The organism is Paraburkholderia steynii (genome assembly GCF_900100565.1).
Lineage (GTDB): Bacteria > Pseudomonadota > Gammaproteobacteria > Burkholderiales > Burkholderiaceae > Paraburkholderia > Paraburkholderia terrae.
In genome coordinates this window covers 1-57,671 of record NZ_FNDI01000020.1, presented here as the reverse complement: position 1 = coordinate 57,671, position 57,671 = coordinate 1, and the positions used below count along the sequence as shown (strand labels likewise).

Genomic DNA, 57,671 nt, shown 5'->3' with positions numbered 1-57,671 from the left:
AATAGACGCCACGGCCCTCGAAACGCTCGAGATCCTCGACGACGGGTCGCCGGTACTCCGCGCCCGTTGCGATGACCACAGTGCGCGCGGTGATTCGATGGCCATTGGTCAGCTCCACGACGGGCGGTTGCTTGTCGCAATACAGCGCCTTGACCTCGCACGGAATGCCGATATGCGCGCCGAACTTCTGCGCCTGAACGAAAGCGCGGTCCGCGAGCGCGTGACCCGTGATCCCCGTAGGGAAACCGAAAAAATTCTCGATGCGTGCGCTCGCGCCGGCCTGGCCACCGGGTGCGCGACAGTCGAGCACCGCGACCGACAATCCCTCTGATGCTGCGTAGACGGCTGCCGCAAGTCCAGCGGGACCCGCGCCGACGATTGCCACGTCATAGACATGGGCGGGGTCGAAGTCGGGAATCAGTCCAAGACACGACGCAAGCTGCCCCTCGTCAGGATTGCGCAGCACCGTGCCGTTTGGACAGACAACGAGCGGAAAATCATCCTGCTGAGGTGTCAGTCCTTCGAGTAGCGCGACGGAATCGGCGTCCTGTTCCGCATCGAGTGTGACGTTGGGATACGTGTTCCGCCGCAGGAAGTTCTGCAACGCGAGCAGCCGGGGATTCCCGGGCGCGCCGACCAGAACGGCGCCGTTCACACGTTCCATTGCAACGAAGCGCCTGAGAATCAGCGCGCGCATGATCTTTTCGCCAAGCTCCGCTTCACCGATCAGAAGTGGACTGAGGTCGTCGGGCCGGACCAGCACAGCTTCGACATCTTCGATGACGCACGAATCCACGAAGGAAGGCTTGTTCGAAAACTGGTTCACGTCAGAAGTGAATTCGCCGCGCTGGGTGAAAGTGTGAATGATCTGCTCGCGGCCGAGACCATCGCGGGCGACAGCCCGGATCTTGCCCGACAGCAGCACGAACATGCCCGGAGTGCGCTCTCCAACGCGATAGATCATCGTGCCTTTGGGGTAGCGCGACACTCTGCCAAAGCGCCGAACCCTGCTGATTTCAGCTTCGCTGAGGATGGGAAACAGTTGCTGGAGGCGTGGATGACTGCGCACGAACGGGGCGTCGGTCATCGAGTCGTCGTCGCTGCGGGGCTCGCCTTCTGCGGGCTGAGGGAAGGGCGTAGCGCTGCCCGGTACGGACTCGTTGCTCATCACGCATCCTCCAGCGGCTAGCGAGCGGAACTTCGACCGACACGGTCAAGCGCGTCGCTATCTGAACGAACCAGTGGCTGACGACCTTCGACTGTCGATAACAGCCTGAACGAAGCATCTCAAGCTAGAGGGCGTCGCCGAGTGAAATTTTCGGCCTGAAGCTCGCTTCGGAAGGTGGCGCGCAACTCAGCTTTGACGCGGTCCCGCAGGTCTGCGTTGCCTCGGGGCCAATTTTGCAATCGCGTCGAAGCGGGCGCCATGACGTCGCTTGACGCTTGCAGGAACAATCGACGAAAAAATGCGTCGCGCGCACGTCGTTCAGCAGGATTGGGATCGTCCCCACGCGCAATGTTATCGACATGACGAGTGCCGCGCATCCAAGGTGTCATCGAATCTGCTCGCGATGCGAAGTCTCCCGAATAGTGAAGCAAGGGAATCGAGATATCTGCTCGATTGCATTGCGGAATTTTTCGGGTCTGTTTTGCAGGGATACGATCGGACGGGCTCCGCGAGGATTTTCCCTTGAATTATTGAACGCATAGTCATAAACTGCGGTGCATGATCGATAACACTGCACCCCCTCGCACGCGCGCCGGCAAACCGGAGGCGGCGTGCCCGCGCGGCCGTCCGCGCGAATTCGATACGGCCGCCGTGCTCGCTGAAGCCGGCAAGGTGTTCTGGCGCAATGGTTTTCACGCGACATCCGTCGACGATCTCTGCAACGCGACGGGCGTGCTGCGCGGCAGCCTGTACGGCGTGTTCGGCGACAAGCACGGCATCATGATGGCCGCGCTCGACCATTACGCGGAAGGGGCGATTGCCGGCCTCGTCGAGCGCCTGAACGCGAATGTCCCGCCCGATGTCGCATTGCGCAACGCGCTGCTCCATCACACGCGCACTGCGTCGACGTTGACGGGCTGCTTCATCACCAATAGCACGCTCGAACTGCAACCTGACGACGAAGCGCTGCACGCGAAAATCCGCGCGATCCAGCGGCGCGTCGTCACGCTGCTCGCGGCGGCTGTGATCCGCGGGCAGGCCGCGGGCGTGTTCAACGGCGACCTCGATGAAAAGGCGGTCGCGGATTTTCTGCTGTGCGTGACGCAAGGTCTGCGCGTGCTCAACAAATGCAAGCGCAAGGAAGACGAACTGAAAGCAGTCGTCGATGTGGCGATGCGCGCGCTCACCTGAAATTTTTTTCTCGAATTTTTGAACGTTCGGTCATGAATGATAGATGCATGAAAGCGTCGGGCGTGAGTTTGCCGTCCGCATCCCGTCCAGGCGTCGACAAGCCGGAGCCGCGCGCCGAAGCGCAAGGCCAGCAGCGCTTCGAGCGGCAAGGGCTCGCGCTGACCGTGCTGTTCGTGGGCGCATTTCTCGCGCCGCTCGACTATTTCATCGTCAATCTGGCGCTGCCTGCGATCCACACGGGCCTGAACGCCAGCGACGCGCAATTGCAGCTGATCGTCTCCGCCTACGCGTCAGCGTATGCGGTGTTGCTGATCACGGGCGGGCGGCTCGGCGACCTGTTTGGCCGGCGGCGCATGTTCATGACGGGGATGGCGGGCTTCGTCGTCGCGTCGGCGCTGTGCGGCTTTGCGCCGAATGGCCACGTGCTCGTGATCGCGCGTATCGTGCAGGGCATGGCGGCCTCGGTGATGGCGCCGCAGGTACTCGCGACCGTGCGCGCCGTCGTGCCGCTGCATCAGCAGACTCGCGTGATGGGCTTTTACGGCTTCGTGTTTGGACTCGCGTCGATCGTCGGGCAACTGGGCGGCGGCGCGCTGATCACATACCAGCCGTTTGGCCTCGACTGGCGTGCCATCTTTCTGATCAACATTCCCGTCGGCGTGCTGGCGTTTATCGGCGCGTGGAAATATGTGCCGGAGAATCAGTCGGCGACGCGCGAGGGCGTCGATCTTAAAGGCGTCGCGCTGCTGTCGCTGGTATTGATCCTGCTGATCTATCCGATGACACACGGCCGCGAAGCCGGCTGGCCGTGGTGGACCTTCGCGATGTTCGCGCTCGCCGTGCCTGCGCTTGCTGCGTTCATCGCTGTCGAGCGTGGCGTCGAGCGTAGTGGCGGCAGCCCGCTCGTCGATCTGCAATTGTTCCGCAATCCGGCCTTTTCGACGGGGCTCGTGCTGGCCTTTCTGTTCTATTGCAACAGTGCGTTCTTTCTCACGTACGGCATCTATCTGCAGACAGGCTTGCACTGGACGCCGCTGCAATCCGGCATCGCGATCATGCCGTTCGCGCTCGGCTTCGTCGCCGGGCCGTTGACGTCGCCCGCTGTCGTGCGTCGCATTGGCGGTCATGTGCTGACGCTCGGCTTCTCGATGATGGCGGTCGGTTTTTCGGTGACAGGCTGGGCTGCGACGCACGCGGCGCTCGGTCCATTGTTCTATGCGGGGCTCGTCCTTGCCGGCGTCGGGCAAGGGCTCGTGTTGCCGTCCATCATGCGCATCGTGCTCGGCGAAGTAGAACCGGCGAAGGCAGGGCTTGCGTCGGGCGTGGTGACGTCGACGCTACAGATCGGCTCGGCGTTCGGCACGGCTGCCATCAGCGGCGCGTTTTTTGGCGCGTTGTCGGCGAATGCATCGGCGGCGGGCTATGCGTATGCGTTCCAGCGTAGCCTCGCGATCAATGCGGTATTGATGGTCATCTGCATTGCGCTCAGCGTGACGCTGGTCCGGCATCAGCAGCGCGCTTCTCTGCGCGCGATCAAAATGGCTTAGGGAAAATCCCGAGCGGCTGCATATTTGTATTTCGACAGAACAAAAATACACGTGAAAATGGTCGGATAACGTTTTCGCTGTTTAGAGTCATACGATTGCAGTCGCGGTGTATTGCGCATTGCAACTAATCTTGCCTGTTCAGCAGTGATGCGCTTATTCACAGATGACAGCGATTAATCGCGCAGCATAGTTTTTAAACCCGTGATTACGCGCAGAATGTCAGCATCATGACAGCGGGTGGTCCGGCGTATTTACGTATACCCTGAAGATGCCGCCTAAACTTTGGTGGGAGTCGTGCTGCGCGACAACATGCCGCCTTTCCCGGCAGGCGATTGCCGAACTAAACAATAACGAACGAACGTTCGCGATATCTGGCCGTCTATTTCGTTTTTGCTGCAAACGCTTCCAATAAAAATTACTTGCTGCCGAAATATTCAATTGTTAATCTTCCCCCACTCTTAATAATTCGTTGGACCGCGGTGCGTTTATGGCAGTGAATTTTCAGCCAGCCTAATGCTTATAACGGGGACATCCATGCTGACTGCTACTTTCGACGCATTTGACACGACGCAAACGGTGCAAGTCATAGTCGGGGACGTGGTGACGCTCAAAACGGGCGGGCCGCGGATGACGGTGACTTATGTCGGGGCGATTGCCCGGAAAACGGGTGAATGGCTCGTTTGCCAATGGTTCGATGACCATGGCGAATTGCGGCAGGAAACCTTCGCGCAGGATGAGGTGTGGCGGCAGCCGCGGTCGATTCCGGCCGGGTTGGTGCATAAGTTTGTTCGTGGTGCGGCGGTTTGAATTTGGCGCCTTTGCGGCGCGTGCAGTATCTGATTCGTCTGCGACGGCTGGATGGTTTGCCTGGGTTTGTGCTGGCATCCGCGTTTTGTCTTTTCGCTGGCATCCGCAGTCTTTGCGCTGGCATCCGCGCTTTGCCTTCGCGCTTCAAGCGTTGCCCCTGTGCGGGGCGGCACCTACTTTTCTTTGCCGCCGCAAAGAAAAGTAGGCAAAAGAAAGCGGCTAACACCGCCAGCATTTCTTCCTGCCTGAGGGCCCCCACAGGGTCTTACGCTTCACGCGGCAATCACGTGACCCATGTTCGTTGCCAACGCTCTTGCGGAGCGCCTCACCCGCTTCACTCACCCGCGCTGCACCATGCCGTGCCAGATATTCCACGGCCGCCCAGGTGGCAAACTGTGTGTAGGCCGTAGCGCCTCACACGCCTCACTTCGGACCCGATAGCACACGCGTTCCAGCCTGTAAGAGCACCAAGCTATACGACGCGACAACCTACACACAGTTTGCCACCTGGGCGGCATTTACCGTTCGCTGCCGTTAGCCCGTGTACGGGTGTTTGAAGCGGGTGAGGCGTTCATTCGAAGCGTTGGCAACGCACGCAAACAGAAAGGCTGCCGTGTGAAGCGTAAGACCCTGTGGGGGCCCTCAGGCAAACACAAGTGTTGGCGGTGTTAGCCGCTTTCTTTTGCCTACTTTTCTTTGCGGCGGCAAAGAAAAGTAGGTGCCGCCCCGCACAGGGGCGACGCTTGAAGCGCGAAGGCAAAGCGCGGATGCCAGCGAAAACCCAGGCAAACCAACCAGCCGTCGCAGACAAATCAACAGCACTACCGCCGCGCTTCCGTGACCATCCTGACAGCGAGCCCAGCCAGCACAGTCCCCATCATCCACCGCTGCACGACGAGCCACGTCGGCTTCCTCGCGAGAAACACGGCAATCGACCCCGCCGTCATAGCGACCGTCGAATTGACGGAAATACTCAGCACGATCTGAACCACGCCAAACATCAACGATTGCCCAAGCACACTGCCATGCTGCGGATCAATAAACTGCGGCAGCAGCGAAAGATAAAGCACAGCAATCTTCGGATTCAGCAGATTGGTGATGAAGCCCATCGTGAACAGCTTGCGCGGACTATCGACGGGCAAATCGCGCACCTGGAACGGCGAGCGTCCGCCCGGCTTCACGGCCTGCCACGCGAGATACAGCAGATAAAGCGCGCCACCAAACCGCAGCGTGTCATACGCGAACGGTACCGCAAGCAGCAACGCCGTAATGCCAAATGCCGCGCAGAACATATAGACCACAAAACCAAGCGCCACGCCCCCGAGCGAAATCAGCCCGGCCACGCGGCCCTGGCAAATCGACCGCGAGATCAGATAGATCATATTGGGCCCGGGCGTGAGCGCCATCCCAAGCGCGACAAAAGCAAATGCAACGAGATGCGACGTTTGAGGCATTGCGTGAGCTCCGTTGAAGGAAGACCGATCGAAGGATCAAGGCAAGGCCCAGGCGCGCGGCGTGACGGAATCTGCATTCCGGTTCGCGTTTCCCGGTGGTGATCCACCTCGATTGAGCGCCAGTCGCGCGAACTGGTCGATTGTTCCGCGCGCTGCCGGCGCACGCCAGATACAAAAACGGCACTACCCGTCGATACACTTGAGCGCCGCCGCCGCGCCAACGATCATCACCATGCACGCGATGCGCGGCGCCGAGACGGGATCGCCGAACAGCACGATGCCGAGCAGCGTGATGCCCATCGACCCGATGCCCGTCCACACGACATACGCGGTGCCTGCGGGCAGGTGCTTCATCGCGAGCGTCAGCAGGAAGACGCTCGCAAGCGCGGCCGCCACGCCGCCGACGCTCGGCCAGAAACGCGTCCAGCCATTCGCATACTTGAGGGAAAGGCCCATCAGGATTTCAACGACGCTTGCCGCGAGCAGGATTAACCACGCCATCACTACCTCCATTTGAAGAATGGACGCAGCGTAGAGGTATAGTGATCCGCTGACCATTACGCACCTTCTGGTAACCATGGCAATGCCCGCGCCGGACCATTCCGTCGACGCCGCGAACGAGGCGCAGCACCCAGGCAACGTATTCGACGAGGCCTGTTCGTCGCGGCTCGCGCTCGAACTGATCGCGAGTAAATGGACGCTGCTGATCCTGCCCGCGCTGCAGGACGGACCGATGCGCAACAACGCGCTGCTGCGCAAGATTGGCGGCATTTCGCAGAAGGTGCTGTCGCAGACGCTGCGCGAGCTGGAGCGCAACGGGCTCGTGATCCGCGACGTGTGCGGCACGAAACCCTTGCACGTCGAATATCGGTTGAGCGCGCTCGGGCTGTCGTTGAGCGATGCGCTCGTCACGCTCGACCGCTGGGCCGAGACGCATGGCGGCGCGCTCGACGCCGCGCGCGAGCGCTTCGATACGCTTGCGCAGTCGCGTCGATAACGCCGGGTTAAACGCTCAGCCGCGCAGCGGCCGGAAGAAGCGCCGTATCTCTTCGGCAAGCAGCGCGGGCTGTTCCATCGCGGCAAAGTGCCCGCCGCGGGGCATATCCGCGAACTGCGTGACATTGAAGACGCGTTCGATCCACGAGCGCGGCGGCTGGCTGATTTCCTTCGGAAAACGCGCAAAGCCGAGCGGTGGCGTGACGCGCTGGCCCGGCTCGAAGCGCAATGGCCGCGCGCGTGTTTCCGCGTAGAGCCGCATCGACGAGCCGATCGTCTGCGTATGCCAGTACAACGACAGATCGGTCAGCAACTGGTCCTTCGAAAACACCCGCTCGATGTCGCCGTCGCAATCACTCCACGCGCGGAATTTCTCGACGATCCACGCAGCCAGCCCCGCAGGCGAATCGTTCAACGCGAACGCTGCCGTGTTCGGCTTCGTTGCGTGCATGTGGGCGTAGGCGCCTTCGGCATCGGCAAACACCGCCTTCGACGCGAGAAAATCCCGCTCTTCCTGCGTGATGGACGGATCGTCGGGCGCGACGCCCGGCGCGTACGAACTCGGCAGGAAGTTGAGATGAATGCCGTCGACATGCTGTGCATGGTTGGCCGCCAACGCGATCGACACCGCCGCGCCCAGGTCGCCGCCTTGCGCGCCAAAGCGCGTGTAGCCGAGCCCGCGCATCAGCTCGACCCACAGGCCGGCGATCGCGAACACCGACATGCCCGGCTTCGAAGGCCGCTCCGAAAAGCCATAGCCGGGCATCGACGGGACGACGACATCGAATGCATCGGCGGGGTCCGCGCCGAACGACGCCGGGTCGCACAGTTGCGGCACCAGTTCGGCGAACTCGATGAACGAGCCGGGCCAGCCGTGCGTGATGACGAGCGGGTAGGGCTTCGGACCCGTGCCACGCCGATGCACGAAATGCACGGCAAGATCGCCGACCTGCGCGACGAATTGCGGCTCCTGATTGAGCCGCGCTTCCGTCGCGCGCCAGTCGTACGCGCCCGCCCAGTGATCGATGAGATCGCGCAAATAGTTCATGTCGGTGCCGAGCGACCACGGCGCGCTATCGAACGTGTCGGGCCAGCGTGTTTGCGCGAGGCGCGTCTTGAGCGCGGCAAGCTCGAAGTCGGGAATCGAAATCTGGAACGGGGTGATCTGCATCATGTGGTCCTGGTCGTTGTGCGGCAGGCGGCGCGCTATTTGGTCGAACGGTCGCGCGATTCGCGCCACCGCACGCGCTCGCCGAGTCCCTTCGTGAAGGTTCGCATGCTGAGGGTGCGGCGCGAGCGCACCACTTCGCCTTCCAGATTGACGGGCGGATTCGGCTGCCACGCCCAGTACAGCGCGACCAGCCAGCCGAACACCGTCCAGCCCATGCATGCATTGAACAGGGCGAGGGTCAGAATGTCGTAGCGCTTGCGGCGATCGGCGATGATCGACGGCAGAAAGTACAGTCCCAGCGCGGCGACGGTCGCGACGCCTTGTATCATCATCTCGTTCATCGAACCTCCCCAGGCGCGGAATCTATCCGTTCATTGTCGCGCGATCGGGCATCGTCCGCTTGCCGTTTGAAGGCTGATTGCAAGGCAGGCGCCTGATGGTTCACGGGAGGTTCACACGAATTCGGCAAGCCGCGCCGTAAGGTCTATCATGTGCGTTTTGACTGCACCGGATATGGCCATCATGATCTCCGACGACACTCAACAAGCTCAAAAGCTGAATCACGACACACTGCGCGAATTCGTCGATCGCAAATGGAACGATGAGATCGTGCCGGCGCTCACCGACTACATCGCCGTGCCCGCGAAGAGCCCGGCTTTCGATGCCGATTGGGAAAAGCACGGCTATATCGAGCGCGTGATCACAGAAGCCGCGAAGTGGGCGGAGCAGCAGCCCGTGCGCGGACTGAAGCTCGAAATCGTGCGCCTGCCGGGCCGCACGCCCGTGATCTTCTTCGAATCGCCCGCCACGCGCTCGGGCAGCACGGACACCATCGTGCTGTACGGCCACCTCGACAAGCAGCCGGAATTCGACGGCTGGCGCAACGACCTCGGCCCGTGGACGCCGAAGCTCGAAGACGGCAAGCTCTACGGCCGCGGCGGCGCAGACGACGGCTACGCGATCTACGCCAGCCTCACCGCGCTGGCCGCGCTCGACGCGCAAGGCATCGAGCGGCCGCGCTGCGTCGGCCTGATCGAAACCTGCGAAGAGTCGGGCAGCTACGATCTGCTGCCGTACGTCGACGCGTTGCGCGAGCGGCTCGGCAAGGTCGGGCTCGTCGTGTGCCTGGACTCGGGTGCGGGCAACTACGATCAGCTGTGGCTCACCACGTCGCTGCGCGGCCTCGTTTCCGGCGACCTCGAAGTGCAGGTGCTCGACGAAGGCATTCACTCGGGCGGCTACGGCGGCATCGCGCCGTCGAGCTTCCGCATCATGCGGCAAATGTTCGAGCGTCTCGAAGACGCTGCCGACGGCACGCTGCTGCCGAAGGGCTTCCATTGCCCGGTTCCGCTCGACCGTCTCGACGAAGCCGAAGCGACCGCGAAGATTCTCGGCGACGACGTGTGGAAAAAGCTGCCGTGGGCCTGCGGACAGGACGGCGGTCCCGTGCTGCCGACCACCACCGACCCGAAAGAAGCGCTGCTCAATTCCACCTGGCGTCCGTCGCTGTCGGTGACGGGCGCGTCGGGTCTGCCGTCCCTCGCGGATGCGGGCAACGTGCTGCGTCCGCGCACGGCGTTCAAGCTGTCGCTGCGCCTGCCGCCGCTCGTCGATGCGGAAAATGCCGTGCAACAGATGAAGTCGCTGCTGGAGTTCGATCCGCCGTACAACGCGAAGGTCACGTTCAAGCCGGACGCGGGCGCGGCGACGGGCTGGAACGCGCCGGAACTGGCGCCGTGGCTCGGCACCGCGCTGAACGACGCGTCGCGCCAGCACTTCGGCGCGGATGTCGCGTTCATCGGGCAGGGCGGCACGATCCCGCTGATGAACGTGTTGAAGGCGGGCTTCCCGACCTCGCAGTTCATGGTGTGTGGCGTGCTCGGGCCGAAGTCGAACGCGCACGGTCCGAACGAGTTCCTGCATGTGCCGTACGGCAAGAAGTTGACGGCGGCTGTCGCTGAGGTGATTGCTGCCGCGCCTTGATGTCTGTCCAGAACGTTCGACGCTGAAGCATTTTCCCCCGTGAGAGAAGCCGGCCGGCTTCTCTCACTGCCCATCCGTTTTCCTTGACGAACCGATCATCGAATGAACGACACGCGCGCTCCCCGTATTCCCGTCGATCAACTGCACGCCTACGTGCGCGCGATATGGGAGCAGGCGGGCAGTTCGCCGCGTGAAGCCCAGCTCGTCGCCGATCATCTCGTTGCAGCCAATCTCACGGGACACGATTCGCATGGCGTCGGCATGATTCCGCGCTATGTCGATTCGCTGCGCGATCTCGAGCTGAAGCTGAACGCGCACGCGAGCGTCGTGAAAGATGTCGGCGCAGTGCTGACCGTCGACGGCGGCAAGGGCTTCGGCCAGGTCGTCGCGCATGAAGCGATGGAGCAGGGCATCGAGCGTGCGAAAAAGCTCGGCGTGTGCGCCGTCGCGCTGCGCAACGCGCACCACATCGGGCGGATCGGGCATTGGGCCGAGCAGTGCGCGAAGGCGGGGCTCGCGTCGTTCCACTTCGTCAACGTGGCGGGTGATCCGCTCGTCGCGCCGTTTGGCGGCGCGGACCGCCGCATCGGCACCAATCCGTTTTGCGCGGCTTTTCCGCGCGAGGGCAAGGCGCCGCTCGTGCTCGACTTCGCGACCAGCGCCGTCGCTTACGGCAAGACGCGCGTCGCGTACAACCAGGGCAAGCAGGTGCCGCCCGGCGCGCTGATCGACCACGAAGGCAAGCCGACCGTCGAGCCGAAAGTGATGATGGAAGAACCGTTCGGCGCGCTGATGCCCGTCGGCGGACAGGCGAGCGGCCACAAGGGCTTCGGCCTCGCGGCAATGTGCGAGATTTTCGGCGGCGCGTTGTCGGGCGGCTACACGACGCACGAGGACACGCTGCAAAAGACCAACGCGATCATCAACTGCATGCTGTCGGTGATCGCCGATCCCGCCGCCTTCGATGCGCCCAACGCCGAGGCCGAGGCGGATGCGTTCGTCGAATGGGTGAAGGCGTCGCCGCTCTCCGGCGGCGCGGAGCGCATCTATGCGCCGGGCGAGCCGGAGCGCGCGACGCGCGCCGAGCGCGAGGCCAACGGCATTCCCGTCGATCCGCAGACATGGCGGCAGATCCGCGAGGCGGCGCTCGCGGCGGGACTGTCGCAGGAAGATGCCGATAGCTGGTCCGCGCGCTTGCAGTAACGCGCGGCGTCACAGCGGATGTCGTTGCACGCGCATCGATCGACCGACGCGGGTCAAACACCGACCGAAAGCGCGGCCTCGCCGCTTTGCCGCTTTTTGCCTCTCCTCGCCACGAATTCGCAAAACAATGCAATCAGAATAACTTCGGATTGCATTAAAACGTTTGCCTCCACAATTCACCCAAAATTAAAACAGATATTCTAATTACCGCTTTGCGCCCTTATTAAAGCGGTGGCGAGAACGTTTGTTTGAAGTTTTATTCTGGACGGCAATCGTTTGCGACAGCCGCGCCTGGCAAGAAGCCCGTCCAGCGGGCGTCGCCATACTTATGAAGAACTGCATTCTTCTGTTGGTTAGGCCGCCCCACCAGATTCTGGTCTGTTTTAGGCTCGCAATGCTTCACCCGAGTTTTTAACTTCAAAAAGGACCATTCAAAATGAATCTGCAAAACCATCACGCCTGCCGTCCGTTCCTCGAAGCTGGCAAGCTGTCGCAAATCTCCGCGTATTACGAAGAAGAGCGCAACGTCATGTGGATGATGTTGCGCGCGCAACCGCGGCCATGCTTCAACCTCGAACTGGTGCATGACATTCTTGAACTCGCGCGGGCCGCGCGCGATTCCAATGTGCGCATCGATTTTTGGGTGACAGGCTCCGTAATTCCGACCATGTTCAACGTCGGCGGCGATCTCAGCTTTTTTGCCGACGCGATTCGCGCAGGCCGCCGCCAGGAGTTGATGGCGTATGCGCGCGCCTGTGTCGATTGCGTGCATGCGGCGGCGCGCGGCTTCGACACCGGTGCGATTTCGATTGCGATGATCGAGGGCAGCGCGCTCGGCGGTGGCTTTGAAGCGGCGCTCGCGCACCATTTCGTGCTCGCGCAGAACGACGCGCGGATGGGCTTCCCGGAGATCGCCTTCAACCTGTTCCCGGGCATGGGTGGCTATTCGCTCGTCGCGCGCAAGGCGGGCATGCGTCTCGCGGAAGAACTGATCGGCGGCGGCGAATCGCACACGGCTGAGTGGCACGAAAGCCGCGGCCTCGTCGACCATCTGTTCGAGCCGGGCGAGGCGTATATCGCGACGCGCACCTTCATCGATACGTTGCGCCCCAAGCTCAACGGCATCCGCGCGATGGTGCGGGCACGTCAGCGCGTGCTACAGCTGTCGCGTGCCGAACTGATGGAAATTACCGAAGATTGGGTGGAGTCCGCGTTCACGATCGAGGAGAAGGACCTCGCGTTCATGGAGCGGCTCGTGATGCTGCAAAACCGCCGCGCAAGCAATCTGCGCCCGGCTGCGATGAACGTTGCGTAAGCAGGAAGGACAGTAGTCTGATTGGCAGAACGCCCCCGCGCCTAGCGTTACGCGCTCCGTCTGCACCCGTCAGGTATTGACGCAACTATCAACGTAGCAAAGGCATCAAGCAGCATGCAACACGCAGTAGCCAGCCGCGTGAGCGGCCGACAGGCGGGAGATTCCAAAGGTCGAGCGAACTTTTCGGGGGTTCAGGCGATCAAGCGGATCTTCTGCCTGTCATGCAGCCAGCGCTCGAATTCGGCTGCGGGCATCGGCCTGCCGTACAGAAAGCCCTGCACGTATTCGACGCCTAGTCCCTTCATGAACAGCTCTTCCGATTCCGTCTCGATTCCCTCCGCCACCACCTTCAGTTGCAGCGCCTGCGCGACGGCTACCATCGAGCGCACCAGCGCCTGAGATTTCCTGTCCGCGTTGATCGAGCTTACGAAGCTGCGGTCCAGTTTGATCACGTCGAGCGGAATGCGCCCAAGCTGCGACAGCGACGAATAGCCCGTGCCGAAATCATCCAGATGGACCTGCGCGCCAAGATCGCGGAATTGCGTAATCAGGTCGATCGCGGCCGCTTCGTCTTCGATCAGGCAACTCTCCGTCAGCTCGATGTCGAGCAGGCAAGGATCGAGTTGCGCGCGCTGCAAGGCCTCCGTGAAATGCGACACCACGGCCGTATCCACCAGTTGCCGCGCCGACACGTTAATCGCCACGCGCAGCGACAGCCCGCGCGCCTTCCACTGCGAGGCCTGTTCGGCCGCCGTTTGCATGACCCAGCGGCCAAGCGGCCCGATCAACCCCGACTCTTCCGCGTAGCGAATGAACGCGGCGGGCATGATCTGCCCGCGCTCCGGCGAATTCCAGCGCACCAGCGCCTCGACGCCGTACACGGTGCCCGTGGCCAGCGACAGCTTCGGCTGATAGTGCAGCGTCAACTGGCCTTCTTCGAGGCCGCGCCGCAAGTTCGTATCGAGCCACATGTACTCGGCGACCTTGCGGTTCATCTCCGGCGAGAACACGCGATAGGTGCGCTTGCCGTCGTCTTTGGCGACGTACATGGCGGTATCGGCGGCGCGGATCAGCGCTTCGAGGCTGTCGCCATGTTCGGGGAACATCGCGATGCCGATCGAGCAGCCCGTGTAGACCTCGACGAGCCCAAGGCTGAACGGCACGCGCAGCCGCTCCAGAATGCGCTGCGCCATCGCTTCCATGGACCCGACCGACGCGACAGGCGACAACACGATGAACTCGTCGCCGCCCAGCCGCGCGAGCGTGTCGTCGTCGGCGAGGCACTCGCGCACGGCCGAAGAAACATCCTGGATCAGCCGGTCGCCGAACACGTGGCCGTAGTGGTCGTTGACCTTCTTGAAGTTGTCGAGATCGAGAAACAGGATGCCGACGGATTCGCCCGCCGCCGCGCTGGCAATGGCCGCGCGCGTCTTGTCGTGAATCGCGTTGCGGTTGGGCAGGCCCGTCAGCGAATCGGTGTTCGCCAGTTCCGACAGACGCTCCTGCGCGCGGCGTTCCTCCGTGATGTCGGTGCCCGAGCAGATCAGAAACTGTTCGTCGACGCCGCTGCCGCTCATCACGAACTTGTTGCGAAACAGGAAAAGCCGCTCGCCATGCACGGTGCGCACGCGCCGCTCGACTTCATACGCGACGCCCTGATTGAAAAACCCCGAAATGTTCTGGCTTGACGCCGCGCCCGCTTCCGAAGACATGAACAGCGCCCACACGCTGCGCCCGACCACGTCTTCTTCCTTCATGCCCGTGAGTTCTTCGGCGAGCCGGTTAAAGCGCTGGATGCGGCCGTTCTTGTCGACGATCACGACGACGGAATTGACTTCCGACACGACCTGCTCGGCGAACGACAGCCCATGCACCAGATCGCGCGCGACGGATTCGGTGTCTTCGTAGGCCGAAGCTGTGCCTGCCCAGGTGCTGCTGTTGAGCTTCTTGCCGACCAGATGCAGACGCAGCGCTTCGCCGAACAGGCGTACGTCCATGGTCAGGTGCGCGGTGACGCCCGTGAGCCTGCGGATCTGCGCGGCCTGCGCACCCGAGAGGGCAATGGCGACCGTGGCCGTGTCGTCATCCGTTTCGGGCGTCAGTTCGAGCGCATTGCTGTCGCTAGACAGCCGCCAGCAGGGGCTGCTCGTTCCGAATCGGGCGAAAAGCACCTGATCGTGTTGATCGTCGTTCATGAAGGGTCCCCGGGCAAAAAAGTTGCCTCCAGTCGAGCTCCGAATACGAGTCCAGCACGCGGTGGCGAAGAGTCTTATCGATGACTGACTTGCTTCATTGTAACGAAGCGGCCGGACGTCCGGCTCCGAATTGATTAACGACCTTTGAATCACCTTTCTTTAATCAGAAAGCATAGAAAAAAAGATGCTTTTCAGGGATCGGTTCCGCAAACGTTCACGCGCGATTGCGCACGCGCGTACACCTATGCGATGCTCGCGTGGCAATCAAAAAGCGCGACGGCAGACCAGACCGGTTGTCCACCTTTCCGAGGAGGGAGACATGAGTACGCTGTCGTCTGTTTGTGGCAGGACCGTCAGTACACATCCATCAACCGCAGTTCTTTTTGACCCGATGCAATGCGCGGCGCCTGCATACGCGCCGCCTCTGCGCAGGCGAACCGCCGCGCGCGCTGTTGCGTTCTCAAGCTTTGTGCTGCTGGCAGGGTTCGCGCGCATCGCGAGCGCCGATACGCAGGTGGGCGGCACGTTACCGCCGCCGCCCGACAAGTTGTATGGCGACCTGTTCGTCGCCGTGCAGACCCAGCAGATCTATTCCGACCAGAAGACCTTCGTCGACGCGCTGCCGAAAGCGGACCCCGCAACGATCCTGCAGGCCTACGAAACGCAGAAGAGCCAGCCGAACTTCTCGCTGAAAAACTTCGTCGACCAGTACTTCACGCTGCCTTCCGAGCCGGTGATCACGCCGCCGCCGAACCAGTCGCTGCGCGATCACATCAACTGGCTGTGGCCCGAACTCACGCGCACGACGACGACGGCGCCTCCGTACAGCTCGCTGATTCCGATGCCCAAGCCCTACGTCGTGCCCGGCGGGCGCTTCCGCGAAGGCTACTACTGGGACACCTATTTCACGATGCTCGGCCTGCAGGAGTCGGGACATGAAGATCTCGTCGACAACATGCTCGACAACTTCGCGTACATGATCGACACGTATGGCCACATTCCGAACGGCAACCGGACTTACTATCTGAGCCGCTCGCAGCCGCCGTTCTTCTCGTACATGGTCGAGCTTGCGGCAAAGGTCGAAGGCGGGCGCGTCTATCAGAAGTATTTGCCGGCGATGCGCAAGGAATACGCGTACTGGATGCAGGGCGCGTCGACGACGAAGCCGGGCGACGCGACGCGCAATGTCGTCGTGTTGCCGGACAAGACGGTGCTGAACCGCTATTGGGACGAACTCGACACGCCGCGCGACGAGTCGTATCTCGAAGACGTGCAGACGGCGCAGAAGGCAACCGGCCGCGCGCCGAACGAGGTCTACCGCGATCTGCGCGCGACGGCGGAAAGCGGCTGGGACTTCAGCTCGCGCTGGTTCGGCGACAACATGAATCTAACGACCGTTCGCACTACTTCGATCATTCCCGTCGATCTGAACAGCCTGATGTTCCATCTGGAGACGAGCATCGCGCGTGGTTGCTCGGAGACGCGGGATTTCAGTTGTGTCGTGCAGTTTATCGGCAAGGCGGCGAAGCGTGCCGAGGGCATCAACCGGTATCTGTGGAATAGCAAGGGTTACTACGGCGATTACGACTGGAAGCTCGCGAAGGCACGCGACAACCAGACGCCCGCGATGCTGTATCCGCTGTTCGCGGGGGTTGCGTGGCCCGATCGGGCGCAGAAGACGGCAAACGTCGTCGCGGGCGTGTTGCTTAAGCCGGGCGGTCTGACGACCTCGACCTACGACACGACCCAGCAATGGGATGCGCCGAATGGCTGGGCGCCACTGCACTGGATTGCGATCGAAGGGTTGCGGCGGTATGGGCGCAGTGATCTCGCGCAGCAGATTGGTACGCGCTTTCTTGCGGATGTGAAGAACGTTTATGCGAAGGAGCAGAAGCTGGTTGAGAAGTATGTCGTTGAAGGGTCGGGGACGGGCGGGGGCGGAGGCGGTGAGTATCCGTTGCAGGATGGGTTTGGGTGGACCAATGGCGTGACGCTGAAGTTGCTCGATCTGTACGCGCCAGGCGAGTGATGCGCTAGTTCGCGAGCGCGGCGCGGTCGAGGCGGGCAAGCCGCTGGTTTGGTTTTGCTTGGGGTTGCGCTGGCATCCGGTTTGGTTTTTTGGGCCTTTGCGCTGGCATCCGCGCTATGCCTTCGTGCTTCAAGCGTCGCCCCTGTGCGGGGCGGCGCCTACTTTTCTTTGCCGCCGCAAAGAAAAGTAGGCAAAAGAAAGCGGCTAACACCGCTAACATTTCTTCCTGCCTGAGGGCCCCTACAGGGTCTTACGCTTCACACGGCAACGCACGTGCTCACGTGCGTTGCCAACGCTCTTGCGGTGCGCATCACCCGCTTCACGCACCCGCGCCGCATCATGCCGTGCCAGATAGTCCACCGCCGCCCAGGTGGCAAACTGTGTGTAGGCCGTAGTACTGCACAGGCCTCACTCCGGACCGATAGCGCACGCATACCACCATGTAAGAGCGCCAAGCTGTACGACGCGACAACCTACACACAGTTTGCCACCTGGGCGGCGGAACCCATTCGCTGCCGCTAGCCCGAGTACGGGTATTCGAAGTGGGTGAGGCGTTCGTTCGAAGCGTTGGCAACGCACGCAAACAGAAAGGCTGCCGTGTGAAGCATAAGACCCTGTGGGGGCCCTCAGGCAAACGCAAGAACTGGCGGTGTGAGCCGCTTTCTTTTGCCTACTTTTCTTTGCGGCGGCAAAGAAAAGTAGGTGCCGCCCCGCACAGGGGCGACGCTTGAAGCGCGAATGCAAAACGCGGATGCCAGCGCAATCCCGAGCAAACCACCCAGCCGTCGCAGACAAAGCAGCTACCGCCCGCTCAATATCGCCGTGCGAGCCTCATGCGCATTAACTGCTTCGTCTCGCCATCAGCATCATCGGGCAGGTTGAACTCGCCGGCCACGAGCGACGCAACAGCCACACCATCACGATACAACACGCGATTACCCGCAACAGCAGGCACCTTGTCCCCCGGCAGCAACGTCCCGACCAGATTCAGCGGATCAGTACCCGCAACACACACAAAACCACCATCATTCGCATGCCGGCGCACCTCACGCAACAGCGGAATCGCTTCCGGCAGCGCGAACTGCTCACCCGCGAGACCATTGACGAAGCGCCCGCCGCGCACCTGCCCGCGCGCTTCGAGCCGCTGATACACGCGCAGCAGATCGCGCCACGGCGGCAGCCATTCAGCTTCGCGCTCCAGCAGCCGCCAAAACACGACACCATAGCGCCGCAACAACGCCATCGCGACATGCTCGATCACTTCCGGCGCGAAGGAAGGCGAAGAACGTCGGGAAGGAGAGGGCGCGGGTTCTTCGGACACAGCGGCGGCAGGCCGACGACGCAACAGCGCCCAACGCCCCGCATCGTCCATCCCGCCAATCAACGCGCCCGCGCCGCGCGGACGCCGGCTCGGAAAGTACGACGCGTTGCGCTTCGCGACGGGTTTCAACAGCGCACGCAAACCCGCGAAACTATCCGAATTGACGACGCCCGCCGCGACCAGTTCCCCGAGCGCGTTTTCGAGTTCGACGCGCAGCAGCCGAACGTCGCCCGATAGCTCGTCGAAAAACATCGCGCCATGCTGCGTCAGCGTATCGAACACCAGTTGCGCTTTCGGCGACAGCTCCGGCTGTTTCGACGTATCGAGCAGCGCAGTCCACACGGGCAGCGCGCGGCGCGGCAACAGCACGATGGGCGTGCTGCGCACCGGACCGCTCGCGCCGCGCGCGCGATCCGTGAGCCGCGTCCAGACGATCTTGCCCGAACGGCACAGCTCGTCGAGCGACGTGATCGAATAGTCCTTCAGCCGCGCGGGCAAGATGTCTTCTTCCCATGCGCTCGCGGCAGCTTGAAAACCTTCGAGCTGATCGAGCACGGCGGCGAGCGCGTCGCGCCCTTCGCCGCGCGTGTCGGGTGTGAGACGCTGCCACGCGAACAGAAAGCGCATGAAGTCGTGCCGCTCGACGGGCTCGATCTCGCGCCGCAAGCGCCGCACCGTGTAGCGATGGATGCGTGCGAGCAGATGCCGCTCGCACCATTCTTCATCGGTGGTGCCCGGCGTGAAGCGGCCGCGCATCACATAACCTTCCGCTTCGAGCCGCGTGAGCGCCTGCGCGACGGTCGAAGCGGGCAGCGCAAGCGCGCGTGCGATCGACGCAAGCGGCAGCGGCCCGAATCCCGTCAGCCGCGCGCGCACCACATCGACGAGCGCGTCGTCTTCCGTCCAGGCTTCGTCGAAACCCTTCGGCGCACGCAGCGCCGGTTCGACTTCAGCCTGCGGATAAATCGCGCGCAGGCACGTCAGGCGCTCCGCGGGCAGCCACAGCGCGTCATGCTGCGCGATCTGCATGCGCGCGGCGTGGCCTGTTTTAGCGAGTTCCGCGAGCCACGCGGGCCAGCCTTCGTTGCGCTGCGCCTCGGCCTCCGTGATGCACGCAAGGCCTGTCAGCGCTTCGTGCATCTCGTCGGTGTTGCGAGCTTGCGGCCACGCTTCTTCGCCGACACTCGCAATCGCGTCGGCATCGAGCGCGCCGAGATCGTCGGCGGATGCGGGGCCGCTCGTGTAGCGGCGATTCAGCACCGCCTGCGTACGGCGCTCTTCGATCGGTGCATCGTCGAGAAACGCGTACGGTTTCGCGGTGAGGATTTCCGCGGCGAGCGGCGAAGGCGTGGGCAAATCGCGCGAGACGAGCGCGATCTTGCCGCTTTCGATCCGGCGCAGCAACGCGAGCCACGCATCCGTATCCATCGCTTCGTGCAGACAATCGTCGACTGTCTGATCGACGAGCGGATGACTCGGCAACTCGCGCTCGCCGGCGATGTTTTCGAGGCACGCGGCCTGATCGGGGAACACGGTCGCGAGCAGATCGTCGCTGCGCATGCGCTGCAACGGCGGCGGCGTCTTGCGTCCGCCCGTGTAGCGCGGCAACGCGAGCGCCGTCGTCGCGTTCCAGCGCCAGCGCACGCCGAACAGCGGCGCGTCGAGCAGCGCCTGGATCAGCACATGTTCGGCTGTCGCGGAGCGCAGATAGCGCCACACTTCATCGAGCGCGAAGCTGTGCGCGCCCGTTAGCGACAGCACGATCGCGTCTTCCGTCGCGGCTGCCTGCAACTCGAAATTGAACGTGCGGCAAAAGCGCTTGCGCAACGCGAGGCCCCACGCGCGATTGACGCGGCTGCCGAACGGCGTATGAATCACAAGCTGCGTGCCACCCGATTCGTCGAAAAAGCGCTCCATGACGAGCGTGTCTTGTGTGGGCAGCGCGCCGAGCGCCTGGCGGGCGCGCGCCAGATATTCGACGATCTGCCGTGCCGCCGCTTCGGGCAGATGAGTCTGTTCAACGAGCCACGCGATGGCGGGTTCTAGATCGAGCGCAACCGTGGCCGGTTGCTCGGCGAGGGTTGCGATGCCGCCGCCGTGCGAATCGGAAAATGTATCGGTATCCGAAGTAATTGACGAAATGGTCTTCGCGACGGCGAGCCGCCGCTCGATCTCCGAGCGCAGCCGCGCGACGCCCGCCGACAATTCATCGCTGCGTCCGGGCGCCTCGCCGAGCCAGAACGGGATGTTCGGCGGCTGGCCTTGCGCGTCCTCGACGCGCACGCGGCCGCTTTCGACGCGCATGATCCGGTATGACGCATTGCCGAGCTGGAACACGTCGCCTGCGAGGCTTTCGACGGCGAAGTCTTCGTTGACCGTGCCGATATTGAGCCCATGCGGTTCGAGTACCACTGTGTAATCCGCGTTCTCCGGAATCGTGCCGCCCGACGTCACCGCGTAGAGCTGCGCGCCGCGCCGTCCGCGCAATGTGCCGTTGACGGCGTCGCGATGCACGTACGCAGCGCGCGGACCGTGACGGCTCGTGTAGCCCTCGGCGAGCATGCGCAACACGGCGTCGTATTGCTCACGTTCGAGCGCAGCATACGGCGCGGCGTGGCGGAAGCGTTCGAACAGCGCGTCCTCGCTCCATTCGGCGTTGCAGACTTCGGCGACGATCTGCTGCGCGAGCACGTCGAGCGGCGCGCGCGGAATGTGCAGCAGATCGAGTTCACCGCGCCGCACGCAATCGAGCAGCGCCGCGCATTCGATCAGATCGTCGCGCGACGACGGGAACAGCCTTCCCTTCGGCATGCCGCCCACATGGTGGCCCGAACGTCCGACGCGTTGCAGAAACGGCGCGATCGCGCGCGGCGAGCCCATCTGGCAGACCAGATCGACGTCGCCGATATCGATGCCCAGTTCCAGCGAAGCCGTTGCGATCAGCACGCGCAGTTCGCCGCGCTTCAAACGCTGCTCCGCGTCGAGGCGATGTTCCTTCGCGAGGCTACCGTGATGCGCGGCGACGGCGTCCTTGCCGAGACGCTCGGTTAGATGCCGCGCGACGCGCTCGGCCATGCGCCGCGTGTTGACGAAAACGAGCGTGGTGCGGTGAAGCGCGACCAGTTCGGCGAGCCGGTTGTAGACGAGTTCCCACGCCTCGTTCGACATCACCGCTTCGAGCGGCACGGGCGGAATCTCCAGCGCGAGATCGCGCTCGCGCACATGGCCGACATCGACGATCGCGCAGTCGGCGGGCTCGCTGCTGTCGACACTCGCGCCGCCGACCAGAAAGCGCGCGACGGCTTCGATCGGCTTTTGCGTCGCCGACAAACCGATGCGCGGCAGTCGCCGGCCGCACAGCGCATCGAGCCGTTCGAGCGACAGCGCGAGATGGCTGCCGCGCTTGCCGCCCGCCATCGCGTGGATTTCATCGACGATCACCGTGCGGACCGTCGCGAGCATCTTGCGGCCCGACGCCGAGCCGAGCAGCACGTACAGCGATTCGGGCGTCGTGACGAGAATGTGCGGCGCGCGCTTCTTCAACGCGGCGCGTTCCTGTTGCGTCGTGTCGCCCGTGCGCACGGCGGTGCGAATCTCGGGCACGGGCAACCCGCGTGCGGCGAGTTCGTGCGCGATGCCTTCGAGCGGCATCTGCAGATTGACGCGGATATCGTTCGACAGCGCCTTGAGGGGCGACACGTAGACCACCAGCGTCTCGTCCGGCAATGCGCCGCCTTGCGCGAGCCCGTCGCGCACGAGTTCGTCGAGCGCGGCGAGAAACGCGGTCAGCGTCTTGCCCGAGCCTGTCGGCGCCGCGACAAGCGTGTGCCGGCCGCCCCGGATCAACGGCCACGCGGCGACCTGCGCGTCAGTGGGCGCGGCAAAGGTTTTCTGGAACCAGCCCGCGACGGCCGGATGGAACTCGTCCAGCGGGTCGGCCGGCCCGAGGGCGGCGGAAGAGGCGGAAGTCATGACGTCGAAGATGGGGGCGGGGCGCTGCATATCCAGTGCGCGGCGTGCCTCGCCCGTAAAAACCGTTAGACCCGTTCAGTCTCGCAGGTTTCGCAGGGGCGTGCCGAGGCTGGCGATTGTGCGTGCCATAACGCAACTACCGGTCAACAACTTCCGGCACACGCCAGCGTCGCCGATGACGGTATGTCAGCCCCCGCGAATCTCATCAGCCTATAGAACACGACGCCGATGCTACATGAGCCAAAGAGCGGCAAGACGGAAATTGCGCGCGTGTGCTGAATGAAATATTGATGAAAGCGTGCTCGAAAAGCGGTTCTTGCTGCATCGCACGAGGCAACATCGAAAGCCATGTCAACCCACCAGCAGCATTGCCATGCATTGAGTATTCTGATCGACCCAGCACCGCATCATCACCCACCTGGAGTCTCGAACCATGCGATACAACCAGCTTGGCCGCACTGGCGTTTTCGTGTCGGAACTGTGCCTCGGCACGATGACCTTCGGCGGCACGGGCGGCATCTGGCAGCACATCGGCGATCTGCAGCAGAGTGACGCTGAACGTCTGATCGGCCGCGCGATTGACGCGGGCATCAATTTCATCGACACAGCCGACGTCTACTCGTCCGGCGTCTCCGAGCAGATCACGGGTCAGGCGCTGAAGAACCTGAAAGTGCCGCGCGACAGCGTCGTCGTCGCGACGAAAGTATTCGGCCAGACGGGCGACTTCGCGAACGCGCGCGGGGCGTCGCGCTATCACATCATGGACGGCATCAAGGCGAGCTTGCAGCGCATGCAACTCGATCACGTCGATCTGTATCAGATCCACGGCTTCGATCCCGCCACGCCGATCGAGGAAACACTGCGCGCGCTCGATACGCTCGTGCAGCACGGCCATGTGCGCTATATCGGCGTATCGAATTGGGCCGCGTGGCAGATCGCGAAAGCGCTAGGTATTTCGGAACGCCTGGGCCTCGCGCGCTTCGACACGTTGCAGGCGTATTACACGATCGCGGGCCGCGATCTCGAACGCGAACTGGTGCCGATGCTGCAAAGCGAGGGCCTCGGCCTGATGGTATGGAGTCCGCTCGCGGGCGGTTTGCTCAGCGGCAAATATAAACGCGACGAGCAAGGCGAAGCAGGCAGCCGCCGCACGACATTCGATTTTCCGCCCGTGAATCGCGAGCGCGCATTCGATTGCGTGGACGTGATGCGCACGATCGCCGAAGCGAAAGGCGTGTCGGTCGCGCAGATCGCGCTGGCGTGGCTATTGCATCAACGGTCGGTGATGAGCGTGATCGTCGGCGCGAAGCGAGTCGAGCAACTGGACGACAACATCGCCGCGACGAAGGTTGAACTGAGCGCGGAAGAACTCAAGATGCTCGATGAAGTGAGCCGCCTGCCGTCCGAATATCCGGGCTGGATGCTGGAGCGGCAGGGCGACCAGCGCCGTCAGCAGATCGCGGAAACGCGCTTTGGCGACGTGGTTTGAGCGCAGGGTGAAGCGCGCGGCGTGGCAGTCCGCGCCGCGCTTTCACTGCAACATGAAGGTCTCATACTCCAGCGAATCCAGCTTGCGATCGAGCAGATAAAGACTCGCGAGCACGACAAGCAGCAGCGAACCTGCAAATCCATAGCCGTAGTAGGCAGGGTTCAGCGACAGCGTGATCGCCGTGAACACCACATTCGAAGCGACGAACGTACCCACCAGCAACAGCACGATCTTGCGTTTGTCGAGATAGAAGAACACATTGATCGTGCCCATGAACACGACCTGCATGCTGGCCGCGATCACGTCGATATACAGCAGCGGCAGATACAGCGTCGATATCTGCAGCCATTGAAGCAGAATCGTGCCCGCCGCGAACAGCATCATCGCGGCGATCGCCTGCACTTTCATGATCTCCCAGATGCCGTTGCGCAACGCCTCGACCATCGCATTGCGCATGCGCTCGATATGCTGCAACGACGCGCCTTCGCGCACGGCATCGTAGAACGCGTCGTAGTATTCGACGAAGTCCGTTTCGATGCGCATCAGAAATACGGCCATGCCCGGAATGATCGCGAGATACGCGAGAAACACGGGAATGTCGTAAATGATCGATGCCCGCAGCGGACCGATCACCGGCTGTCCCGTGCCGGGTGAATACCAGAACATGAACTTGTCTGCCCAGATGCCGAGGTTATACAGAAAGCCCGTCAGCATCAGCGAAGGGTAACGGTACTGCTTGCGGAACATCTCGAACGAGATGAAATGGTCGCTGCGATAGTCGCGATAGATCAGCGCGAGCAGGCCTACCAGAAGCACCGTCTGTCCGATCACGAAGCCCGACAGCAGGCCCGTCAGGCCGAACCGGTTCAGCGAGAGCGCCGCGCCCGTCGTCACCGCATAGCCGATGAAGAACACGACGATGATCGACATGTACTGCTTCATGCCCGACAGGAAGATCGTCGCGATCCAGATGTTGCCCATCACGACGAAACCCGCGAGCATCAACAGTCGATAGGCGGCCGTCTGCTGCGGAAAGAGAAAGACGACGGCGAGCCCGCCGAGCACAGTCGAAGCGACCGTGACGATGAACATCACCGCATGAAAATTCGGCAGCACGAGATCGCGGCGCTTTTCGAACAAGCGGTCGGATGTGAAACGCGTGTACGCAAGCTGCAACGGCCCCGTCAACACGAGCGACAGCGAAATCAGATACGTGACCGACACCTGGAACTGCGTGATCAATCCCGTGGGCAACACGAACGGAATGCTGAGCACGCCGATCAGCAGAATGCCGACGATCGACAGCACCCACGGCCCCGCGCCGATCAGGCCCGCGTACGTGTAAGCCTGCATCAGCCCCAGCAGCGTGTTGCGCCGGAGCATCTTGCGCAGTTCGAAACCAATGCCTGCCATGGTCGCGTGTTCCCGTTCAGTGAGGCATCTGCATCAGAAGGCCAGCTTCCGATGCGGGTGGATCGGCGAGATCGGCCTGCGCGGTGAGCCGCGCATACAGATCGCGATACGAGCCGACCATCTGGTCCTGCGTGTAATAGCGCTCGACGCGCGCAATGCCCGCCTGCTGCGCGGCATGCCAGTTGTCTTCGTCAAGCAGATCGAGTGCGGCTTCGGCGAGCGCGCGCGGATCGGCGATCTGTACGACGCGGCCCGCCGCCCCGAGCGCCGCGTCGTCGCCCTCCAGCCCGTAGATCAGTTGACGGCACGAACCCACGTCCGTCGTGACGGACGGCACGCCCGCCGCGAAGCCTTCGAGCACGACGAGCGGCAGCGCCTCCGAAATCGAGCTGAGCACGAGCACGCCGCATTTAGGCAGCAATTCGTCGATCTTCTGGAAGCCGAGAAACTTCACCTTGTCGCTCAAGCCGAGGCTCTCGACGAGCGCATGGCACTCCGCCGCATACGACGGGTCCTCGTTTTCCGGGCCGGCAATCCACGCTTCGGCATCGGGCATGCGGCGCACCACGGTCAGCATCGCGCGGATGAAGGTCTTGATGTCCTTGATCGGCACCACGCGGCCGATCAGGCACAACGTCTTCGGCACACCTGCGGCGCGCTGTGCGCGTAAAGGCGCGAGCTTCGGCAGATTCACGCCGTTCGGAATGTTGGCCGTTTTCGCTTCGGGCGCGCCGTCCATGATCTGCCGACGTCGATTGCCTTCATACAGCGCGATGATGTCTTCAGCCGCGTCGTAGCACACATGGCCGAGCGTTTCGAAGAAGCGCACCCACAGGTCGCGGAAATAGCCGATCTGCGACACGTCGCGCTCGAAGATGCTGCGGTTGTCGCGTATCCATTCGCTCTGGAACAGATCGATCTTGCGTTCCTTCGTATAGATGCCGTGCTCCGACACGAGCAAGGGCCGCGCATGGCGATAACGCGCGAGCGCGCCGAGAAAACCCGCATAACCCGTCGATACCGTATGGAACATCTTCACGCGCGGCAGGCCATCGGCAATCTTCGCGAGTTGCCACAGCGGCTTGTGCATGATCCGTACGGTCCAGAAGTAATCGACGAACGACGGGTCAGTGCAGAACTGCCGGTACTGGTCGGTCAGATAGTGCCAGGCTTCCTTCGAATAGAGAAACGCGTCTTCGCCCAATGCGCCGCCGGGGCGCAGGTCGTTGAGCATGTCCTTGAGCATGCGGCCTGCCGCGTGGCGCATCGCCGGGTTGCGCAATGCGTCGTGCAGATGCGCGGAGCGCATGAACGCGGACGCGTCGCCGCGCTGTTTGTGTACCAGCGGCGGCGGCGCGAAGTCGTACAGATAGTGGTTCTCCAGATGCACGACGTTGTCGGGCAGCGCGTACTGCATCTTCGGATAGTCCTGCGGACGGCTGCCGAGAAAGCACAGCGCGAACGAATACTCAGGAAACGCGCGGATCACCTGATTGACCCAGCTCGACACGCCGCCGCTCACATAAGGGAACGTGCCTTCGAGCAGCAAAGCGATATCGGCGGAATCCGCGTGCGGCAGTGACGGTGTTTTCGGTGAGAACATGAGGGCGGCCTCAGATGGAGCGGGGCTGCGCGGCGCCCGGGCCGCGTGGCTTCCAGAAATCGAGAACGGCGGCCAGCGTCGGCGTCGCGGCGCGGTTGTCCATCTCGGCCAGCAGCTTGCGCACGCGCGCGAAATCGCGGCGCAGGTAAGCCGTTTCGGCGAGCCAGGGCAACATGCGCTCGCGCGGAAAGCCGCAATCGATCGCACGTTGCAGCATCGTGTCCGCGCCGTCGAGATCGAGTCGGGCGATGGCAAGACGGCCGCGCAGACGCCACAGCGCCGCGTCGTTCGGATCGTGTTCGAGCGCGGCGGCCGCAAAGCCGTCGGCCTGATCGGCGGCATTGCGATACACGTCGCCCGTCACGAGGTTCTCGTAGATAAGCTCGCTATACAGCTGTGCGAGCGTCCGGTTCGGGTGGGCGCGCTCCGCATCGCTCAATTCGGGATGCAGCTTCACATCGAGCTTTGGACGTTCGACGAGTATTTGCTGCGTGAGCGTCTTCTCGCGGTTGTCGAGAATGCCGTACGCGAGCAGGCGGATATCGTCGAGCGGATCGGCGAGCATGCCTTGCAGCAGCGGCGAGACGGTGCGCGCGGGCATCGTCTGCATCGCGAGCAGGGCGGTCATGCGAAACGACGTGCCCGCGTCCGCGTTCTGCAATTCCGCCTTCAGGCGCGCGCCGCGCCCATACGACACCGTGCCGATCAGATTCGCGGCGAACTCGGGTTCCTCGACGTGTACGACGGGCAACTGCGCGCGTGGCCGCGGCAACGCGGCGGCAATCGCGAGCGCGCCGATCGAGCAAAGCATCCCGCCGACAGGTACCGCGAAGTTCAGAAACCACAGCGACGCGAGCAGTCCCACGCGCGGCAGCCGATAGCGCGCGGGCATCATCTCCGCGAGACCGAGCGAAGTCGCGAGCGCGGCGCAGGCCTGCACGAGCAGGCATAGCAACAGCGTCTGCGTGTTCAGATACGCGGCGGCCTGCAGCGTCGACACGTCTGTGTTGACGAGACCGCCGAGCCATTCGGCGGACGTGTCGGACGTGCTGCGTGTCGCGATCATGAAGACCGCGATCTGCAACGCAAGCCCGAGCGCGACGAGCAGCACGCCGACCAACGTGATGCGCGCGCCCACGGGACGGCTTCGATCGGTCGTGACGCCGTCAGAAGCGGACATCGCAGCGCTCCAGAAGGCGCCGCAGGGCGGCGATGGGTTCGTCGGCGGACACGGCCATCGAATGCACGGCGACGCGCGCCGCTTCGAAGTCGACGCCATATTGCGCGCGCAGATTCTCTTCGATCCGCAGCAGATAGCCGTCGACGGCACTGTCGCCCGACAGTGGCATCAGCGTGAGCACCACGCGATGCCGTTCGTCACGCAACGGCCACTGCACATCGAGCGCGCGGCGCGTGCGCAGCACATGTTCGTATAGCGTCGTGCTGCGTTCGTCGTTATGAAACACGAGCGCGACGATCGACGACTGCACTTGCGTATCGCGCTTCAGATGCACGAGCCGCGCATAGTCGAGCGCGAAGGTGTGCGGGCACGTGGGGAAGGCCGCGAGCGTGTCGCGCGTGATGACGGCGTGCTGCACGCCGTCCGCGTAGAAGTTGCAGAGCACGAGCAGGAACTGCAGGTTGTCGCGCGTGAGCGCGAGAAACGGCATACGCTCGACGGCGAGCACGCCGACAGGATGCTTCTGCGCATCGATCAGCGGCACGACGGCGACGTAGCGGCTCAGCGACATGTCCTGATTCGCTTTCGATTCGACATGTACCAGCGTGCGCGTTTCGAGCGCTTCGCGCACGAGGGGATCGTCGGGATCGAACGCCGATGGCGCGCCAATCGATGCCCCCGCAGCCGTCGCCGGCTTGCCGCCGCGCCACGCATGCACGCTCGCGCTTTCGATCTGGCACGCTTGCGCAGCCGCTTCGAGAAACGGTTGCGCGCCGCGCAGATCGACGACGCCTTGCTGCGCTTCAGTCGGCTCCTGATTGAGGATCACGGTGCGCAGCCGCGCAAGCGAATCGCGCAGCGTCGCTGGACGTCCGAGCAGATCCTGTTCGAGCCGTTCATGCGAGATGCGCAGCATGAACTGGTTGCGCGTCAGAATGGACAGGCGTTCGGCGAGATAGTCGTTGGCGATGCGGCCTTGCCGCAAGCGCGTGATCCAGATGTCGCCGAATTGCCCGCACAGCATCGTGACGACGAAGCCGCCGAGAAAGAAGCTCACGGGAAAGAGCCGCGTGTGCGGCGTCTCGATCAACGCACGCGCGAGCGAAACGGGCGCGGACGCGCCGCTGTACCCGGGGTACAACACGTACCACGAAGCCAGCAGGATCAGCCCGGAAAACACCCCAGCAATCGATCCATAACGCAGCGCGATCACGAGCGGCACGATCCAGATCCAGCCGAAGCCGCTCTGGACCAGCAGCGGATCGGCGTGATCGAAGGCCCAGCAAATGGCAATCGCGATCAGCGTTGCGACGATCGTTTCGAGCGTGGCGATCGCGCGGCGACGCGCTGAGCCGCGCGGCGGCGCGATCACGCGCGCCCACCAGGAACCCGCGCCGACGCTTTGCGCCTCGCGGCGTCGGCGCCGCCCGGGCGGCGCGGAGTGTTCGTTAGCCTGCGTGTTCATGGCGTTCGCCTTAAATCGAAGCCCGCTTCGATGATAGTCGTGGGGAGCCGGGCATGCGTCACCGCGCGAGCGGCGACAGCAGATCGCGCTCCAGCTTTTGCGCAACGCCCGATACGGCATCGCGGCTCCAGCCGGTGCGGCTGCCCGTGCCCGTCCACACGACCTTGCCCGTCTGCACGTCGATCACATCGAAGGTGAGGCCCACGGCGGGCTCGCCGTCCACGCCGACCTTGTAGCGCCATTCGTTGACGGCACCCGTCAGTGCATAGCGCGCGTTTTGCTGGCGCGCCCAGTTCAGCGCGTTCTGCTGCGCGTCCGGCTTCGCGGCGTCGAACAGCGTTTCGTCGTCGGCGCTCGCCGGGTAGCGCGACAGATTCGTGAAGCCGTACGACGCCAGCAGGCTCTGGGCAATCGACGCCGCACGCTGCCCCGCCTGCGGCGTCTCGGTGTTGTTCGCGATAGGCAGAATCGCGAGGCTGTCGGTCTTCGCGATCGCGGGCGGCGCGCTGCGATCAACGACGGCGCAGCCCGCGAGCGTGAGCGCCATCAACGCCAACGCTGATGCAAACAACGTCGACGCGCGTGCGCGAAGGTTCTTGCTGTGGTCCATGTCATTCTCCTCAAAGGCTCTTCAATACAGATACCGATAGCGCACGCCGACTTCCTTCACGGAAGTCGAATGATTCGACGAGACGCCCTGATACGCGCCGTACAGCAGCATCTGATCGTTGCCGAACACGCTGCCAGCCAGGCCGAGTTCCGCCTGACCCGACCAGCCCGCGCGCGAATCGCGGATTGGGCCGCCCGCGAATATTGGCCGCCATGCTTTCGAATACTGCTCGGGCAGATCGTCGCCGAACGAAAACAGCAGGCCGCCTTGCGTGAAGGTCTGCGGCATGAAGGACGCGGCCGTGAACGGCGTGTTCTGCGGCAGGAGCACGCGCAGCGGCTCGCCCGGCGTGCCCGTCGCGTTGTACTGACCGTGTGCGAAGACGGCGCGGATCGTGTAGTCGGGGTAATCGGCCTTGATCTTGTAGCCGAAGTTCGCTTCGACGAGACTGCCGTTGCCCAGATACGAGCGGTCCTGGCCGTGAAAGCGCGCGTACTCGTAGCGCGCGCCGCCGAACCAGTGCGGATCGAGCCGGTAGTTGAAGCCGAGCGTGGCAAGGTCTTTAGTGCCGCCCACGGTCAGTTGCGTCGATTCCGTCGCGGCCTGGTTGTAGCCGAGCGCATAGGTCAGCGTGAGGCGCTGCGAGACGTTGTACGTGCCTTCGACGCGCGCCGTCGTGAAGTCTTCGAGCGCATTGCGGCGGCCGAGCGTGACGTGCTCTTCGTCGTATTGCCCCTTGTGGCCATAGATCGCCTCGGCGAGCCGGTCGTGTTTCGGCGCGTAGGCGAGTTGCGAGCCGTCCACGGTCTGGTCGCGCTGCTGATAGCGAAACTGCAGGTTCTGCGAGGGCGTGAGGCGCACGCTGCCCGTCGCCGATTCCTCGGTGAAGCGCAGCGAGCCCTGATCGACATAACGGAATGCGCCCGCCAGCGCCTGCGCATTGCTGAGCAGTTGCTCGCGCGCCATCGCCTGCATCACTTCGTCGTTGGGCTCGCGCGTGAGCGAGTCGACTGCGCTGGATTGCGCGGCGGACGTGCGGCCCGTGAGCGCTTGCGCATCGGCGCGGGCCTGCCTCGGAATCAGATCGGGCAGCGTGTCGAGCAGGCGCGACAGTTCGTTGACGTCGCCGTCGTTGATCGCGAGTTGCGCTTCGGCGTAGATGGGACGCTGGCTGTTGTCGATATATTGCTTTTCCAGCCAGGCGCGCTCCATATCGGACGCCTCTTCGTTTTGCGCCCAGGAAATGGCCGCCTCGCGCGCGATGGCCGAATAGAGGCGCTGGCTCTTGCGGATGTCGTCCTGCTTCGCTGGCGGCAACTGGCCGATGTCGCCAAGCTCGGACGCAGCCGCCTGGTTGTCGCCCGCGCCGTTGCGATCGGCGCGCAGCAGGTCGATCAACACCGCGCGCGAGCGGTCGCCGCCCGCGTACAACTGCGTGAGCGCGACATAGCGGCCGCGCAGATCGTCCTGCTCGGCGGCGGGCAACGGCGCTGCTTTCGACGGATCGCGCCGGCCGCGCGCCAGTTCAAGCCAGACCTGCTTGCGCACGCGCCACGCTTTATCGACGCGGCCGGTCAGTTCCAGTGCGTCCGCGAACGTGAGACGCCACAACGGGCTTTGCTGCGCTTGCGCGGCCTGTTTGTGCAGGTAGTGCAGTGCCTTGCGCCCGTCGCCGAGCCGCAACCATGCCGCGCCGTACGCGGGCCATAGCTGCGGATCGCTCTCCGCGTCGCCTGCATGACGGCGCAGTGCAGCGAGCAGGGCGGCATCCGTGCCGCGCTCGTTCAGCACCCAGATGTAGGCCGCGCGCGCTTCCGAGTTATTCGGATCGAGCGCGGCGGCGCGCTCGATGTCGTGCAGCGCGGCATCGTTGGCGCCCGTCTGCCGTTCGTATTCGGCGCGTGCGAGCAGGAACGTGGCCGACTGCTCGGCGGCCTTGAGTTGTTCGGGCGTGAGGGAGGCGAGCAAGATCCTGATGCGGCCCCACGCGTACGCGCGCTGATAGCCGTACAACGCTTCCGACAGCATCCGCGGCGGCCCGCCATGACGATACGCGTATTCCGCTAGGCGGCCCGCGTCGAGCGGCGAGTCGTTGAAGAAGTTCGTCATCACCTCGTAGTCTTGCGCATCGGCCTTGCCGCCCACGATCAACTGGCGATAGCCAAGTCTCGCATCGCGCGTGTTCTGGTTCGAGTCGGCGAGCAGCGAGTAGAAGCGCCAGAATTCATCGTTCGACGCGGGCGCGCCGCGCTTCGCTTCATTCATCGCCGCGAGCGCCGCGTCGAACTGCGTGTGCGTATACAGCATCGTGCCGATCTTCAATCCGTAGGCTGCGTTCGGCCCGTATTCGCGTTCGAGATCGCGCCATGTGCGTAGCGCGAGATCGTCGTCGCCCTTGCGTTCGGCGACTTGCGCATAACGTTCCATGGCCTGGCGGCGCAACGGGCCATTGAAGCGCGTGCGCAGAAAGCTCAACGCGGAATCGGGATCGGCGATGCGTTCGTACGAGAAGACGACGGCGTCGAGCAGCTTCAGATTGCCCGGCTGCTGGTCGGCCTGGTGGAGCGTGACGGCGAGCATCGCGGTGTTGTCGTTGAGTCCGGGCGCGAGACGCGCGACCTTCTTCCAGTCGTCGTCGGTGCCGCGCATCTTCGCGATGACGACGTAGTTGGCGAGCGCGATGTCCTGACGCCGGTTCCATTCCGCGACTTGCCCGAGACGCTCGCGCCATGGGATCGACTGCGGATCGCGGTCGACGGCCGTTTGCGCGATGCGCTGCGCGTTCGCGACGTCGCCGTTCGCGAGGAACACGCGATACGCGAGTTCGTAATCGGACTCGGTTGCGTCGCTCGTGGGCGTCGGTGTCGGTGGGACAGCAGCGGGTGCTGTCGTCGCAATGCGTACGACGCGGGCTGTGGTTCGAGTGTTGGAAGCATTGTTTAGCGCGTGACGCAGCGCCGCGCTGCGCGAAACGTGCGGCCGATACGACGCCGCGCGCAGCCACACGCCGCGCGTCGTGCGATGCTCGACGGTGCCTGGGTCCGGCGCGCGCTTCGGCACGAACGACGCACGCCGCGCAAGCGCCTGTTCATGATCCAGCGCGGACATCTTCATCAATCGCTTCACGTACTTCGACGCCAGATCGGGACGCCCCGCAGCCAGCGCAAGATTGGCGAGAAAGCGCAGTGTTTCAGGATCGTCGGCAAGATCGCCGATATGCTGGTCGGCTGCCTGCATCGTCGCCGGCATGTCGTTGCCCGATTGCAGCGCGCGCAAACCGGCGATGAACGCGGCACGCTTCTCGTCAAGCGTGGTGGCTTGCGCTTGCACCGCGAACCACGCATCGGCGGCGGCGCGATGCTGCTGGTTGCCCAGCTGCGTTTGCGCGAGCTCGGCCAGCCACTTGCGCGCGTGCTCTCGGTCGGACTGCGCGAGCATCGTGTAGTAGCGCGCGGCGAGATCGTTGTCGCTCAGCCCGCGTGCCTGCTGCGCGAGCATCTTCAATTGCTCGATGTCCCACTTGTAGCCGAGCGCTTCGTGCAGCAGCGCATCGAGTTCGCGCATGCGCGTGGGTCGCGCTGGATCGTTCGGTTTCAGCGAATACAGACGTTGCTGCGCGAGCGACACGCGAATGGCCAGCGCGCTTTGTCGCGCGTTCGGATCGTTGGAGCGCGATAGACGGTCGAGGATGCGCGTCGCATCCGAGATGCGCTGCCCCTTCAGATATTCACGCGTAAGTTCGGAGAGCACTTCCGCGTTGTTCGGATCGACGCGCAGCCATGCTTCGAGATAGGCGATCGTGAGACTGTCGACCTTCGCGCCTTCGAGCAGCCGCGATTCGATCCTTTCGCGCGGAAAGGCGAGCGCCAGCATCACGCCGACCAGCAGGCCGAGCACGAGAATCACAGCGGGCGAAAAGAGCCGCTGCCGCTCAGGTGTCGCAGGCGACGTCGACATGCAATTGGCGATAGTCGTTGGTGGTACCGGTCACGGGGCGCTTCGTCACGCGGCATGCGCCGGCGTTGGCGACGCGGAACATCGGCGCGACGTGCGAACGCAGATCGAACGAAAAGCCATTGCGCGTGTGCACGAAGTGGTCGAGCATGCCGTTGGCTTCGGCGAGATAGGGCACAGCGCGTGCCGCCGACTGATCGATCACCGCGAAGCGCGCGATGCCGTCGCCCGTCAGATGCACATAGGTGCCGCCCGGTCCCGGCAGATAGCCCGCGACACCCGTCGCGTTCGACATGTCGGGCACCTTGCCGACGGGAAGCCGCACGGTGCGCAGATTCGCTTCGTTACGCACGACCCAGACGTTGCTGCCCGGCTCCTGAGAGATGCTGGTGTCGAGCCAGTCGAGCACCTTGCGCGCGTATTCAGAGGTGAAGACGGGCGTGACGGGTTGCTTGAGCACGGTATCGAAGATCTGCTGCAGCGCTTTCATCGACGCGTACTTCGTGCCCGTGAACATGTGGTAGTAGATGTCCATCGGCTTGAAGCGAATCGGCTTGTCCGTCATCGCGAAGGTTTCGAGCACGCGCGAGAAGCCATAGAACGGTCCGTGCCACAGGTCCGTATACAGCTCTTCGTTCTGGTTGGGCGCGAATATCTGGTAGTAGCCGTTCTTCATCACGCCGAGCGGAGCAATCGCCGTCCAGCTTGGAAAGCGCTTCGTGATCAGCGTGTCGCCGCCGTTCAGGTTAAGCACACCCGCTTCGTACGCCGCCTTGAGAACGGGCGAGGGCACCTGGCAATCGCCGCTCCACAACACCATGCGCACGGGCTTCGACGCGGGCGCGACATTGCGGTCGATATAGTCGATCGAGCCTTTGATCTCGCGGTCGATATTGAACCGGTAGCCGGGAATGTCGATGGACAGGCCGCTGCTGTTCGTCTGGCTGCTGCCTTCCGTCGGCGTGTCGCGCGTGTCGGAGACGCCCAGGCCCGTGACGCGCATCCATTGCAGCGGGTGCGTGTAGGTGTGGGTCGCGACTTCGACATTCGGCAACTCGAAGATCTGTCTGCCGATCGTGCGCAGGTGCGGCGCGAAGCTTTTGAACGGGCCTTCGTCGCTTACCTCGCCCTCGATCAGCGAGACGGTGGTGGGCATGCCGGAGTCGCGCAACAGCGCATACAGCATGTCGCCCGAGTATTGCGGCGTGATGTCGGAGTTGGGCGGCGTGTAGTTGGTGTACTCGGCGCGCGAGGCAAACCCGTCGCCGTCGATATGCGACATCAGCAGGCGCCGGCCGTTTTCTGTCGTCGTGTCCGGCACGGGCATGTCATGGTTCAGGCGCAAAGCGGCGCGCAGAAATTCGATGGGTTGCGCAACCCAGCGCGCCTGATTGACGGCATCCAGCTCGTACACGCCGAACGGGCGCATCGCATAGCCGCCCCAAGGCGTGATGCCCGCGCCGTCGATCATGAAGGCGCCCGAGCGCAGCCGCAGCAGCGAACGGCTATGCGGACCGACGCGGATCGGTGTGAAATCCCGTGCCAGCGGATGCGGCTTCATTTCGAAGCCCATCATCTTCGGGTCGTACGATTCGACGTCGAGCTTGCCGTTCGACGGCGTGCCAGCCACCGTTTCGAGGTCGAGTTTCTTCGCGAGATCGGCGTCCATCTGCGTGCCGAACGTCGTGAACACGGCAACGGGAATCTTCGCGTCGACCTGCGCGGTGAGCCAGTCGCGATACGCCTTGCTGTTCGGCACCTCGCCTTCGAGCCATAGCACGATGCCCGCATAGCGGTCGCGAAGATCGCCTTCGGGCATCGGGTCGCGCGCATCGCGATAGTCGATCCGGTAGCCAAGGTAGTTGAGCGGCATCGCCAGAAAACGCACGCCCGGCGACACGTTCAGATCCGTGCGCAGCGGCGGGTCCTGGATCACCAGAATGCGACGTTTGACGGGTTCGACGGCGCCGACGCCCATCGTCGCGAGCGCGCCGTCTGTGACGTAAGGCACGATGCCTTGCGCCTTGATCTTCGCGACGGTGTCCTGCTGGCAAGCGCGATCGGCGGGCGCGCAATAGTCGATCGAGATGACGGGGAGGTGGTATTGCTCGCGTATCGTCCTAGCCTGTCCGAGCAGCCATGCGCGGTCCTGTTCGGAGACTTCCGTATAGCGCTGCTTCGATTGATCCCAGCCGCGATACAGCGATTCGAACGCAACCGCATACACGAGGTCGTGTACCTGCGGAAGAATCTCGAAGCCGCGATTGAAGATCAGCTTTGCATCGGGATAGCGCGTTTTGATCGCGCGGATCACATTGGCCAGTCCTTGTATCTGCCCAGCGCGTGCTTCGTCCGTCTTCGCAACGAGTTGCCACGAATCCATCGTGTCGAGAAAGAAGCCCCGATAACCTTTGTCCCAAAGCGGCTTGATGACATGCTCAACAAAGAACGCGGGCCATTCGGGCTGGCTTTGATCGATCACGCGCGATGCCCATGCTTCGTTGTGTCCCGCCAGCCAATTTTTCGGCAGATCGGCGTAATAGCTGCGCGAGGGCAGCACTTCGCCGACGCTCGCGTAAGCGAACCACGTGGTATGCGGCAAGCGATGCGCAAGCGGATCGAAACCGCTATCGGGTTCGACAACGGCTGCGTCGAATGCAGAAAGCATCTCTACGGGCGGTGATTTGCCGTAATAGAGCGCAAATGAAGGTTGCGTGACGGACGGGGTGATGTCGTCGGCAAAGGCAGAATGAAAGGGCAATACCAGTGCAATGACAAGAAAACCTGGCCTGCCAATTCGCTGCAAACGCGCGGTGCAAACCGCCAGGCACACTCGCACGAATGCGAAAATGATTTTCCTCAAATAACGATGCAATTCGCTTGGCGTCATTGACAGAAAAAGTGTTCTGCTGATCTGAACGGGCAGATTGATGTTGTGACGTCTTGTTATGCTCAATTGCGTCAGCGCCTATCATAGACAACATTCAGGTGTGCGCCTAGCCTCATTCTTGCTTGAGAACACACTCTGTTGCGAATGAAGCGCGTGTTTTAAAAGTGATGCGCTTTTAGATTCGCGAAGCATAAGGGTTTGTGCTAAAGCGAATAAAACGCTTAAAGCTATTTTGAGTGAGATTACCGATCCGGTTTTCGGATGCGGTGATACCAGTTCATCAATGGCGTTGCGCTTATGCCATGCACGATCACGGATGAAGTGATGACGGCGAGCGTCAACGGCACGAGGGGAAGCAGGTCTTGCATGTGACGTTGCTGCATCGACTCCAGTGCGAGCGCAAGGTAATAGAAAGACCCGATGCCGCGAATGCCGAACCAGCTCATCAAGCGGCGCTGCGCATGCGCGGCATTCGACCCGAGCAATGATGCTTCGACGGCGAGTGGTCTCACCACGATAAAGAGCGCCGCGATCAGTACCGCGCTTTGCCACGTGAAAAGCGATGCGCCGGAAGTCGCGAGCACGTTGCCGACGATCATCATTACGACGACTTCGGCGATGCGTTCCAGTTCGATAGTGAAGCCGAGCACCGATTCGGCCATGAAGGCGTGGGCCTTGCGCGGATCGGAGGCCGTCGCGACGACGTCTTCCGAGTCGACGGTGCCGATCGCTTCGCGCGCCGACCGGCTGCCGCTCGCGCGATGCTCGACGCCGCGCATCGCAACGCCCGCTGCAAAGACGGCAACGAAGCCGTTGCAGTGTACAAGCAGGGCGGCGCCGTAAGCGAGGCCGATCAGTCCTAGCGCAAAAAAGCCTTCGAGGCCGAGTGCCTGTGCGTGTCGCGTGCGTAACCATGCGACGGACTTGGTAGTCATCCAGCCGAGCAGGCCGCCTATCACGAGGCCGCCGGGAATCCCCGCGATCGCTTCGAATGCGATGCGCCAGCCGCTCGCCTCGTTTCCGTGCGGCGCGCCGGAGGTGCATAGGGCGAGTCCCAATAGCACGAACGGCAACGCGATGCCGTCGTTCAGTCCGCCTTCGCCCGATAGCGAAAAGCGCAGCAGGTCGAGATCGTCGGAATCCTGGACGCCCACGTCATGCGCGAGCACGGGGTCGGTGGGTGCAAGGATGGCCGCGAGCAGTAACGACGGACCCCAGTCGAGATCGAGTAGCAATACGCCGACGAGGGTGAGCAGCGGTATCGTCAACACCATCGCGACGAAGCCGAGCCGCAGCGGCAAGGTCCACATGGGCGCGAAGAGCGGCAGCCGCAGACGCAGTCCGATCGCGAACAGCGAGACGAGCAATGCGACTTCCGTGACGGGGCGCAGTATGTGCGCGTCGCGGGCGAGGTCGAGTTGCAGCAGCCCGAGACCGGACGGCCCGAGCGCATAGCCGATGGCGAGGTAGAACATCGCCGCGGACAACGGCAGTCGCTTGAACGTCGTGGCGGCGACGCCCATGAAAATCAGCACGCCGCCAACGATCAGATACCACCAGACAGTCTCTTCGTCCATCAGCAGGTGACGCGCGGCGCGTTCATGGCGCGCGGCCGAACGCTTCGCGCAGCTTGCGTTTGGCCTGCTCCAGCGTGCTCTTTCGCGATTTCGGCAGGTTGCGGCCTGCGCGGTTGATATAGAAGTTGAGCATCGACATCGCCGACTGATATGGCGTGCCTTTGCGCCGTTTGCTGCGCGTCGACGAGCGCTTCAGCGATTGCGCGACTTCGTCGGCGGTTCCTGTTCTGAAGATGTCCTTCTCGATGTCCATCGCGTCACTGGTCTCCATCACGTGATGCGACCAGTACTTCGAGTTCTTCCCCGGGCGGCTCGATGCCGCTTTTCGCGCGCGGTGCGCGGCGCTCGCCTGGGAATGACGCTGGCGCGGTGGACGGCCGCCTCGGGCGCGCGTCGACGCGTGGGCCGTCGTGCTCTTCTTCGCGCGCGATGTTCCGTTGCGTTTGCTGGTGCTAGCCATCGTGTTCCCCATCAACGGAGATCCGCCCGCTATGCTGGCGTTGCGTAGCGAGCGAACGGGTACTACGTCGATTATGTCGGAGAAGCGCGGCTTGCTCTACAGCTTCACGCCGCCTGCTTCGGGCGCATTCGACGATCCGGGCGCGACGTCGCCGACGCCGACGCCGAACTCATCCTCCCGGCCCCAGTATGGCTCGCGTCCATAGTATTGATGGATCGACGTGGCCCATGTGGAATCGGCCATCGACGGCCAATGATCCTTGTCGAAGCCCGGCGCGTTCTTCACGCTTTCCGTCGGCATGTCGAGCAGGAAACACTCGCGGTCCACGTCGAGCATGAGCGCGCTCCATGGAATCGCGAGCAGCTTGTCACCGATGCCGAGAAAGCCGCCGCTCGACAACACCGCATACGCGATGCGGCCCGAGCGCACGTCGAGCATGATGTCCTTGATCTTGCCGATGTCGTCGCCGTCGGCGCTCAATACCTTGTCGCCGTCCAGCGTATCGGCCGCCATCACTTCCGGGCCCGGTCCGCGATGCCGGCCGCGGCTCGTGCCGACGATATCCGCTCCACCGCGTGTCTGGTTCTGTAACGTCATGATGGTTCTCCCTGGGTTGGTCCGTACGGATCATGCGTACCACTGGGTTCAAGCAACCGCTATTCCTGTCAACCGGCTTCGCCTACCTCTACGGGATCGGGCAATTCGGGCAGATCTTTCGATGTGTCGGGCGGTTCTGGCTCGCCGCGCGGCGCGTTGTCCGGGCGGGCGGTCGAGTTGTCGTGGGAGGTTGGGTCGCGGGTCATGTTGGCGCTCCTGTCTGTGTGCGGAAATGGTCGTGACAGGAGCGCTGCACGTGGCGTGCCACGCGGCACGCCTTGCAGTGTCGGACGAATACGATGGGTGTCGAGGATTCAGGGACGCGCGGCGATCTCGTCGAGATGTTCGAGCAGATCGGAGGGGTCTTCGTAGACGCGCAGCGCGCCCGCACGTTCGAGTTCTTCCTGGCCGTAGCCACCCGACAGCAGGCCCACGCCGAGCGCACGGCAGCGGCGGGCAGCCAGCATGTCCCAGATGCTGTCGCCGACCACGACGGCATGCTCGATCTGCACCTTCAGCCGATGCGCTGCGGCGACGAACAGGTCGGGATCGGGCTTCGCGTACTTGACGTCGTCGCGCGTCACGACGACTGTCTTCGACGGATCGACGCCGAGCGCTTCCAGATTGACGGCCGCCGTTTCCATGCGGCCGCTGGTCGCGATTGCCCAAGGCGTACCGCTTTCCGTCAACGCGGCCAGCAACGCCTGCGCACCGGGCAGCGGACGCACCTGGGCGTGCAACTGCTTGTAAGCGCGAGCATGCGCGCGCCGCAAGCGCTCGACGCGTTCGGCGCTCATGTCGCCGCCTGTCTCGCGCAACAGCTGATTCGTGAACAGCCCGCCGCTCATGCCGATCTTGCGATGGATGCGCCACACCGATAACTCGATGCCTTCTTCGTCGAGTGCTTCCTTCCATGCGAGCACATGCTGATACACGCTGTCGACGAGCGTGCCGTCGAGGTCGAACAGAAAAGATGTCGAAATACGCATGAAGTGTTCTCCTTGGTCTGAATGGCATGCAGCGCAACTTTATATTGCGCCCTTTATCGCACGAAAGATTTACGTCCTCTTTGTAATTATCAAACGCCGCAGCGTGTATGTGCAGCGCTGCGGCATCTGACCGCGTACGAAACCCGCCGGGAAAACAGCGTTTTCGGGCCGCAAAGCGAGAGCGGGCGCGCCTTTGCAGGGCATACCGCTTGCTCGTTTCGACGATGACAGCAACAGGAGTTTCGCGGTCGCTGCGTATTCGAAGATGCGGAAGTCGCGCAGCGCACGCTTGCGAGTAAGTGCGGGCCAAACGATAACTACGCGCTGGCCGCACAGATTCACAGCAGCGAACGCGACATGTGGCTGGTCATGGCGGCGTACGAAGAGTAAGGCGGCGACACAGGTTCATGCGGGACGGGCGGCACGCTTTCGCGTGTTCGCCTGCTTGCGCAGCGCGCTCGACTTTGTGAGCAGCGTTGCGAGCCGCGCGCTCTCCACGTCCTTCGACGCAGACGGCTTGCCGCCTTTGCGCGCGCTGCGGCTTGCGAGCCGCGCGCGCTTTTCAACTTGAACAAGCAGCGCGGCGAATGCCGCTTCGTCGACCTTCATGTGGCGCTTCGCGCGCTGCGGCAGCAGGCTTTGCAACTCACCAGCTTCAAAGGCCGCAATCACTTCAGGGTGGATATAGCAGCGCTTGCATACAGCAGGCGTGTTGCGCAATAGCGTGGCCACTTCTTTCACGGTCGCGACGACATGACGGCGCGTATCAGCGGCGCTCTCGCACACCAGTTGGCGCAGCACCGCCATCGCATAGACGCTGCCCGCCCACGTGCGATAGTCCTTCGCCGAGAAGTCCGCGCTGCTGATGTCGCGCAGATACTCGTTGATATCGGCGGAGCCGATCGTATGGCGCGCGCCGTCTTCGTCGATGTACTGGAACAGGTCGTGGCCCGGCAACTCCGCGCACCTGCGTACGATGCGCTTGACGCGCGCATTGTCGACGGTCACGTCGTGCTCGATACCGCTCTTTCCCGCGAAACGGAAACGCACTTCGCCCGCGCGAATCTTCACGTGCTTCTTGCGCAGCGTAGTGAGGCCATAGGACTGGTTGTCGCGCGCATATTCCACGCTGCCGATCCGGATCAGCGTCGTATCGAGTAGATGCACGACGGCCGCGATGACCTTCTCGCGTGGCATGCCTTCGCGCGCCAGATCGCGTGCGACTCGCGCTCGTATCTTCGGCAGCGCATGCCCGAACGCGGCCATGCGGCCGAACTTGTCGGCGTCGCGCGTTTCGCGCCATTGCGGGTGGTAACGGTACTGCTTGCGGCCCCGCGCATCGCTGCCCGTCGCCTGAATGTGGCCGCGCGGGTCGGGGCAGATCCAGACATCGATGTAGGCGGGCGGTATCGCGAGTGCGTTGATGCGCGCAATCTGCGTTTCGTCGTCGATGCGTTTGCCGTCGAGATCGAAATAAACGAATACGCCTCTGAGCTTTCTGCGCGTATAGCCGGGCCGTGTGTCGTCGGCATGCCGCAGTCCCGCCGGCATCGCGGTGGACAGCCCCTTGGCGATCGCATCGATCGCGTTGCGTGTCATCGTTTTCATTTCTCGCTTTCCGGTCTTGTGTAGCGGACATGCAGTGACGCGCTAATTTTGTGCAATAGCAATGCCTGAACCTTCGCCACTGTTGCAGTCGAATGCATTGCACGCGTTGGGCATCGAACTTGCTCGTTATACGAACGAACGTTGATTGCTCACAAGAAGATTGCGAAGGGAGGACACGCACATGGCTAACACTGTGGCTGGATGCAAGGTTGCGGTATTGGCCTTAAACGGATTTGAACAGGCCGAACTGATCGAACCGCGTCGCGCGCCCATGGAAGCGGGCGCGACCGCGCACGTAAGTTCTGCCAGGGCCGCGAAGATCCGGGGATTCAGGCATGTGGACAAGGGCGATCGCGTCGACATCGATGCAACGTTCGACCCGCTCGCTCCCGGCCATTCGTCACCATCTCGCGATGGCACAACAACTCGCCAATGCGCGCAAGGCTTCGTCATGAACGGAATCGTCAAGGTGTTCATGCCGCGTGCGGCGTACGAGGACTCTCTCATGCACATCACATTCACCGATGATGCTCCCGTGTTCGATGGGTCGAGCCTGACTGTGCGCTTCAACGCGTGCGTCGATGGCGAGCCTGTCGCGTGCGCGATTTCGGCGGAGGCGCTCGAAGATCATTTCGGCGCGGACTCGCCACTCGAAGACGCACTGATCGGCGCGTACGAGCGTGGCCGTGCGCGTATCCGATCCGTGTGCGCGGAAGCGCTCGATCAGAACAGCGGCGAAAGCGTCATTCTGCACAGTGGCCTGTTCCGCGTAGAAGGGATGGAGTCGGACCGGCGGCTGAAGACATAACCAGGCGCGCAAAAAAGGCGGCTGCCGCAATGTACCCGGCAGCCGCGCGCCTAATCTTCGCCAAACCCAACGATCAAACCCAGAGCTTGCCTGCGTGTGGTGTCGCGACGCCGTTGGTCGGGCGATCGTCTCCGTCGATGGGACGACGCTCGTTCTGCATTTCGCACGCCGCCCGCAGTATCCCGTTATGCGCTTCATCGCAAGCTTGCAAGCGAGCGGTGTGTGGGGCTGTCTGCGCAGGCACGTTGGTCTGGCTCGATGGCAGCGTATGTGCGCGTATCTCTGCAACGATGGCTGAGGTGGCAATGGCCACGAACAGCAGGCATTCCGCGCTCCTGATCCTCATGGTGAAGTTCTCCCTTGTCGATGGCTGGCCCGCGTTATGTATCGACCGCGCTTTGTTAAAAGCCTTTGCGCAGTGCGTGAGGGTCCAACAGCGTTATGGAGCAACATCCATGCCTTTTTACCGTGTACGCATGGGGCCTGCGTTCGCGGTCGCGAGGGCGTAGCGCCGGAATCCGACTGGAAGCAATTACTCGCCACAATGGCAAAGACGACACGCATGTCTGGATACCGGGCATGACGAGTGCGTAACAGCTCGCATCCCACGGATAACGGAAAAGGAGCAACGTATGACGACGAATGTCATTGCCGTGCTGAACGATCTGATCGAGACGTCGAAGGACGGCGAGCGCGCCTTCATGAAAACCGCCGAGGACGCGAATCACGCAAGCGTCAAGGAGGCGTTGCTCGAAAGCGCAGACCGTTGCACGCAAGGCGCGCGCGAACTGCAGGATCTCGTGTTGAAACTGGGCGGCAAGCCGGAGGGCGGTGGCAGCGTCGCTGGCGCATTGCATCGCGGATGGCTCGATGTGAAGTCTGCCGTGGGCAGCCGCGCGGATCACGCGATTCTCGCCGATTGCGAAAAGGGCGAGGACGCCGCGAAGCAGCGCTTTCACGAAGCGCTCGAAAAAGACCTTCCAGCAGATGTGCGCGCAGTGGTCGAGCGCTTATATCACGGCGTGCTGCAAAACCATGACCGCATTCGCGCGATGCGCGATCAGTACGCGGCGATGAAAGCCTGAGCACGGCAGCAAAGAAAAAGAGGCCGCCCAACATGGGCGGCCTCTCGCGCTTTAACGCTTTAACGCGAGCGCATTAAACACGCGCATGCGTCAAACGCTTAATCGGCTGCGATCTTCAGATGGTTCTTCACACCCTTCACGCCGGACACGTTTTGCACGACGTCCTGCGCGGCAGTCTTGTCGTCAGCCGATGGCACCGAGCCCGACAACCAGACGATGCCCTTGCGGGTCTTAACGTGAATGTGCGTGGACTTCACGTTCTTCGCGCCGAGCAGCTCGGCCTTGACCTTGGTGGTCACCGTGCCGTCGTCGATATGCTGGCCAACGCTCTCGGAAGTGGCGGGCGGCGCGGAGGCCGTCGTTTGCGCCGTAGCGTTCAGTGCGAATGCAACACATGCGATGCTGCCTGCGGCCTTGAGGAACTGGATGGTTTTCATGGTTTCTCCTTCTCGGTTGATGATCAGGGTTGCGGTCCTGTTGTCCGTGCGATCGATCGCGGCGCGATGCCGCCGATGACCCGACCAAAGAACACTGCCGCCGCGGTTCCGTCTGGTCCGTCGCCGACACAGGACGCGCCGCGTTTCAATCCTGCTCAATGGCGCGTCCCTGTGAGACGGTCAGCAAGCGTCGTGCCCATCGGTGCTGGAATGTCGTCGCGTGTCGCGTGATCTGGCCGCTCGCACCGATGCCGCATGATTCGGTTCGAATTTCAGAGCGTTTGTAAAATGCGCGCGGGGAACGGGCACGCGGCGTGCGCCTCGGCAACACAAAGGCGAATCAAAACAGACAGTTGCGAAAACTGGTACGACAGTTGCGTAGGTAGGGCACGAAGCTGTTTGAACAATCACAGGAAGAGTCTGTATGCCGCCTACAATCGAACTACGCGCGAAGCAAACTTTCGCGCTCACACCGCGTCTGCAGCAGTCCGTGCGCCTGCTTCAACTGTCGTCGCTGGAATTCCAGCAGGAACTGCGCAACGCGCTCGACACCAATCCCTTCCTCGAGTACGACCCGTCTGTTTCGGAAGATCTGTCGGCAGGCAAGACAGCCGAGAGCAACGGCGCCGACGGCGAGACACTGCCTGCCAACGAACGTGACAATGCGATGGAAGGCTCGTCGGCGGAGCCGGCCACAGAAAGCGTTGCGTCCTCGTCGGATGACGGCGGCGATTATTCAAGCAGCGACTATTCAAGCGGCGACTATTCAGGCGATGCCTACGGCCGCGGTCCGTCGCGCTACAACGGCGATTCCGATGCAGCCGACCCGACGGAATGGGCGCGCGTGCAACCGACGCTGCACGAGCAGTTGCACGATGCGTTGCGTCTCTATCGGCTCGACGATCGCGACCGCGAAGTGGCGCGCCTCATCATCGAAGCACTCGATGACGACGGCTACCTGCGCCAGGACCTCGCCGATCTCACGGATGTCTTCGACATCGAACCCGCGTTGACGGAAGAAGATTTGCTGGTCGCGCTGCGGCTCGTGCAGACGCTGGACCGCCCGGGACTCGCGGCGCGATCGCTTTCTGAGTGTCTCGCGCTGCAGATCGATGCGCTGCCCGCCGATACGCCGGGCCGCGACGTGGCGAAGCAGGTCGTCGAACATCATCTGGACCGTCTCGCGCGCCGTGAGCACGCCGAGTTGCAGAAACAGATTGGCTGCGATGCCGAGGAATTGCGCGTTGCGTGTACGCTAGTGCGCAAGCTCGATCCGAAGCCGGGCAATTCATATGGCCGCGCCGATGACAATTACATCGTGCCGGATGTGATCGTGCGCAGCGTGCGCAACAAGTGGGTCGTGACCGTCAATCCCGCTGTGCTGCCGCGCGCGCGGATTCACCGTATGTACGCGGAACTGTTCGCGCAGTCGGCAGGCGCGAGCCGCTCACCGCTCGCGCAGCAGTTGCAGGAAGCGCGCTGGCTGATACGCAACGCGCAGCAGCGCTTCGAAACGATCCAGCGCGTGGCCGAGTGCATCGTGGCGCATCAGAAGCCGTTCTTCCAGTACGGCGAGATCGCATTGAAACCGCTCGTGCTGCGCGACGTGGCGGAGGAACTCGGCCTGCACGAATCGACGATTTCGCGCGCGACGGGCAACAAGTACATGGCGACGCCGCGCGGCATTTTCGAGTTCAAGCATTTCTTCCCACGCGAACTGGGCACGGAAAGCGGCGGCACCTGTTCGGCAGCGGCCGTGCGCGCGCTGCTCAAGGAAATGATCGCTGCGGAAAACACGCGCGATCCGCTGTCCGACGTCGCGCTCGCGAAGATGCTCGCGGATCAGGGCGTGCTCGTCGCGCGACGTACGGTGGCGAAGTATCGACATCTGATGAAGGTGCCGCCTGCGGAGTTGCGTCGACAGGTTTGATGCCCGCTGGCTTGCGCGTGAAGCGCGAGATACGTGAGATACACAACGGCCGTTCCTTGAAGGAGCGGCCGTTGTGTTTTGCGTGAAGAAAGAAAGGGCAGAGTGCTACATACCGACGCCCACACCGCCGCTCGAACTCGACCCCGTGCTTGAGCCGGAACTGGTGCCCGAACTGGAAGCCGGATTCAGATCGATTCTTCCATACACGCCGTCCGCTTCGTCATTTGGCCCCGCTGCAAAGAACAGCGTGTTCGAGGGCTGGTTGCTCAGGTTGTTGCCGAACGCAATGCCCCACAAGCCAGGTTCGACGATCGTGCTGCCATTCGACGACTTCAGCGGTCCCATCGATTTGCCGCTCGACGAATCGAACGCGTTGATCGTGCCATCGCCGAAATTGCCGATCAGGATCGCGCCGCTGAACGTGCCGAAATTGCTCGGTGCCTGCGCGATACCCCACGGCGCGTTCAACGGTGCGCCCGTCGCGAAGTGCTGCTTGAGATTGCCGGCAGTGTCGAATACATCGACCATGCCCTGGCCCGCGCCCGCCACGTCGTCATGTTTGGCCGCGTCCTGCATCGCGTAGGTAACGAACAGGTTCGAGCCGATCAGCTGGATGCCGAACGGCGCGAAACCGGCTGGGATGGCGCTGTCCTTGAAGCCGCCGGGCATCGTCACCTTCGTGAAGTTCGTATCGAACACGTCGATCTTGTTGTTATGAAAGTCCGTCGCATAGAGGAAGTTGCTGCCGTTGTTCGCCGCGAGCGCGAGCCCTTTGTACACGGCGCCGCCTGCGGCATCGTCGTACATCGTGAAGGCGTTGGTCGGGCCGACAGCGGGCGCCCACGCCGTGATCGTGCCGCCTTCACCCGCGAAGATGAAGGCCGCGACGCCTGATTTGCCGTTCCGCGTGACGGTGAAGCTCGGCGTGCCGTTGAACACGATGCCCGTGGGTGCTGCGTCGCCGTTGGTGCCGGCCGGTATCGTGACGACGAGCGATTGCGGCACGCCGTTGCCGTCGTAGAGCGTTGCGAGGTTGGTGCCGTTGTCGGCGACCCAGACGAAGCCTTTCGGATTGAATGCAACGCCCCAGGCGTTCTTCAGGTTTGGATCGGTGTGAGGCGCGGACACGGCGCCATCGGAGACGAGAGCCGCCGCGGTGAACGACGACACCGCAGGCGTACTCATATTGTTCGACCCGGAACCGCCACCGCATGAAACGAGCGTCGCTAAAGCCGCGCCACAGGCTGCGATGCCGAATACCTCGAATAGAGACTTCATGACCGCACTCCTTGCTTTGTCGAAAGGTCGTGACGGTCATTGAACGGGGTGGGGGTGGGGTTTATTCCCTGTTGGCGATCCGTTTTCGACATTTCGGCGAGCAACGAAGCAGCCGCGAAAATATTCCGCTGCATCGAAAAGTTTTTGCTGTGCCGCGTCTCAATGGAAGGCGTTTCAGGTAGATGTAATTTCTTGCGATAGATTAACCGTCCTAATCAATTTTTACATAAATCCATACTCAACGGAAATCTACCAGGTTAGTGTTCTGGGCGAGGGGGGCGATCCCGGTCAGGATCAGTCTGACCATGAACGATCGGTGATCCTCTGCCCGGATCAAAAGGCAGGCTATGAGGGCGTTGAGATGACATCTATTGCTTGCGTCGGCGACTCAAACACGCATGGCGGATTCATTGTCACCGGCTCCAGCACGATGCTCGTGCTGGGGCGTCAGGTGGCACGGCAGTTCGATCTGATTTCGTGCCCCATGCATGGGGTCAACGAGATCATCGAAGGTTCTGACATGGTGCTGGACAACGGCAGAAGGGTCGCGCTGGATGGACATCGATGTGCCTGCGGTTGCTCGTTGATTGCAGGCGGATCGTCTGCCTCCATCCTTTAGGGCGCCCGCAGTATTCGTTAGGCGAAGAGGCCGCATCGCCGGGCATCAACACCAGCAGTAGCAAAAATAACGAAGTCATGAAACGTGGAATGATCGAAGCGGGCAGTGGCACGGTTGGCGAAATGCTGAACCGCAATTCAGAGACTGGACGTCAGACTTACTTTCTTGATGTGCCCGGGACCGCAAGTGCATCGCAACTATCGGTCGTATCGTTCGAAGCCACAGAGAAGCTTGGCGAACCGTGGCGCGTCACGGTCAGGCTCACGCATCCCGAGGGCCTGCCGCGCGCCGATTATCTTGGCAAGGATGCCGTATTCTCGATCATCCCTGTGGATGGGGACCGTCGGACGTTTTCGGGTTGGCTCACGCGTTTCACCAAACTGAAGACGACGCACGATTTCAGCAGCTACGAGATGGTTGTCGAAGCGCATTTTTCAAAGCTTCAGCGGGTCCGTACGAGCCGGATCTTCCAGCATCAAAGCGCGCCAGAGATCATTGAATCGATCTTGCGGGAGCATGGTTTAAAGGGCCACCAGTTCGGTTTCTCCTTGCGTCGGCAATACCCGCAGCACGCGTTCCGGTTTGCCTACCAGATAGACGACCTTTCGTACGTCCAGATGCTGATGCAGAAGGAAGGCATTTTCTGCCAGATCAACGAGGGTGAGCACGGCGACGTGCTGAATTTCTGCGACGACGTCGACCACTATATCTACACGCCTGCGCTGCACGTGCCATACCGTGAGACATCCGGACTGGAGGCGGGCATCGAGGCCGTGTTCTCGCTCAGGACGGCGGCCCGCATGATCGCGCAATCGGTCACGGTGGCTGACTACAATCCCGACCAGGCATTCGAGCGATTCAAGGCCGAGGCCAACGTGTCGCGCGACGACAAGACGACATACGGCCAGCAGTACATCTGGGGTACGCATCATCAGGACGGGAACGGCGCGCAGTGGGAGGCGCAATTGCGCCATGAGGTCGAAGTGGCGTGGCAGGTCCTATACGAAGGCGAGAGCAATGTCGTCGGACTACGACCGGCGCGCGTGCTGCACACGGATGAGGTCCTGCCGGATGCGCCTAACGGGCAGGTCATTATCGCCGTTTCACACCGTGGCTCGCGTGATGAGGCGTACACGAACAGCTATGACGCGATTCCCGCCGATCGGCGTTTCCGGTTGAAATGCGATGAAGCAGGATGGCCGAAGATCACCGGCACGCTGAGCGCGCGTGTGACGTCGCCGGGGCAGTACAAATACGCGTATCTCACCCAGCAGGGGTATTACGTCGTCCGTTTCGATCTGGATTTCTCAACCTGGAGTCCGGGCGGAGAGAGCGTGCCATTGCGCCTTGCCAAACCTTTCGCCGGGGCACTGCAGACGGGTTTTCACTTTCCGCTCATCGACGGCACGGAGGTAGCGGTCGCCTTTCATGATGGCAATCCTGATCGGCCCTATATCGCGCACGCGATGCACAACAGCCAGTCGACCGATCACGTGACGAGCGACAACAGATGGCTCTCGCGCAATGTCATTCGCACGCAAAGCAACAACAAGTTGCGCATGGAGGACTGGCAAGGCCAGGAGGGCGTCAAGCTTGCCACCGAGTACGGCAAGACGCAATTGAACATGGGGTTTCTCGTCGATCGCAACAGGCAGCAGCGCGGCGATGGCTATGAATTGCGCACGGACGATTGGGGCGTATTACGCGCCGGCAAAGGCATCTTTATCAGCGCTGACGCTCAGAGCAAGGCAGAGGGACAGGCGCTCGACATGCAGCAGGCCCAGCAGCAACTGTCGACGGCCCACAGCCGGATGCGAAGCCTTTCAGATGCCGTGACACAGGCAAAGGCAGTCGTTGCGGCATGTGAGGAACAGCAGAACTTGCTCGAGCGTCAGATCAGGAACCTCCAGCAGGCCGTCATTCTCGCTTCCGCCCCGCACGGCATGGCGCTGACGAGCGGCGAACACATGCAGCTCGCGGCGGGAGGCCATCTGTTCACTACGGCGGGCGGAAATGCGGATGCGGCGGTCGGTGGCAACTACACGATCGCGGCTGGCAACGCGGTCTCGCTGTACGCGAACGCGCAGGGAATGAAGCTTTTTTCGGGTAAAGGCAAAGTCGAGATGCAGGCTCAGTCCGATGCGCTCGAACTCACTGCACTGAAAGGCGTTTCCATATCCAGCACGCAGGATACGGTCACTTTGAACGCAAGCAAGTCGCTGATATTGATGTGTGGTGGCGCGTATATCAAGCTCGAGGGTTCACAGGTCGAGATTGGCAGTGCGGGAGAGATCGCTCTGAGGGGGCCGTTGCGCATCAGCGGCTCGGCCACGCAACATGCGGCATTGCCTGTTTTGCCGACGCAGCAGGACACTGGCATGCAGTTGTGGCACACGTATCCAAACGGTGACCCGGTCAAGAACGCGAAATACAAGATTGTCTTTCCGGACGGAAGCTCTCGGGCAGGTCGTCTCGATGCAAATGGCAAGGCGACAGTTGCAGATGTCCCGCGAGGTGGCGGTCGCGTGCAGTACTTCGAAGAGGATGGTTCTTTCGAGTCGCAAAGCCGCAGATTCGCCGACCCCGACGGGCGTCCGCAGACCACAACCAGCGGGGACACGCCTGCGCTGCCGAGCATGACGGCCCAAGCCCTTTCTGCGGCGCCTACGCTGGTCGGGACGGTAGCCGGCGGCGGCATCGATGGTGCGATCAAGGCTGGTCGAGGCGCTGGCGCCGATGCACTCGCGCAGGTTGCGGGCACGGCGATGCATTCAGCCGGCGTGCCGGCCGATGTCGCGGGCCCATTCGTGTCCGCCGCTGCGACGGCAGCGAAGGGGGGCGGCGCTGCCGCGAACCAGGCCGCGCTCGGCGCGCTTGCCGCTCAAGTGGGCCATGCGGTCGGCTAGCCGTCAGCCGGTCCTGGAGAAATCCATAGCCAATCGCCGGCGTCGCTCGCAAGAACAATGCGCCAGGCCGTTTGACGGCATCTCGCGCGATTCAATAAAGAACAACTACGCACCTTGAATATGGCATCGCAAGTTTCAGCCAGCCCAGTGACGTCGGCCGCCTCGGTTCCGGCCGTCCTCCATAGCAACGCGGAGCAGCGCCGCCTGTTGATAAGCCAGGTCCCGGCCGCAGCCGTCGCGGTACAGCCCGAGCTCAAGCGGGTCGCCGTCGAATCGGTGAAGGACCACGCGCAGCAGATTTTTATCCAGTGTCTGTATATGGTCCCGCTGGTGGGCAACGCGATGTCACTCGCGGATGTGGGCACCGACCTGTACCGGCTATTCAGGAATGAGCCTGACCCCTCAAGCGGCAAGAAATACGCGGAGAACGTGCTGCACTGGGGCGTGCTCGCCATCGACGCAATTGGTGTCATTCCCGGCGCGGGCAATGCGAGCCGCCCGGCGCGCGCGGTGGTCAAGGATGTGCTGCTGGCATTTGCATCAGGTGGGCTGGGCGTCGCGGTGGACATGCTGTGGGCGGCGGCGGGAGGCGATGCCCGGGATTTCATGTTGACGCTCGATAAGCATCTGGAGAGCTGGAAGAATGAAATCATCAATGGCCTGCGCACCATCAGCCACAGCTTCGCGCGGTTCATCGAGGACCCGACTTCGGTGGAGGATCAGATGGAACGCGTCGGGAAGAACGATGGTTTCTTCTCGTGGGTGCCTTCGCAGGAGCATATCGCGCTGGTGGCGCTCGACCAGTTGCTCAGTCATACGGGCCTGAAGTCGAAGATCCTCGCGTGGCTTGCCGAATTCGACCGCAACGCGCCGGCGATGATCGGCCAGGCGATCGGCACGGTAGGGGAGGCAGGATCGCTGGCGTACATGGCGTGGCAGATCGCTCAGGCAATCGGCCACCGGGGCAAGCTGTCCGAGCCGCAGGCGTCGCTACCGCATGGTGAAGGCGCGCACCCTCCCGCCGGGCGCAAGGGCGGCGCAAGCCCCGAGCCGCATCAACCTGCGCCGTCGCACGAAGCGCAGGTGTCGACGGGCGCGCGAACGGAACCGGACCTGAAGCCCGGGAGCCACGAGCAGCGCACGCAGCTTGGCGCAGAAGCCAGCCGGACGGCGGCGAAGAACGGCTGCGGCTGCCCGCCCGTGAAAGGCGGCGGCTCGATCAACTACGCGATGGGCGACGAGAACCTCGAGCAGACCGACTTCGCGCTCGATGGTGTGGTGCCCATCGTGTGGACGCGGCTTTATCGTTCGAGCCTCGTCGCGTACGACGGCAGCGCACTCGGCGCTCGCTGGAGCAGCCCATATCACCTGTCGCTGACCGAGCGGGACGACGTACTCACTTATTTCGACGCCGATGGCCGCGCGGTCGAACTGCCGCGCGTGGCAATCGGCGAGGCGCTCGACGTGCCGCGCGAGCAGATGACCGTCAGCCGCCCGGATACGCGGCGGGTGCAGTTGCGTTTTCTGGACGGCTCGCGTGAAGAGTACGAACTGCGTGCGACACCTTCCGTCCGCCGCTATGTTCTGACCGCTCGAATTGGACGCGACGGCCTGGGCGTGACGCTTGCCTATAACGCGGCGGGCGAACTGGCCGGCCTGTCGGATGGGCACGGCCTCGCTGTCGCACTCGATTACACCGGCGGGCGGGTGACAGCGATCCGGCGCCTGGATGCCGGAGGCGGTACGCTCGATGTGCTCGCGCGCTACGAATACAGTCGCGAAGGCGATCTGGTTGCGCATACGGATGTGCTCGGTCATCGCCGGACCTATGCGTACGAACAGCATCTGCTCACCCGCTATACCGATTTCAACGGCTTCGCGACCTGCCTCGAATGGGACTGGCCCGCCCGGCGCGCGGGCGCGCCCGCGCCCGCCGATGCGAAGTGCGTTCACGAATGGCGCTGTAACGACCGCTATCCCGACGAGCGCTACGCCGAACTGTTCTTCGAGTACCACCGCGAGCACTGGTACACGAAGGTCACCGATGCCGATGGTCACGCGACGATTCATCGCTATGACTATCACAACCAGATCGTGCGGGTCGAGCAGCCCGACGGATCGCGCGACACCTATACCTGGGACGATCGCGGCCAGCTGATTGCGATGCAAAACGGCGCGGGCCAGACCGAGCGGTTTGCTTATGACGAAGCGGGCCGTATCGCCGCCGTCACCGATGCGCTCGGCAATACGACGCGCACCGAATACGACGCGGCAGGTCTCCCCGTGCAGGTCACGAACGCGGCAGGCGACGTGACGCACACCGCTTACGATGCGCTGGGCCATCCCGCATCGGTGACGGACGCCGCGGGCGCGACGAGCTACCGCTGGAGCGACAGCGGACGGCTGATCGCGCTGACGGACCCGAAGGGCGGCACGCGCGAGTTTGCCTATGACAGCGCAGGGCGTCTCGTGTCGGCGCGGGACTGTTCGGGTTACGAAACGCGCTATCAATATGACGCGCGCGGCTATCTGCTCTCGCGTACGGACGCGCTTGGGCAGGTGACGTCGTATCGTCACGATGCCCGCGGCCAGTTGCTACAGGTTACGCGGCCGGATGGCATCGGCGAGCAGTTGGTCTACGACGCCGAAGGCAACCTCACGACCTATACGGACGGTGCGGGCCAGGTCACGCGCTATAGCTATAACGGCAATCACCAGCCGTATTCGCGTACCGATGCTGCCGGCCGCATGCTTGCGTACAACTACGATCGTCAATGGCGTCTTACGCAACTGCGCAACGAGAACGGCGAGACGATGCGGTTTCGCTACGATGCGCTCGGGCGGCTGGTCGAGGAGACGGGATTCGACGATAGCGTCACGCAGTACGGGTACGACGCGGCAGGCCGGCTCGCACAGTCGCGTCGGGGCGACGCTTGGACGGTATATACACGCGATGCGCTGGGCAGGTTGACGCAGCGTGATATGCGCGGGCCGAACGGCGCGGTCAGCGAGCGCTTCTTCCATGACCTGCGCGGGCGACTCACCACGGCGCAGACGGAAGACGGCACCGTACGCCTTCACTACGACGACGCGGGCCATCTCGTCGCTGAGGAGCAGCACGTCAGCCTCGCTCTCGGCGAATCGTACGTCACGGTCTCGCGGCATGAGTACGACGCGCTGGGCAACCGCATCCGCACGACACTGCCTAACACCCGCACTGTTGACTGGCTGCGCTACGGGTCGGGACATGTGCATGGCGTGCTGCTCGATGGGCAGCCGCTGCTGGACTTCGAGCGTGACCGGTTGCATCGCGAGACGGGGCGGGTACATGCGGGCTTCAGCCAGCAGCGCGAATACGATCCGTCGGGGCGTCTGACGCGTTTCTCTGTGATGGCGGCGCACTCGTCCGCGCAACATGAGCGGCTTGCGGAGCGTCGGCTGCGCTATGACGCGGCGGGGCAACTGGCACGCATCGACGACCGCACGCGCGGCGCGTCGGAATACGGTTATGACCCGGTGGGCCGGTTGCTGAAGGCGGTGACGCCTGAACTGACGGAGATCTTTGCGTTCGATCCCGCCGGCAATCCGATCGATCCGGCGAAGATCCCGCCGTATCCGGACGGGCTGGAAACGGAACACGAGCGCACGGCACGGTACGCGCGCGAAGCGGCCGAGGATGCGGAGTGGATGCGCGCGCATCCCGGGCAGAAGCCGTTCTCGCGCCACGATGCGCGCGGCGTGCAGGACCGCAAGAAGGTGGAGGCGTGGCGTAAATCGCTGCCGACGTGGCTCGATAACGTGATGGGCGAGTATCTCGGGGTGGCGTACGAGTATGACGCGCACGGCAATCTTGTGCGGCGCAGGGAGCCCGGCGGGCTGACATGGCTGTATGGGTGGGATGCGGCGGGTCGCCTGAAGGAGGCGCGGCGCTATGCGCGGCCGCCTGCGGCGCATGAGGTCGATCATCAGGTGCGCACTGCGAATGGTGTGCGGTTCGTGCCGGGCAAGGTGCAGCCCGAGGTGAGCGTGCGGCTGCGCTATGACGCGTTCGGGCGACGCACGCTCAAGGAAGTGGAGCGCGCGGGCGGCGGTATCGATCGCACGGTGTTTACGTGGGACGGCGATCTGATGCTGCTCGAGGAGCGCTTTCATGAGGCACCGGCGGGGCGCAGGGATGAGGGGCGGCGTACGTATGGTGGTGTACATCTGGTGCGTGAGGACCCCGATGACGCGTATGCGCTACCCGTGGCGCAGCGCCAGCACACGCTGGGGGCGGGGCGGTATCAGTGGCAGGCGGCGTCGGTGTATCTGTACGAGCCGGGCACGTTCGTGCCGCTGGCGCGGCTGGATGAGACGCTGGAGCAGGCGGCGTATCTGGCTACGGGCACGGATGGGCGCTTTGTTGGATATCCGGCGCGTACGCGGCACGCGACGTACTTTTACCAGAACGATCATCTGGGCACGCCGCAGGAACTGGTGGATGCGTCGGGCAAGGTGGTGTGGCTGGGGCGGTATCGGGCGTGGGGGGCGCTCAGGGGCGCGAAGCTGGCGAATGGGGAGGCGGCGGAAACCGGGAATCTGATACGGGCGCAGGGGCAGTATCATGATGAGGAACTGGGGCTGTGTTACAACCGGCACAGGTATTACGATCCCAATGTTGGCAGATTCATTAGCAAGGATCCGATCGGACTTGCTGGCGGGATCAACGTCTATCAGTACGCGCCAAACCCGGTTCAGTGGGTCGATCCGCTTGGACTGGCAAAAACCTGTTGCTGTGGTGAGCCATACGTTGATCAGGATGCTCGCTGGCGAGAGGTGATGAATGATCCGAGCACACCAAGTTCAATGAGGGGTTGGCTACAAAACCAAGCAAATCGGGTTGATGCAGGCAAGCAGACCAATATTAAAGTACCACCTGGATACGAACTCGCACACCGACCGGGATTTGAGAACGAAGCAGGCTATGATTACTCCCATGCAGATCCAATGTTGGCGGCTGATCATCGGGGAATACAGCACCGCTATTGGCGAAAGCGCAATGGATGTTGGGGAGCGAAAATGCCGGCCTCGGGGTCGAGGGGGGTGGGCAAATTGAGTCTGCCAAAGTCGGGTTCATTGCCTTGAATGTGAGCATATGTCAAAAACACGAGTAATAGGAACATCGGTTAGCACAATCCAAACTGCAGAAGCAGAGTTGGGACGTGCTTTGCCGAAATCATTTTCAAGCTGGCTACTAGCTAACAATGGCAGATCCCTTGGAGCCTTAGTGATATTTCCAGTTTTCGATTCCCGCGATCCGCGAACGACGTGGAACTCGATAACTCGACATTTCAAAGATGATTGGCAGGAATGGAGAGATAACTTCGCTGATACGTCTCTGGATCTCTCCAACCTCCTACCGTTTGCTGAGTCTGGCGTGGGCGATTATTTCTGTTTTGACTATAGCCGGCTCGGGGGTACTGGAGAACCTGTAGTTGTCCGATGGTCACATGAAACCGGTGAGATAACTACGCTGGCTGATGACTTCGTGATGTTTCTAACGCTCCCTGAACGCCCGGCATAGGATACAGGGCTGCTTGCGCGGTCCTTCATAGGGCTGGATGAAACGCTGGAGCAGGCGGCGTATCTGGCGACGGGCACGGATGGGCGTGTTGTCGAACATCCCGCGCGTACGAAGCACGCGACGTACGTTTACCAGAACGATCATCTTGGGAAGCCGCAGGAACTGGTGGATGCGTCGGGCAAGGTGGTGTGGCTGGGGCGGTATCGGGCGTGGGGGGCTTTAAGAGGCGCGAAGCTGGCGAATGGGGCGGCGGCGGAAACCGGGAATCTGATACGGGCGCAGGGACAGTATCATGATGAGGAACTGGGGCTGCACTATAACCGGCATCGGTACTATGATCCGCATGCGGGGCGGTTCGTAAGTAGGGATCCGATTGGGCTGCGTGGCGGCATCAATCTGTATGCGTTTGCACCCAACCCGGTGCAATGGATCGATCCGCTCGGATTAACTGGCACATTTCCGTCGAATCCAAACGACATGACAAAGGTTCTGGGCGTTGATCCTAATCTTACTGTGTCATAAAAATAACAATTGTGATATTGCTTGTTTACCTACATATAATGAGGATACCCAGGCATAGAGCGAGAAGCAATGGATGCGCAAAGGCGGTTTGAGCAGTACATTGAACATCTGGCTGGCGGCCTGGGTCATGCGGATCGCCACTCAGGACTGAAGGCTTACTGCACAGGCCTGATGTTGCCGTTGACACGCAAGAGTGTCGAACCAATGGCCGCAAGCGTGGATCCGCTTCACGCCAGCGCGCGGCATCAGGCATTGCACCACTTCGTGGCCAAGGCCGACTGGTCGGACGACGAGCTACTTTGCCGGGTCAGCCAGTGGGTCGTGCCGCGGATGGAT

The 57,671-nt window shown here is 62.7% G+C and carries 41 protein-coding genes and 1 riboswitch (1 of these 42 running past the window's edge); of the genes, 18 read left to right on the top strand and 23 right to left on the bottom strand.

All coding sequences use genetic code 11. The features are described from left to right. Window positions 1-1,168 carry the 5' portion of an FAD-dependent oxidoreductase gene (locus BLT65_RS30105; RefSeq protein WP_091784667.1) on the bottom strand. It extends 566 nt beyond the left edge of the window, so only the first 1,168 of its 1,734 coding nucleotides appear in the window; the start codon lies at window positions 1,166-1,168; its stop codon lies beyond the left edge, outside the window. A 558-nt stretch (window positions 1,169-1,726) separates the two neighbouring features. Here BLT65_RS30105 and BLT65_RS30100 point away from each other — a divergent pair. The 3 genes from BLT65_RS30100 (at window position 1,727) to BLT65_RS30090 (ending at window position 4,713) form a co-directional block, all read left to right on the top strand. Further along, the gene (locus BLT65_RS30100; protein WP_091784664.1) at window positions 1,727-2,359 is read left to right on the top strand and encodes a TetR/AcrR family transcriptional regulator; all 633 of its coding nucleotides are present in this window, start codon (window positions 1,727-1,729) and stop codon (window positions 2,357-2,359) included. Between the two features lie 47 nt (window positions 2,360-2,406). Further along, the gene (locus BLT65_RS30095) at window positions 2,407-3,906 is read left to right on the top strand and encodes an MFS transporter (protein WP_091784661.1); all 1,500 of its coding nucleotides are present in this window, start codon (window positions 2,407-2,409) and stop codon (window positions 3,904-3,906) included. 534 nt (window positions 3,907-4,440) lie between these two features. Next, the gene (locus BLT65_RS30090) at window positions 4,441-4,713 is read left to right on the top strand and encodes a YodC family protein (RefSeq protein WP_086918427.1); all 273 of its coding nucleotides are present in this window, start codon (window positions 4,441-4,443) and stop codon (window positions 4,711-4,713) included. Between the two features lie 821 nt (window positions 4,714-5,534). Here BLT65_RS30090 and BLT65_RS30085 read toward each other — a convergent pair. Beyond that, window positions 5,535-6,167 carry a LysE family translocator gene (locus tag BLT65_RS30085; RefSeq protein WP_042308796.1) on the bottom strand — a complete coding sequence of 211 codons (633 nt, stop codon included), beginning with the start codon at window positions 6,165-6,167 and terminating at the stop codon, window positions 5,535-5,537. A gap of 39 nt (window positions 6,168-6,206) precedes the next feature. Beyond that, a riboswitch (ZMP/ZTP riboswitch) is annotated at window positions 6,207-6,304 on the bottom strand. 46 nt (window positions 6,305-6,350) lie between these two features. Then, window positions 6,351-6,668: a DMT family transporter gene (locus BLT65_RS30080; protein ID WP_091784658.1), complete on the bottom strand. Its 318-nt coding sequence runs from the start codon at window positions 6,666-6,668 to the stop codon at window positions 6,351-6,353. Between the two features lie 82 nt (window positions 6,669-6,750). On the opposite strand from BLT65_RS30080, the gene BLT65_RS30075 reads away from it, so the two are divergent. After that, complete coding sequence (locus BLT65_RS30075) at window positions 6,751-7,164, top strand: winged helix-turn-helix transcriptional regulator (RefSeq protein ID WP_042308882.1); 414 nt, start codon at window positions 6,751-6,753, stop codon at window positions 7,162-7,164. Window positions 7,165-7,179: 15 nt separating this feature from the next. On the opposite strand, the gene BLT65_RS30070 is transcribed toward BLT65_RS30075, so the two are convergent. Beyond that, a complete protein-coding gene (locus BLT65_RS30070; RefSeq protein ID WP_042308880.1) occupies window positions 7,180-8,334 on the bottom strand; it encodes an epoxide hydrolase family protein in 1,155 nt (384 codons plus the stop codon). Between the two features lie 35 nt (window positions 8,335-8,369). After that, window positions 8,370-8,675, bottom strand: coding sequence for a superinfection immunity protein (locus BLT65_RS30065; protein ID WP_086914888.1), 306 nt, complete (start codon window positions 8,673-8,675; stop codon window positions 8,370-8,372). A 181-nt stretch (window positions 8,676-8,856) separates the two neighbouring features. On the opposite strand from BLT65_RS30065, the gene BLT65_RS30060 reads away from it, so the two are divergent. The 3 genes from BLT65_RS30060 to BLT65_RS30050 all read left to right on the top strand — a co-directional run bounded on the left by BLT65_RS30060 (window position 8,857) and on the right by BLT65_RS30050 (window position 12,835). Beyond that, a complete protein-coding gene (locus tag BLT65_RS30060) occupies window positions 8,857-10,317 on the top strand; it encodes a M20 family metallopeptidase (RefSeq protein ID WP_091784892.1) in 1,461 nt (486 codons plus the stop codon). Between the two features lie 102 nt (window positions 10,318-10,419). After that, window positions 10,420-11,520, top strand: coding sequence for a malate/lactate/ureidoglycolate dehydrogenase (locus tag BLT65_RS30055; RefSeq protein WP_091784655.1), 1,101 nt, complete (start codon window positions 10,420-10,422; stop codon window positions 11,518-11,520). Window positions 11,521-11,956: 436 nt separating this feature from the next. Further along, window positions 11,957-12,835, top strand: a complete 879-nt coding sequence (locus BLT65_RS30050; RefSeq protein WP_042308786.1) for a crotonase/enoyl-CoA hydratase family protein — start codon at window positions 11,957-11,959, stop codon at window positions 12,833-12,835. A 191-nt stretch (window positions 12,836-13,026) separates the two neighbouring features. Here the strand turns inward: BLT65_RS30050 and pdeR are convergent, their stop codons facing one another. Beyond that, entirely contained in the window at window positions 13,027-15,030 is a 2,004-nt protein-coding gene (gene pdeR / locus BLT65_RS30045) for a cyclic di-GMP phosphodiesterase (protein WP_091784652.1), read from the bottom strand. A 391-nt stretch (window positions 15,031-15,421) separates the two neighbouring features. Here pdeR and treA point away from each other — a divergent pair, with 391 nt between their 5' ends. Further along, the gene (gene treA, locus BLT65_RS30040; RefSeq protein WP_425273172.1) at window positions 15,422-17,059 is read left to right on the top strand and encodes an alpha,alpha-trehalase TreA; all 1,638 of its coding nucleotides are present in this window, start codon (window positions 15,422-15,424) and stop codon (window positions 17,057-17,059) included. Window positions 17,060-17,870: 811 nt separating this feature from the next. Here the strand turns inward: treA and BLT65_RS30035 are convergent. Continuing rightward, window positions 17,871-22,352 carry a DEAD/DEAH box helicase gene (locus BLT65_RS30035; protein WP_244186754.1) on the bottom strand — a complete coding sequence of 1,494 codons (4,482 nt, stop codon included), beginning with the start codon at window positions 22,350-22,352 and terminating at the stop codon, window positions 17,871-17,873. 433 nt (window positions 22,353-22,785) lie between these two features. Here BLT65_RS30035 and BLT65_RS30030 point away from each other — a divergent pair, with 433 nt between their 5' ends. Beyond that, window positions 22,786-23,841, top strand: coding sequence for an aldo/keto reductase (locus tag BLT65_RS30030; RefSeq protein ID WP_091784644.1), 1,056 nt, complete (start codon window positions 22,786-22,788; stop codon window positions 23,839-23,841). A gap of 42 nt (window positions 23,842-23,883) precedes the next feature. Here the strand turns inward: BLT65_RS30030 and pelG are convergent, their stop codons facing one another. From pelG to BLT65_RS29965, 13 genes are all read right to left on the bottom strand, one after another. Continuing rightward, entirely contained in the window at window positions 23,884-25,254 is a 1,371-nt protein-coding gene (gene pelG / locus BLT65_RS30025) for an exopolysaccharide Pel transporter PelG (RefSeq protein WP_091784641.1), read from the bottom strand. Window positions 25,255-25,270: 16 nt separating this feature from the next. Next, window positions 25,271-26,857, bottom strand: coding sequence for a GT4 family glycosyltransferase PelF (gene pelF, locus BLT65_RS30020; RefSeq protein ID WP_091784638.1), 1,587 nt, complete (start codon window positions 26,855-26,857; stop codon window positions 25,271-25,273). 10 nt (window positions 26,858-26,867) lie between these two features. Continuing rightward, a complete protein-coding gene (locus BLT65_RS30015) occupies window positions 26,868-28,037 on the bottom strand; it encodes a sugar ABC transporter permease (protein WP_091784635.1) in 1,170 nt (389 codons plus the stop codon). Further along, a complete protein-coding gene (locus tag BLT65_RS30010; RefSeq protein ID WP_091784631.1) occupies window positions 28,024-29,502 on the bottom strand; it encodes a PelD GGDEF domain-containing protein in 1,479 nt (492 codons plus the stop codon). The genes BLT65_RS30015 and BLT65_RS30010 overlap by 14 nt, the downstream gene beginning before the upstream one ends. A gap of 58 nt (window positions 29,503-29,560) precedes the next feature. Continuing rightward, window positions 29,561-30,112: a transporter gene (locus tag BLT65_RS30005; protein ID WP_042308271.1), complete on the bottom strand. Its 552-nt coding sequence runs from the start codon at window positions 30,110-30,112 to the stop codon at window positions 29,561-29,563. Between the two features lie 21 nt (window positions 30,113-30,133). Continuing rightward, window positions 30,134-34,069 carry a tetratricopeptide repeat protein gene (locus tag BLT65_RS30000; protein WP_091784628.1) on the bottom strand — a complete coding sequence of 1,312 codons (3,936 nt, stop codon included), beginning with the start codon at window positions 34,067-34,069 and terminating at the stop codon, window positions 30,134-30,136. Then, complete coding sequence (locus tag BLT65_RS29995; protein ID WP_091784625.1) at window positions 34,044-36,956, bottom strand: bifunctional glycoside hydrolase/polysaccharide deacetylase family protein; 2,913 nt, start codon at window positions 36,954-36,956, stop codon at window positions 34,044-34,046. The genes BLT65_RS30000 and BLT65_RS29995 overlap by 26 nt, the downstream gene beginning before the upstream one ends. A gap of 242 nt (window positions 36,957-37,198) precedes the next feature. After that, a complete protein-coding gene (locus BLT65_RS29990; protein WP_042308261.1) occupies window positions 37,199-38,533 on the bottom strand; it encodes a cation:proton antiporter in 1,335 nt (444 codons plus the stop codon). Between the two features lie 22 nt (window positions 38,534-38,555). Further along, window positions 38,556-39,005, bottom strand: coding sequence for a DUF3175 domain-containing protein (locus BLT65_RS29985; protein ID WP_091784622.1), 450 nt, complete (start codon window positions 39,003-39,005; stop codon window positions 38,556-38,558). A gap of 84 nt (window positions 39,006-39,089) precedes the next feature. Then, window positions 39,090-39,590 carry a PRC-barrel domain-containing protein gene (locus BLT65_RS29980; RefSeq protein ID WP_091784619.1) on the bottom strand — a complete coding sequence of 167 codons (501 nt, stop codon included), beginning with the start codon at window positions 39,588-39,590 and terminating at the stop codon, window positions 39,090-39,092. A gap of 68 nt (window positions 39,591-39,658) precedes the next feature. Then, window positions 39,659-39,796 (bottom strand): hypothetical protein, encoded by a 138-nt coding sequence (locus BLT65_RS47330; protein ID WP_167306574.1) that lies wholly within the window; start codon window positions 39,794-39,796, stop codon window positions 39,659-39,661. A gap of 108 nt (window positions 39,797-39,904) precedes the next feature. Further along, window positions 39,905-40,579, bottom strand: coding sequence for an HAD family hydrolase (locus BLT65_RS29975; protein ID WP_042308255.1), 675 nt, complete (start codon window positions 40,577-40,579; stop codon window positions 39,905-39,907). Between the two features lie 405 nt (window positions 40,580-40,984). Then, complete coding sequence (locus tag BLT65_RS29965; protein ID WP_091784613.1) at window positions 40,985-42,187, bottom strand: DNA topoisomerase IB; 1,203 nt, start codon at window positions 42,185-42,187, stop codon at window positions 40,985-40,987. Between the two features lie 181 nt (window positions 42,188-42,368). Between BLT65_RS29965 and BLT65_RS48080 the strand changes: the two genes are divergently transcribed. Then, the gene (locus BLT65_RS48080) at window positions 42,369-42,995 is read left to right on the top strand and encodes a DUF1488 family protein (protein ID WP_244186750.1); all 627 of its coding nucleotides are present in this window, start codon (window positions 42,369-42,371) and stop codon (window positions 42,993-42,995) included. A gap of 73 nt (window positions 42,996-43,068) precedes the next feature. Here the strand turns inward: BLT65_RS48080 and BLT65_RS29950 are convergent, their stop codons facing one another. Next, the gene (locus BLT65_RS29950) at window positions 43,069-43,341 is read right to left on the bottom strand and encodes a hypothetical protein (RefSeq protein WP_091784610.1); all 273 of its coding nucleotides are present in this window, start codon (window positions 43,339-43,341) and stop codon (window positions 43,069-43,071) included. 286 nt (window positions 43,342-43,627) lie between these two features. On the opposite strand from BLT65_RS29950, the gene BLT65_RS29945 reads away from it, so the two are divergent. Beyond that, on the top strand, window positions 43,628-44,080 hold the full coding sequence (locus tag BLT65_RS29945; protein WP_091784607.1) for a PA2169 family four-helix-bundle protein: 453 nt from the start codon (window positions 43,628-43,630) through the stop codon (window positions 44,078-44,080). A gap of 98 nt (window positions 44,081-44,178) precedes the next feature. On the opposite strand, the gene BLT65_RS29940 is transcribed toward BLT65_RS29945, so the two are convergent. Beyond that, window positions 44,179-44,517, bottom strand: coding sequence for a BON domain-containing protein (locus BLT65_RS29940; protein WP_007576590.1), 339 nt, complete (start codon window positions 44,515-44,517; stop codon window positions 44,179-44,181). 424 nt (window positions 44,518-44,941) lie between these two features. On the opposite strand from BLT65_RS29940, the gene BLT65_RS29935 reads away from it, so the two are divergent. Continuing rightward, entirely contained in the window at window positions 44,942-46,447 is a 1,506-nt protein-coding gene (locus tag BLT65_RS29935) for an RNA polymerase factor sigma-54 (protein ID WP_042308243.1), read from the top strand. A 105-nt stretch (window positions 46,448-46,552) separates the two neighbouring features. Here the strand turns inward: BLT65_RS29935 and BLT65_RS29930 are convergent, their stop codons facing one another. Next, window positions 46,553-47,725, bottom strand: coding sequence for a TIGR03118 family protein (locus BLT65_RS29930; RefSeq protein ID WP_091784604.1), 1,173 nt, complete (start codon window positions 47,723-47,725; stop codon window positions 46,553-46,555). A gap of 361 nt (window positions 47,726-48,086) precedes the next feature. On the opposite strand from BLT65_RS29930, the gene BLT65_RS29925 reads away from it, so the two are divergent. From BLT65_RS29925 to BLT65_RS29900, 6 genes are all read left to right on the top strand, one after another. Beyond that, window positions 48,087-48,344 carry a PAAR domain-containing protein gene (locus BLT65_RS29925; RefSeq protein ID WP_091784886.1) on the top strand — a complete coding sequence of 86 codons (258 nt, stop codon included), beginning with the start codon at window positions 48,087-48,089 and terminating at the stop codon, window positions 48,342-48,344. 77 nt (window positions 48,345-48,421) lie between these two features. Further along, complete coding sequence (locus tag BLT65_RS29920; protein ID WP_244186748.1) at window positions 48,422-51,250, top strand: type VI secretion system Vgr family protein; 2,829 nt, start codon at window positions 48,422-48,424, stop codon at window positions 51,248-51,250. Window positions 51,251-51,457: 207 nt separating this feature from the next. Then, a complete protein-coding gene (locus tag BLT65_RS29915; RefSeq protein WP_167306573.1) occupies window positions 51,458-56,374 on the top strand; it encodes an RHS repeat-associated core domain-containing protein in 4,917 nt (1,638 codons plus the stop codon). A gap of 10 nt (window positions 56,375-56,384) precedes the next feature. Beyond that, window positions 56,385-56,813 carry an SMI1/KNR4 family protein gene (locus BLT65_RS48815; protein WP_091784598.1) on the top strand — a complete coding sequence of 143 codons (429 nt, stop codon included), beginning with the start codon at window positions 56,385-56,387 and terminating at the stop codon, window positions 56,811-56,813. A gap of 9 nt (window positions 56,814-56,822) precedes the next feature. Next, window positions 56,823-57,335, top strand: a complete 513-nt coding sequence (locus BLT65_RS29905; RefSeq protein WP_091784595.1) for an RHS repeat-associated core domain-containing protein — start codon at window positions 56,823-56,825, stop codon at window positions 57,333-57,335. A gap of 69 nt (window positions 57,336-57,404) precedes the next feature. After that, window positions 57,405-57,671: transposase (locus BLT65_RS29900; RefSeq protein WP_143036587.1), on the top strand; the 267-nt coding region annotated here is incomplete at its 3' end.

What these genes read in the sequence shown, in the direction of transcription:
- BLT65_RS30075 (WP_042308882.1), top strand. Translation starts at nt 6,751, where the DNA reads ATGCCCGCGCCGGACCATTCCGTCGACGCCGCGAACGAGGCGCAGCAC.
- BLT65_RS29980 (WP_091784619.1), bottom strand. Translation starts at nt 39,590, where the DNA reads ATGACGTTACAGAACCAGACACGCGGTGGAGCGGATATCGTCGGCACG.
- pelG (WP_091784641.1), bottom strand. Translation starts at nt 25,254, where the DNA reads ATGGCAGGCATTGGTTTCGAACTGCGCAAGATGCTCCGGCGCAACACG.
- BLT65_RS30005 (WP_042308271.1), bottom strand. Translation starts at nt 30,112, where the DNA reads ATGGACCACAGCAAGAACCTTCGCGCACGCGCGTCGACGTTGTTTGCA.
- BLT65_RS29925 (WP_091784886.1), top strand. Translation starts at nt 48,087, where the DNA reads ATGACATCTATTGCTTGCGTCGGCGACTCAAACACGCATGGCGGATTC.
- pelF (WP_091784638.1), bottom strand. Translation starts at nt 26,857, where the DNA reads ATGTTCTCACCGAAAACACCGTCACTGCCGCACGCGGATTCCGCCGAT.
- BLT65_RS29945 (WP_091784607.1), top strand. Translation starts at nt 43,628, where the DNA reads ATGACGACGAATGTCATTGCCGTGCTGAACGATCTGATCGAGACGTCG.
- BLT65_RS30035 (WP_244186754.1), bottom strand. Translation starts at nt 22,352, where the DNA reads ATGACTTCCGCCTCTTCCGCCGCCCTCGGGCCGGCCGACCCGCTGGAC.
- BLT65_RS30060 (WP_091784892.1), top strand. Translation starts at nt 8,857, where the DNA reads ATGATCTCCGACGACACTCAACAAGCTCAAAAGCTGAATCACGACACA.
- BLT65_RS29920 (WP_244186748.1), top strand. Translation starts at nt 48,422, where the DNA reads ATGAAACGTGGAATGATCGAAGCGGGCAGTGGCACGGTTGGCGAAATG.
- BLT65_RS30070 (WP_042308880.1), bottom strand. Translation starts at nt 8,334, where the DNA reads ATGCAGATCACCCCGTTCCAGATTTCGATTCCCGACTTCGAGCTTGCC.
- BLT65_RS30090 (WP_086918427.1), top strand. Translation starts at nt 4,441, where the DNA reads ATGCTGACTGCTACTTTCGACGCATTTGACACGACGCAAACGGTGCAA.
- BLT65_RS48080 (WP_244186750.1), top strand. Translation starts at nt 42,369, where the DNA reads ATGGCTAACACTGTGGCTGGATGCAAGGTTGCGGTATTGGCCTTAAAC.
- BLT65_RS29930 (WP_091784604.1), bottom strand. Translation starts at nt 47,725, where the DNA reads ATGAAGTCTCTATTCGAGGTATTCGGCATCGCAGCCTGTGGCGCGGCT.
- BLT65_RS29985 (WP_091784622.1), bottom strand. Translation starts at nt 39,005, where the DNA reads ATGGGGAACACGATGGCTAGCACCAGCAAACGCAACGGAACATCGCGC.
- BLT65_RS30085 (WP_042308796.1), bottom strand. Translation starts at nt 6,167, where the DNA reads ATGCCTCAAACGTCGCATCTCGTTGCATTTGCTTTTGTCGCGCTTGGG.
- BLT65_RS30080 (WP_091784658.1), bottom strand. Translation starts at nt 6,668, where the DNA reads ATGGCGTGGTTAATCCTGCTCGCGGCAAGCGTCGTTGAAATCCTGATG.
- BLT65_RS29975 (WP_042308255.1), bottom strand. Translation starts at nt 40,579, where the DNA reads ATGCGTATTTCGACATCTTTTCTGTTCGACCTCGACGGCACGCTCGTC.
- BLT65_RS30030 (WP_091784644.1), top strand. Translation starts at nt 22,786, where the DNA reads ATGCGATACAACCAGCTTGGCCGCACTGGCGTTTTCGTGTCGGAACTG.
- BLT65_RS30000 (WP_091784628.1), bottom strand. Translation starts at nt 34,069, where the DNA reads ATGTCGACGTCGCCTGCGACACCTGAGCGGCAGCGGCTCTTTTCGCCC.
- BLT65_RS29940 (WP_007576590.1), bottom strand. Translation starts at nt 44,517, where the DNA reads ATGAAAACCATCCAGTTCCTCAAGGCCGCAGGCAGCATCGCATGTGTT.
- BLT65_RS29995 (WP_091784625.1), bottom strand. Translation starts at nt 36,956, where the DNA reads ATGACGCCAAGCGAATTGCATCGTTATTTGAGGAAAATCATTTTCGCA.
- BLT65_RS48815 (WP_091784598.1), top strand. Translation starts at nt 56,385, where the DNA reads ATGTCAAAAACACGAGTAATAGGAACATCGGTTAGCACAATCCAAACT.
- BLT65_RS30055 (WP_091784655.1), top strand. Translation starts at nt 10,420, where the DNA reads ATGAACGACACGCGCGCTCCCCGTATTCCCGTCGATCAACTGCACGCC.
- BLT65_RS30050 (WP_042308786.1), top strand. Translation starts at nt 11,957, where the DNA reads ATGAATCTGCAAAACCATCACGCCTGCCGTCCGTTCCTCGAAGCTGGC.
- BLT65_RS29990 (WP_042308261.1), bottom strand. Translation starts at nt 38,533, where the DNA reads ATGGACGAAGAGACTGTCTGGTGGTATCTGATCGTTGGCGGCGTGCTG.
- BLT65_RS29965 (WP_091784613.1), bottom strand. Translation starts at nt 42,187, where the DNA reads ATGAAAACGATGACACGCAACGCGATCGATGCGATCGCCAAGGGGCTG.
- BLT65_RS30015 (WP_091784635.1), bottom strand. Translation starts at nt 28,037, where the DNA reads ATGTCCGCTTCTGACGGCGTCACGACCGATCGAAGCCGTCCCGTGGGC.
- BLT65_RS29935 (WP_042308243.1), top strand. Translation starts at nt 44,942, where the DNA reads ATGCCGCCTACAATCGAACTACGCGCGAAGCAAACTTTCGCGCTCACA.
- BLT65_RS47330 (WP_167306574.1), bottom strand. Translation starts at nt 39,796, where the DNA reads ATGACCCGCGACCCAACCTCCCACGACAACTCGACCGCCCGCCCGGAC.
- BLT65_RS30095 (WP_091784661.1), top strand. Translation starts at nt 2,407, where the DNA reads ATGAAAGCGTCGGGCGTGAGTTTGCCGTCCGCATCCCGTCCAGGCGTC.
- BLT65_RS30100 (WP_091784664.1), top strand. Translation starts at nt 1,727, where the DNA reads ATGATCGATAACACTGCACCCCCTCGCACGCGCGCCGGCAAACCGGAG.
- BLT65_RS29950 (WP_091784610.1), bottom strand. Translation starts at nt 43,341, where the DNA reads ATGAGGATCAGGAGCGCGGAATGCCTGCTGTTCGTGGCCATTGCCACC.
- BLT65_RS30065 (WP_086914888.1), bottom strand. Translation starts at nt 8,675, where the DNA reads ATGAACGAGATGATGATACAAGGCGTCGCGACCGTCGCCGCGCTGGGA.
- BLT65_RS30010 (WP_091784631.1), bottom strand. Translation starts at nt 29,502, where the DNA reads ATGAACACGCAGGCTAACGAACACTCCGCGCCGCCCGGGCGGCGCCGA.
- treA (WP_425273172.1), top strand. Translation starts at nt 15,422, where the DNA reads ATGCAATGCGCGGCGCCTGCATACGCGCCGCCTCTGCGCAGGCGAACC.
- pdeR (WP_091784652.1), bottom strand. Translation starts at nt 15,030, where the DNA reads ATGAACGACGATCAACACGATCAGGTGCTTTTCGCCCGATTCGGAACG.